The following is a 57,671-nucleotide window of genomic DNA, read 5'->3' as shown; positions in this document are numbered from 1 at the left end:
CGGCCATCGGCATCGAGATCCCGAACCAGGACAAGGAGGTCGTCTCCCTGGGCGACGTCCTGCGCTCCCCGAAGGCCATGAACGACCACCATCCGATGACCGTCGGCCTCGGCAAGAACGTCGAGGGTGGCTTCGTGGTGGCCAACATGGCCAAGATGCCGCACCTGCTGGTGGCCGGTGCCACCGGGTCGGGCAAGTCCAGCTTCATCAACTCCCTGATCACCTCGGTGATGATGCGCGCCACCCCCGACGAGGTGCGGATGATCCTGGTCGACCCCAAGCGTGTGGAGCTGACCCACTACGAGGGCATCCCGCACCTGGTGACCCCGATCATCACCAACCCGAAGAAGGCCGCCGATGCGCTGCAGTGGGTCGTGCGTGAGATGGACATGCGCTACGACGACCTGGCCAACTTTGGCTTCCGGCACGTCGACGACTACAACAAGGCGGTGCGGGCGGGCCAGGTGAAGCTGCCCGAGGGCAGCGATCGCGACCTGGTGCCCTACCCCTACCTGCTGGTGGTCGTCGACGAGTTGGCCGACCTGATGATGGTCGCCCCCCGCGACGTCGAGGACTCCATCGTCCGGATCACCCAGTTGGCGCGAGCCGCCGGCATCCACCTGGTGCTTGCCACCCAGCGTCCCTCCACCGACGTGGTCACCGGCCTGATCAAGGCCAACGTGCCCAGCCGCCTGGCCTTCTCGACCAGTTCGATGACCGACTCCCGGGTGATCCTCGACCAGCCCGGCGCCGAGAAGCTGGTCGGCCAGGGTGACGGACTGTTCCTGCCGATGGGCGCCTCCAAGCCGGTGCGCGTCCAGGGCGCCTGGGTCACCGAGTCGGAGATTCGCAATGTCGCCGACAGCATCAAGGACCAGGTCAAGCCGCAGTACCGCACCGACGTCGTCGCGCCGGCCAGCGGCACCGCCAAGCCCGCCGAGGACATCGGCGACGACCTGGAACTCGTCCTGGACGCCGCCCGCCTGGTCGTCGAGCTGCAGCTGGGCTCGACCTCGATGCTGCAGCGCAAGCTGCGCGTCGGTTTCGCCAAGGCCGGACGGTTGATGGACATCCTGGAGACCCGCGGCGTCGTCGGACCCTCCGAGGGGTCCAAGCCGCGTGAGGTGCTGGTCAAGCCGGACGACCTGGAGGGCGTCCTGGTGAACCTGCAGCAGGGCTGAGCCTGCTGGCGTGAGGAGGGTGCAGCCATGCCGACATCCCTGGTGATCCTGGCCGACACGCACGTCCCCCGACGTGCCCGCGACCTGCCACCCGAGCTCTGGGCGGCCATCGAGTCGGCCGAGGTCGTCATCCATGCCGGGGACTGGGTGGACCTCTCACTCCTGGACGAACTCGAGGCGCGGAGCCGACGACTGCTGGGGGTGGTGGGCAACAACGACGGCGCCCCGCTGCGTCAACGGCTTGCCGAGGTCGCCACCGCCACCATCGAGGGCCTGCGCGTGGCGGTGGTCCACGAGACCGGGCAGGCGGCCGGGCGCGAACGCCGGATGGACCAGACCTTTCCCGACACGGACCTGCTCGTGTTCGGCCACAGCCACATCCCCTGGGACAGCCTCACACCCGCAGGGATGCGGCTGCTCAACCCCGGCTCGCCCACGGATCGGCGACGCCAGCCCCACGGGACCTTCCTCACCGCCACCGCCGACGCGGGCCAGTTGCGCGACGTCAGGTTGGTGCCGGTGGACGAGTCCTGGCGGGTCCGGGGGAGGTAGCTGGTGCGCCGGGACAGGGCGATCTACCCAGCATGGCCCGATCTACCCGGGATGGCCCGATCTACCCGGGATGGCCCGATCTACCCGAGGAGCACTCAGGGTAGATCTGCGCAACCCGGGTAATCGGCGGCGGAAGGGTCATCCATCTGGGCTGGGCACTGGTCTGGTGCCGACCGCAGTGGCATGCTCGAGACATGTCACGTCGCCGCGGACTTGACGGGGTGGACTTTGACGAGGCGAACCATGAGGGTGGCGACTTCGCGGACTTCGTCGCGGACACCAGCGAGCAGTCGTCCAGGCTCGCCTACGCACTGACCGGTGACACCGAGCTGTCGGCCCGGGTGGAGACCCAGGCCTATGCCGACGTGGGTCGACGCTGGACCGACCTGGACGCCGCCGAGGCGCGGCGGATGCTGCGGGAACAGCTGTGGCACCATGCCCGGCGCGCCGACCCCGACCCGGAGGCGCTGACGGCGGTCGCCGACAGCGGGTGGCGCCGTCGGTGGGGCTCGCCCTGGACGAGATTGACGAGCAGGCGGCGCGCGGTCGAACCCGCCGGTCACTGCTCACCGCTGGCGTGGGGGTGGGTGCCGCCGCTGCCCTCGGCGTGGCCGGCTGGCAGCTGGTGACCGGCCTCGGCGATGGGGGCCGAGCGCCGACCGCGCGCACCCCCTACGGGGACCTGCAGATCGTCGCGACCCGGCTGGTCCACGGTGATCCCACCGGGACGGTGCGGGTCGACCTGCTGCAAGGACTCGGACCGCAGTACCTGGCCTGCTTCCACCGCGACGTCCTGCTCGGACTGACCCGTCTGGACGGCAACCAGATCCTGCGATTCGTCGACCCCACCAGCGTCGAGGCGATGCTGCAGGTCGTGATCATCACCCCGGTCACCTGGCTGCACCTGCACGGCAGCCACGCCGACAACGTGGCGACCCCGGTGCAGGTGGGTCGTTGGAGCGTCGGGTTGACCCGGACGACACCCAGCAATGTCTACGCCGCCGTGGTCGGCGGCCAGCAGGACGGCACGCTCATCGTCTGGCCAGAGAGCAGGGGCAGGGGAGCCCGCTTCCGACGTCAGCCCAGCATCTGGGCCTACCTGGTCGACGGGCGGTTGGGGGTGCGCGAGCACGGCGCCAAGCGCGAGGGGCGCCGCCACCAGGACAACCCCGATGTCTGGCGGGTGCCGCTGCAGGATGGCGGCATGGTGTTCTCCCTGGACGGGGCCCAGACCGAGGTGGCGATCACCGGCGGCCAGGCCGATCGGGTGGAGTTGCGCCGGCGTTCGTCGACGACCTCGTTCATCCTGCGACCGGCGCTCACCGGCCGGGCAGGTCCGACCCTGACCTGGCGTGACTGGCGCGGCCGCCGCCAGCAGGTGGCGCTGGGCGAGACCCCCTGACCGCAGTGTCCGATTCCCGCCAGAGCACGGCTGTCGTGCTGGGGCACACTGGAGTCGTGACGATCACCCTGCCTGCCGCCGATGCCTGCTATCGCGCGTTGTCGAGCCGCGATGCGCGTTTCGACGGGTGGTTCTTCGCCGGCATCTCCACGACCGGCATCTACTGTCGTCCGAGTTGCCCGGCGCGGACCCCCCGGCCGGAGAACTGTCACTGGTTCCCCACCGCCGCCGCCGCCCAGGCGGCCGGCTTCCGGGCCTGTCGCCGCTGCCAGCCCGACGCCATCCCCGGCTCGCCGCTGTGGAATGTCGGTGAGGACGTCACCGCCCGCGCCATGCGGATGATCTCCGACGGTGTGGTCGACCGGGACGGGGTGCCGGGTCTGGCGGCACGTCTGGGCTACTCGTCCCGGCAGGTGCAACGGGTGCTGCAACGCCATGCCGGCGCCGGACCGCTGGCGCTGGCCCGCACCCGACGCGCCCACACCGCACGGATCCTGCTGCAGACCACCGACCTCAGCGCCTCGAGCATCGCCTTCCAGTCGGGCTTCAGCTCCATCCGTCAGTTCAACGACACCATCCGCGAGGTCTATGGCCAGAGCCCCACCGCGCTGCGTCGACGCCGGGGCGCGCCAGCCGCCGTCGCCGCCGACGGGGGACTGCTGCTCAAGCTGCCGGTCCGGCAACCCTTTGACGGGGCGGGCCTGATGGACTTCCTGGCCACCCGCACCGTGACCGGCCTGGAATCGGGCGGTCCGCAGCGATTCGCCCGCGCCGTGGTGCTGCCGCGCGGCCACGGCGTGGTCGCCGTGGAACCGGACGGCGCCGGGCTGTGCGCCCGGGTGGCGCTGGCCGACTGGCGCGACCTGGGCACGCTCATCACCCGCATTCGGGTCTGGTTCGACCTGGACGCCGACCCCGTCGCCATTGACGAGGTGCTCACCGCGGGGGACGCCCCCGCCCCGCTGGCGCGACAACTCCGCGAGGTTCCCGGCATCCGGCTTCCGGGCACCCCCGACCCCGACGAACTGGCCGTGCGCTGCCTGATCGGACAGCAGGTGTCCCTGGCCGGGGCGGTGACGGTGGCCGCCCGACTGGTGGCCGACCACGGCGAACCCCTGGAACCGTCCCTGGTCGCCACCGCCGCCCGGTGGGGGCACCAGCTGAGCCACTGCTTTCCCCGGATGCAGGCACTGGCCGCCGTCGACCCGGCGACCCTGGCCATGCCGCGGGCACGCGGACGCGCCCTGGTCGGTCTGGCCGCGGCCCTGGCCGAGGGCAGGGTCGCCCTGGCGGCCGGGGTCGACCGACGCGCGGCGCGCGCGGCGCTGGAAGCGCTGCCCGGCATCGGGCCCTGGACCGGTGGCTACGTGGCCCTGCGCGCACTCGGCGACCCGGACGTGCTGCTGGACACCGACCTGGTGGTCCGACGCGTCCTGAAGCACCTCGACCTGGCCGACAGCCACGCCTTCGCACCGTGGCGTTCCTACCTGACCATGCACCTGTGGCGGCTCGCCCCGACGCTGCGGATGACACACACCCTACCGGAGACACCATGACCACCACCCTCACCTTCGCCACCACCAGCACCCCCATGGGCGAGTTCGGCTGGCTCCGCGACGAGCGCGCCGTCATCAGCAGCGGCTGGACGAGCGACCCGGACTACCTGCGGGCGCTGGCCGGCTCCGCGGCACCGGTCACCGAGGGGGACGACCCGGACACCGCGGACGCCATCAGCCGGTTCTTCGGCGGGGACACCGCCGCCCTCGACGCAGTGGTCGTCGACCAGCGCGGCGGCGCGTTCATCACCGCCGCCTGGCAGGCGCTGCGCCGGGTGCCCGCGGGGCGGACCGTGAGCTACACCGAACTGGCCGCAGCCGCCGGACGGCCGGCCGCGGTGCGGGCCGCGGCCAGTGCCTGCGCCACCAACCGGGCGGCACTGTTCGTCCCGTGCCACCGGGTGGTGCGCACCGACGGCGGTCTGGGCGGCTTCCGCTACGGGGTGGCCATCAAGCAGGCCATGCTGGACTTCGAGCGATCACTGGGGTGAGCCGGGCACGGGCGGACCCGGCTCGATTGGGGTGAATGGGGACCCAAGGCGCATAATGAATGCGATGTCCACTCTTACCAACGTGCACCTGGTCACGCTCGGCTGCGCCCGCAACGAGGTTGATTCCGAAGAACTCGCCGGACGACTCGAGGCCGGCGGGTTCCGTCTGGTCGCCGACGCCGACGAGGCTGATGCCGTCATGGTGAACACCTGCGGCTTCGTCGAACAGGCCAAGAAGGATTCGGTCGACACCCTGCTGGAGGCCGCCGACCTCAAGGGCCAGGGCAAGACCAAGGCCGTGGTGGCAGTGGGCTGCATGGCCGAGCGCTACGGCTCCGAACTGGCCCAGTCCATGCCCGAGGCTGACGCCGTGCTCGGCTTCGACTCCTACGCCACCATCGCTGACCGTCTCACCACGATCCTCAACGGCGGCCACATCGAGGCCCACGCCCCCCGCGACCGACGCACCCTGCTGCCGATCAGCCCCGTGAAGCGGCGCGAGGCCGCGGCGGGGGTGGCCATCCCCGGCCACGCCGACCTGCCCGCCGACGTCATCCCGGCCACCGGACCCCGGACGCTGCGCAAGCGTCTGGGCAACAGCCCCTACTCGCCGCTGAAGATCGCCTCGGGTTGCGACCGTCGCTGCTCGTTCTGCGCCATCCCGCGCTTCCGCGGCTCGTACCTGTCGCGCACCCCCGAGGAGGTCGTCGAGGAGGCCCGTTGGCTCGTCGACCACGGCGTCAACGAGGTCTTCCTGGTCAGTGAGAACTCCTCGTCCTACGGCAAGGACCTGGGCGACATCCGCCTGTTGGAGAAGCTGCTGGGCCAGTTGTCGGCGGTTGACGGCCTCGACTGGATTCGGGTCTCCTACCTGCAGCCCGCCGAGATCCGTCCCACGTTGATCGACGCCATGGTCTCGACCGACAAGGTCGTGCCCTACTTCGACCTGAGCTTCCAGCACGCCTCGGGGCCGCTGCTGCGCCGGATGCGCCGCTTCGGCGATGCGGAGTCCTTCCTGGGGTTGATCGACATGATTCGCGCCCAGGTGCCCCATGCCGGCATTCGTTCCAATGTGATTGCCGGGTTCCCCGGTGAGACCGAGCAGGACGTCGAGGTCCTCAAGGACTTCCTGATCCGTGCCCGCCTCGACGTGGTCGGGGTCTTCGCCTACTCCGATGAGGACAACACCGAGGGGGCCACCATGGATGGCCACCTTGACCAGGACCTGATCGAGGAACAGGCCGCGGAACTGTCCGACCTGGCCGCCGAACTGTGCGCGCAGCGCGCCGAGGATCGCATCGGTGAGGTCACCACCGTGCTGGTGGAGGGCCGCGAGGGCGAGGCTGCCGTGGGCCGCGCCGAGTTCCAGGGCCCCGAGGTGGACGGCACCGTCACCCTTCCCGGTTGCACCGCCCAGGTCGGCGACTTCGTGGTCGCCGCCATCGTCGATTCCGAGGGTGTGGACCTGACCGGTGAGGCTGTCGCGTGAGCGAGTCCACGCCGACGCCAGCCAGACGGGTCTCGATCTGGAACGTGCCCAACCTGCTGTCCGCGCTGCGGGTCGCCGCGGTGCCGGTCTTCGGCTGGATGCTCCTGGCCCATCCCCACGAGCAGGACTGGCGTTACTGGACCACGGGCGTGTTCATCCTGGCCATCCTGACCGACGCCGCCGACGGCAGGATCGCCCGCAAGTACAACCTGATCACCGACTTCGGCAAGCTGTTCGACTCCATTGCCGACAAGGCGCTGACCGGGATGGCCTTCATCGGACTGAGCATCATCGGCGAGTTGCAGTGGTGGGTGACCATCATCATCCTGGTGCGTGAGTGGGGCATCACGATCATGCGCCAGTTCCTGCTCAAGTACGACTTCGTGATGGCCGCGAACAAGGGCGGCAAGCTGAAGACCGTCACCCAGTCACTGGCCCTGATCGTGTACCTGACCTGGCTTCCGCAGCAGCCGCCGGTGGTGGCATGGCTGGGCTGGACGCTGATGGCGGTGGCGTTCATCCTCACCGTGGTCACCGGCATCGACTACGTGCGACAGGCCGCCAGGGTACGCAGCCAGGCCCGCGCCTCGCGCACCGCGGGATTCTGAGCAGGATGGGGCCCGACGAGTTGGAGTCCCGTGCCGCAGATCTGCTGGCCGCCCTCGCCCGCCGACGGGTCACCCTGGCCAGCGTCGAGTCCCTGACCGGGGGATTGTTCGGCGCGGTCCTCACCGCCGTGCCGGGCGCCTCGGTGAGCTACCTCGGCGGTCTGGTCACCTATGCCAGCCGTTTGAAGCATGATCTGGTGGGGGTCGACGCCGACCAGATCGCCGCTATGGGAGTGGTCAACGCAGCCACCGCGGAGGCGATGGCCGAGGGCGGCCGCGACCGGACCGGGGCCGACCTGGTCGTCTCCTGCACCGGCGTCGCCGGCCCCGACCCCCAGGACGGGGTCCAGCCCGGCACCGTGTTCGTCGCCGTGGCGAGCCGCGACCAGGTCACCGTGGAACATCTGGTCCTGGATGGTGACAGGTCGGCTATTCGACAGGCGACCGTCGCCGCCATGATCGACCTGGTCGTCTCCGCACTGGAATGAGCACGAGGGTCCCTGTGGGAATGCAATCCCTTCGGTGCGCGTTGTACCCAGTGCGACTGGTCCATTCCCGGCCCAGGGCGCAGGAAGGGCGGACGACATGAAGCCTGTGCTGGTTCGAGAATTGATCGGTGAGACACTGCGCGAGTTGCGCTTCTCACAGGGACGCACGTTGCGTGATGTGAGCACCTCCGCGCGGGTGAGCCTGGGATACCTGTCCGAGGTTGAACGTGGACAAAAAGAAGCCTCGAGTGAGCTGCTCGGCTCGATCGCGGCAGCCCTGCACGTACCCCTGTCGGCGGTGCTGATGACGGTGAGCGACAAGCTCGCCGCTGCGGAGCTGAAGACGCGGTTGGCCAAGGCGGCCTGAGCACCCACACCACGAACGGCCGACGGGGCATTCCTGCCCCGGGCGGCCGTTCGTCCTGTAGCACCCGGCGATCAGCGTGCGTCGCGGTCGACCTCGACCACCACCACCTGCACCCCTGCCCCGCGGATGCGGGCGAGTTCCTCGGCGTCAGCGGTGGAGTCGGTGATCAGCATGTCCACGTCGGACAGTTCCGCCAGCCGGGCCAGGGTGGCCACGCCAATCTTGCTGCCATCCGCGACGCAGATGACCGTCTGCGCGCGCTCGATCATGGCATGGTTGGTGCTGGCCTCGACGTCATCGTGGGTGGTCAGCCCGCCGTGCAGACTCACCCCGTCACAGCCGACGATGGCGGTGCCCACATTGATCTGCCGGAAGGTCGACTCGGCCAGCGAGCCCACCAGTTCCAGGGACGTGGCGCGCAGGATGCCCCCGGCGATCAGCACCCGGTTCTGGCCGTGCGAGGCGGCCTCAATGGCCAGACCCACGGAATTCGTCACGATGGTGAGGTCGCGCCGACGGTCGAGGGCGCGCAACACCTCGGTGGTGGTGGTGCCACCAGTCATGGCGACGGCGTGACGTCCGACCGGGATCTGGTCGACGGCGACCCGCGCGATGGCGCGCTTGGCCAGGGTGTTGCGGCCGCCGCGAAGGTTCACCGGGAGTTCGCCCCCGGACCGTCTGGCCGAGGCCCCGCCATGGGTGCGGATCAGCAGGCCCTGCTCGGCCAGGGCGCCCACATCGCGGCGAATGGTGGCCGCCGAGGCGTTCAACTCCTCCGCCAGGTCACGCAACTGGACGTCACCCCGCTCCGCGACGAGTTGCAGTAGTCGCACCATCCGATGGGAACGGACCGCCGAGGGCGAGTCGTGGGTCTGGGGCATCGTGATTCCTCACTGAATCAGTGGCAGACGTGAATGACACGAGCATAGGCCAGTGAGCGATTCAAGCGAAGTCGCTGCGCATACGAACACGCCGGTGGGGTGCCGGTGAGCGCATCCCCTCAGCGTTCGCGTCGCACCCGGTACCCCTGGGGCGTCATCCTGAAGCCGGCTGCCTCCAGCATCGGCCCCCAGCTGGGATGACCCAGCACGTCCTGCCCATCGGCCCGGCTGATCGTCGTGGCTCCAAGGTTGCCGGCCCGGATCCGTTCGGCGACCGCCACCAGGGCCGCCTGCACGGTCGAGGGATCGGCGGCATGGGGGAAGCTGAGCAGGGTGTGGGCGCCTCGTTCGACGAACAGCGCCGGGTGCCCGTCGTGCAGGACGACCAGTGCCCCTGCCTTGCGGCTCGGCCGGTGCCCCGCGGTCGCGGGCCAGGGCAGCGCAGCCCCGTAGGGGTTGGCCGGGTCGCAGGCGGCCAGCACCAACGCGGTGGCGGACTCCGCGGAATCGGTGGCGCGCAGTCGATCGATGGCGCCGGGCAGGGCGAACTGTGCCGCCCCGAGTCCGGCGACGATGTGGCCACGCCTGACCGCACCCTGGTCCTCGAGGCGGGCGAGCACCTGGTAGGCCGGTTGGAAGCTGGACCAGAACGGCTCGGCAGCGCACGCCCCGCGGGTGAGGACACCGTGGCGGTTCAGGGCGATCATGGCCTGCTCGAGGCGTTGCTGGACGGGATCGCTCTGCGCCGGTCGGACCGCCGTCCAGCGCCCGCCGACCACGGGCAGCCCGGGCATCCGCACCATGCGTGGCAGGGAGCGGCGTTGCATCCGGGCGCGGGTGGGGGTGCGCAGCGCCGGCGCCCCGCCGCGGCTGGACCCCAGGTCGCGCAACGGCTGCAGTCCGTCGCTGGTGACCAGACCAGCCCAGACCAGTTCCCACAGGGCGTCGGCGTCGCTGGCGGTGGGCTGGCGCTCGACCAGCTCGGCCAGCGTCCACGCCCCGCCGGCCGCCAGCCGTTCCAGCAGTCTGCGGGACGGCTCGGCCAGTCCGGCCACCAGGTCGGCATCGGGGACGGCCAGGACCAGGTCGGCCGGCCACAGCTGCACCCAACCGTCGCTGGTGCCAATCGCCCCCTGGCCGGTCCAGACGACGTGGCCCGAGGCAATGGCCTGGTCGAGAAGGTGCGGCTGGTAGCCGCCCAGCCGGGTCGGCAGGACCACCGATTCGAGCATGGACATCGGCAGCGGCCACCCGGCCAGGGCGTCGACGACCGCGAGCAACGCATCCTGGTCGACGGGTGACGGGTCGGCACCGGCGGGATCGACGTCGTGCCACTGCGCCAGGAAGCGGGCCAGCTGCGCCGGTTCGACCGGCTCGACCTCGGCGCGCAGCAGTGCCAGGGTGCGCCGTTTCACCCGGGCGAGCACATCGGGGTGCCACCACTGCCGCTCCACCTTGACCAGGGCCTGCTCGCCCTGCAGTCGGTGCAGGGCGTCGGTGATGGTCGCGACGCCCACAGCCCAGCGTTCGGCCAGGAACTCGGCGCTCACCCCGCAGCGGCTGCGCAGTTGGCGCAGGACCAGGCGGTCGACTGATGCCTCGGGACCGGGGCCGCCGACCTCGCCGAACCCCGGCGGTGAGGGCACGCCGAATCCGTCACGGACCAGGGGGATGTCCTCGACGGTGCACAGCATCGTCCGGCCACCCAGCCTGACCTCGACCAGTCGACGGTCGGTGACCAGGGCCGCCACCCACTCGGCCGCAGCTGCCGAGGGGTCGGAGCGCTCGGCGCACTCCTCGAGCGTCAACGGACCGATCGTGCGCACGATGTCCCACAACTGCTCGGCTGAACCCGCCCGGGAGGGCTCGCTGGTGCGTTGCAGGTCGGCCTCCACCTGGGCGAGTGCGGTCGGGTCCAGCAACGCCTCGGCGCCATCGCGACCGAGCAGTTCGGCAAGCAGCGTGGCATCGACGTTCAGCGCGGCCAACCGGCGTTCGGCCAGCGGCTGCTCGGTGTCGTAGAGGAACTCGCCCACGTAGCCGAACATGAGGTTGCGCGCGAAGGGGGAGGGGCGTTCGGTGTCGACCAGCACCAGTCGGATCGTCCGGGCGGCGATGCCGCCCAGCAGCTGCACCAGGCCGGGCAGGTCGAAGACGTCCTCGAGGCATTCCCGCAAGGTCTCCAGCACGATGGGGAAGTCGGGGAACCTGCTGGCCACCTCCAGGAGTTGGGCGGACCGCTGGCGCTGGCGCCACAGCGGGGTTCGACGTCCCGGGTCGAGTCGGGGCAGCAGCAGCGCGCGGGAGGCGCACTCCCGGAAGCGGGCCGCGAACAGGGCCGAGCCGTAGACCTCGTCGGTGACCAGCTCGCTGACCTGGTCGACGTCCCCGTCCAGCAGTTCCAGGCCCGGCGCATCGGCGGTGTCCGGGACGCTGATCACGATGCCGTCGTTGGACGCCCACGCCCGCACCTCGTTGCCGAACTCGCGACGGGCCCGCGCCTCGATGGCCAGCGCCCATGGGGTGAGCACGGCCGCACCCCATGGGCAGTGCACGACCACCCGCCAGTCGCCGAGCTCGTCACGGAAGCGTTCCACCACCAGGCAGGTGTCGCTGGGAACGACTCCGGTGGCCTCACGCTGTTCGGCCAGGTGCGCGCGCAGGTTCGCGACGGCACGCTCATCCAGCCGCTGCAGTGCCTCCAGCGCCGTGGGTTGGTTGGCGGTGAGGTCGTCCACGAACCGTCCGATGGCGCGTCCCAACCCGGACGGGCGCCAGGCCTGGTCACCCTTCCAGAACGGCAGGCGTCCCGGCAGACCGGCGGCCGGGGTCACCAGCACCTGGTGGGGGGTGATGTCCTCGATGCGCCAACTACTGGTGCCCAGGGTGAAGACATCACCGACCCGCGACTCGTGGACCATCTCTTCGTCCAGTTCACCGACCCGGCGTCCGGGGGTGCCGGGCTCACCGACCAGGAAGACCCCGAACAGTCCCCGGTCGGGGATGGTGCCGCCGCTGGTGGTGACCAGGCGGCGGGCCCCCGGACGGGCGGTGAGCAGGTCGGTGAGGCGGTCGTGGACCAGTCGCGGACGCAGTTCGGCGAAGTCCTCACTGGGGTAGCGCCCGGCCAACATGTCGACCACGCCGTCGAAGACCGCACGGGACAGCCCGGAGTAGGCCTCGCAGCGACGCACCAGATCGTAGGCCTGGGCCGCCGTGGTGGAGCTGTCGATGACCATCGAGAGCAGGTGCTGCGCCAGCACGTCGAGCGGGTTGCGCAGGTCGTGCAATGGCTCGATGCCACCGCTGAGCATCTCGCGCACCACGACCGTGGCCTCCAGCAGGTCGCTGCGATGGGTGGGCAGCATGATCCCGGTGGACACCGCACCCACCTGGTGACCGGCACGACCCACCCGCTGCAGCGCCGAGGAGACCGCCGGGGGGGAGGAGACCTGGACGACCAGGTCGATGCTGCCCATGTCGATGCCCAGTTCGAGCGAGGAGGTCGCCACGACGCACGGCAACTGCCCGGACTTCAGGTCGGACTCGATCTCGGCCCGGCGCTCCTTGGAGACCGACCCGTGGTGGGCGCGGGCAATCACCGGCCACTCGGTCTCGTCCACTCCGAGCGAGGCCCCGGACTGGGCCATCACCTGCGCCGGCGGGGCCGCGTCTGGGTCCAACTCGGCACCCAGGCGGGCCGCGTGGAGCTCGTTGAGGTGCGCGGTCAACCGTTCGGCGACCCGCCGTGAGTTCACGAAGCACAACGTGGTGCGGTGGCTGTCGATCAGGTCGAGCAGCCGCTGTTCGAGGAAGGGCCAGATCGACCGGTTCGGTTCGTTGGTGCCATCGGCATCGGTCGGCAGGCTCAGGTCGGTCATGTCCTCGACCGGCACCTCCACGCTGAGCTGCCAGTTCTTGTCGGGGGTCGGTTCCAGGACGTCGATGGGGCGATCACCGGCCAGGAACCGCGCCACCACCGAGGCGGGGTTCACGGTGGCGGACAGTCCAATGCGCTGGAACGGCGCCGGGGTCATCGCCTCGAGGCGTTCCAGCGAGAGTTGCAGGTGGACCCCCCGTTTGGTGCCGGCCAGGGCATGGATCTCGTCAATGATCACCGTGTGCAGTTCGCTGAACATGGTGTGGGCCTGGCTCGACAGCAACAGGAACAGCGATTCCGGGGTGGTGATCAGGACATCGGGCGGGTGTGCCACCAGCTGGCGCCGTTGGGTGCTGGTGGAGTCACCGGAGCGGATGGCGACGGTGATGTCGGGAGCGGCCAGGCCGAGCCGTTCGGCTGCCAGTGAGATCCCCCGCAGCGGGGCGGTGAGGTTGCGGGCGACGTCACTGGCCAGCGCCTTCATCGGCGAGATGTAGAGCACCTGCACCTTGCGTTCCCGACGTGCGCGGTCGACCTGCTCGGCAGGACGTGCCGCCAACCGGTCCAGGCTGGCCAGGAAGGCCGCCAGCGTCTTGCCCGAGCCGGTCGGTGCGACCAGCAGGGTGTTCCGGCCGGCGAGCACCGATGACCAGGCGGCGACCTGGGCCGGGGTGGGTGCCTCGAAGGCATCGCGGAACCACGACTGGGTGGGTGCGCCGAATCGACTCAGCACGTCAGGGCCCGCCGTCGTGAAATTCATGTCTGCCATGGTGGCACCCGGCTGCGACAAACGCCGCACTTCGTGACCAGCCGATGACCGCTGCTCGGTGCCCTGCGCGCTAGTCTTGACCGGTGCGAGAAGCAGAACTGTGGCAGCGCCTGGAGCGTCACCTGGGGGATGGCTATGTCCGCACCTGGGCCGAGCAGCACAGTCTGGTCGAACTGGACGGACGCACCGTCGTCGAGTCGCTCGAGGCCGGCCTGCCCAGCAAGAGGATCTGGCGGGCCGTGTGGCGAGCGCTGGAACTCCCCGCTCGCGAACGCTGAGAATTGCGACACGCCGAGCCAGAACTTTTGAATCGAACACCCGTTCGGTAGTGTGGTGTCCACAGAAGAAATGTGACGAGGCTTCGTTGTCCACAGTCAGACCCCTGGTCACACGATTTGTCGCAGGACCCACCTAGGGTCGTCATCACCGGACCACGAACCCGCCGTCACGCGACGGCCGCTTGAAAGGAACTGCTCATGGCAGTTGCAGACCGCCAGAAGGCCCTTGAGGCCGCGCTCTCGCAGATCGAGAAGGCCCACGGCAAGGGCTCAGTGATGCGTCTCGGTGACGAGACCCGGCTGCCCATCGCCTTCATCCCGACCGGCTCGGTCGCCCTCGACGTTGCCCTGGGCATCGGTGGGCTGCCCCGCGGCCGTGTGGTGGAGATCTACGGCCCCGAGTCCAGCGGCAAGACCACGGTGGCGCTGCACGCGATCGCCCAGGCCCAGGCCCAGGGTGGAATCTGCGCGTTCATCGACGCCGAGCATGCCCTTGACCCCGACTACGCGCAGAAGCTGGGTGTCGACACCGACTCGCTGCTGGTCAGCCAGCCCGACACCGGCGAGCAGGCTCTCGAGATCGCCGACACCCTGGTGCGCTCGGGGGCGCTGACCCTGATCGTCATCGACTCCGTGGCGGCATTGACGCCGCGGGCCGAGATCGAGGGCGAGATGGGTGACAACCACGTCGGCCTGCATGCTCGACTGATGAGCCAGGCGTTGCGCAAGATGACCGGCGGACTCAGCCAGGCCGGCACCACGGCGATCTTCATCAACCAGTTGCGCGAGAAGATCGGCGTCATGTTCGGCTCGCCCGAGACCACCACCGGTGGCCGGGCGCTGAAGTTCTACTCCTCGGTCCGCCTCGACGTGCGTCGCATCGAGACGCTCAAGGATGGCACCGAATCGGTGGGCAACCGCACCCGCGTCAAGGTGGTCAAGAACAAGGTGGCCCCGCCGTTCAAGCAGGCCGAGTTCGACATCATCTACGGCCTGGGCATCAGCCGTGAGGGCTCGCTGATTGACATGGGCGTCGACGCCGCCATCATTCGCAAGGCCGGCGCCTGGTTCACCTACGAGGGTGAACAGCTGGGCCAGGGCAAGGAGAACGCCCGCAACTTCCTGAAGAACAATCCCGCGATCGCCGATGAGATCGAGACGCGCATCCGCAAGGCGTTGGGGTTGGACGGCGGCCAGGACGTGCCCGAGGGCGTCGACCCGGTGACCGGTGAGGTCGACTTCTGAGCTCCCCGGACCAGGACGGCCCGGGGTTGACCCCGGCCGAACAGCTGGAGGTGGCCCGCGAGATCATCCTGCGCCGGTTGTCGTTGCGAGCGCACAGCCGCTCAGAGCTCGAACAGGCGCTGGCGGCCAAGGGGGTGGCCACCGAGGTGGCCACCACCCTGCTGGACCGGTTCAGCGAGCTGGACCTGGTCGACGACCAGGCTTTTGCCGAGCAGTGGGTCAGCTCGCGGCACCGGACCAGGGGGCTCTCGCGGCGCGCCCTCAGTGAGGAGTTGCGGCGCAAGGGCGTGGCCAGTGAGGTGATCCTGGAGGCAACCTCCGCGGTCGGACGCGACGACGAGGTGGCCGCTGCCACCGACCTGGCCCGCAAGAAGCTGCGGACGATGGGGTCGGTCACCGACCCGGTGGTGATCCGGCGTCGACTGGCGGGTGCATTGGCGCGCCGCGGCTACGGTCCGGAGGTCGTCTACTCGGTGGTTGCCAGGGTGCTCAGCGGCGCCGCCGCGGAGTCGGAACCCGACTCGTTCTGAGGGGCGGGCGGTGGGGGCGCCTGGTTGGCTCGGACCGCACACTGTCAGGACTAGTGTGGGGAGGCACCCACCGGGGTGTTCGGGCAGGCCGTCCGGCAGTTGCGTCGGCCACCCGCGAGGGCAGCGAGGTGCACCGTGGTCTGGGTAGAGGTCGTCATCATCATTCTGCTCGTCGCCTGCCTGCTCTCCCTGCTGGTGCTGCTGCGACGGGTGAGCCTCGGCAAGACCGCCGCCAGCCAGGAACACCGGGCGGGCCTGGCCGACCTTGCCTCCGAGCGGGACGCCGTGGCCGGCCGAGCGGCCCATATTGACCAGCGCGCTGCCGACCTCGAGGCCCGCCAGGTGGAGCTCGAGGCGCTGCACCAGGAACTGCTGGCCCGTCACGACGAACTGGAGGTTCGCCGCGAGGAACTGGGTGCGGCGGCTGCCCTGGTCAAGAGCGACCGTGAGGACCTTGACGGGCTGGCCCGACGCGAACGGGACTCACAGATTGAGATCCACGAGCAGCTGACCCGGCGCGAGGAGCTCATGACACGTCGTGAGCAGCGTCTCGAACAGGGTGAACAGGACCACGCGTCCCGGGAACAGTCCCTGGGGGAGGCGGAGAGGGCGGTGGCGCAGGCGCAGCGTGAGACCGCTGAGGAACAGTCGCGAGCCCGGACCGAACTCGAGCGGGTGGCCGCCCTGACCGCGGACCAGGCCCGCGCCGAGGTGTTGCAGCGGGCCGAACACGATGCCCGGCTGGACAGTGCGCGGGTGGTCCGTGACATTGAGCGCGACACCGCTCGCGAGGCCGACAGCATTGCCCGCCGCATCATCACCACCTCGATCCAGCGTCTGGCGGCCGACCAGACCGCTGACGCGGTCGTGACCGCCGTGCACCTGCCGAGCGAGGAGATGAAGGGTCGCATCATTGGCCGGGAGGGGCGCAACATCCGCACCTTCGAGCAGGTCACCGGCGTCAACGTGCTCATTGACGACACGCCCGAGACGGTGCTGCTGTCCAGCTTCGACCCGGTGCGGCGCGAGGTGGCCCGGGTCACCCTGGAGGCGCTCGTGGCCGACGGACGCATCCAGCCCGGACGCATCGAGGAGATGCATGCGCGCAGCCTGGACACGGTGAACGAACGCTGCCACCGTGCCGCCGAGGATGCCCTGGCCGAGGTGGGCATCACCGACCTCGACGCCGACCTGGTGCCCATCCTGGGGTCGCTGAAGTACCGCACCTCCTACGGGCAGAACGTGCTTGCCCACATGGTCGAGTCGGCGCACCTGGCCGGGATGATGGCCCATGAACTCGGCCTCGATGCGACCACCAGCAAGCGCGCCGCCTTCCTGCACGACATCGGCAAGGCGCTGACCCACGAGGTCGAGGGCCCGCACGCCGAGATTGGTGCCGACCTGTGCCGTCGCCACGGTGAGCACGACGACGTCGTCCACGCCATCGCGGCCCACCACAACGAGATCGAGCCGCGCACCGTCGAGGCCCTGCTGGTGCAGGCCGCCGACGCCATCTCCGGGTCGCGCCCCGGTGCCCGCCGCGAGTCCCTGGAGGCCCACATGCATCGCATGCAGCGCCTCGAGGACATTGCCATGGAGCAGCCGGGTGTCGATCGCGCCTTCGCCATGCAGGCGGGCCGGGAACTGCGCATCATGGTGCTGCCCGAAGAGGTCGACGACCTGGGCGCGCAGGCCATTGCCAGGGGAGTGGCTCGCACGATCGAGGAGGAGTTGACCTACCCCGGCCAGATCCGGGTCACGGTCGTCCGCGAGTCACGGGCGACCCAGACAGCACACTGACGCCCCGCGGGGAGCGCAGGGCTCAGGCCTCCGGTCGGATGTTGGTGTTGGCCGTGCCGGGCACCGGCACGGTGCCGACGCCCACCGACTTGCCCGCGCGACGTACCCGCATCCGGCGCTCCACCCAGGAGGCGAACAGGGTCAGGGCGTAGTTCAGGATGATGTAGACGGTAGCGGCGAACAACAGCGCCACCATCACCCCGCCACTGGGGAACAGGTTCTGCACCGAGCGCAGCAGGTCCGGGTAGGTGATGATGTAGCCCAGCGCGGTGTCCTTCAGCACGACCACCAACTGGCTCAGCAGCGAGGGCAGCATGGCGGTGATGGCCTGGGGCAGCAGCACCGAGTTCAGTGTCTGGCCGCGGGTCAGGCCAATGGCGGCACCGGCCTCGCGCTGCCCCGTGGGCAGGGAGTGCACGCCGCTGCGCACGAGTTCGGCGATGACCGAGCCGTTGTAGAACATCAGGCCCACCACGACCCCGGCGAAGGCCATCTGGTCTGGCGCCACGATGCCGGGGTTGTACAGCAGGAAGTAGTAGCCGAGCAGCATCATCATCAGCACCGGTACGGCCCGGAAGAACTCCACCACGATGGCAGCCGGGATCGAGACCGCCTTCAGGTGGCTCAGCCGCATGATGCCGAAGATCAACCCGAAGATGCCTGACAGCAGCACCGCCAGGGCCGCGGCCTTCAGGGTCGACCAGAGGCCGGGCAGGATGAACTCGGTCCATGAGAGGGGCTCGAGGAAGACCTGCCAGTAGTCCCAGTGCAGGATCTGCTTGCGCAGCAGGTACAGCGCCACGCCACCCAGGACGAGGCACAGCAGGATGCCCACCACACCGATGATGCGGCTGAGGACCCGCCCGCGGGGTCCGGGGGCGTCAAAGATGACCGACACGTTGGACGCGCTCATCGAGCCACCGCCAGCTTCTTCGACAGATGCGTGAACAGGATGCCGACGGGCAGGGTCAGGATGACGAACCCGAGGGCAATGATGAAGAAGCTGAGGAACAGCTCGTCGGGGCGGAACTCGATCATCTGCTTCATGGCACTGGAGGCCTCGATGGCCGCGATGGTGGCCACCACGGTGGTGTTCTTGGTCAGCGCGATCAGGGTGTTGCCCAGCGGGGCGATGGCGCCGCGCAGGGCCTGCGGCAGGATCACCTCGCTGACCGTGCCCCGGAAGGACAGGCCAATGGCCCGGGCCGCCTCCGCCTGTCCCAGGGGGACGGTGTTGATGCCCGAGCGCAGCGCCTCGGCCACGAAGCTGGCGTGGTAGATGGCCAACCCGATGCCGCCCCACATGAAGTTCTGCCATGCCTGCCCGGCGCCGTCGGGCAACAGGTACCAGTTCATCGACAACATCAGGCCGAAGACGCAGAAGAAGATGACGATGGTCAGCGGGGTGTTGCGAACCAGGTTGACGTAGGCAGTGCCGAACAGTCGCAGCGCCGGGACGGGACTGACCCGCAGCACCGCGACCACCACGCCGATGACGAAGGCGCCCACGGCCCCGAACAGGGTCAGCAGGATCGTGAACCCGAACGCCTTGAGAACGTCGAACTCCCTGATCAGCTCCCATGCGGTGCTAAAGATGTCCATTGACCAACTGCTCCTGTGTCCCGGTCGAGGGTGGTGTCCTGGTGGCTGGGGCCGGGGCGCGGACGGCGTGCGTCACGCGCCCCGGCACCGGCGTGGGTCAGCTGCAGGTGTCGAGGGTCGGCTTCGCGGGGATCTTGTAGCCTGAGTCGCCCACGGTCTTCTCCAGGGCAGCCTGCCAGGCGCCGTCGTCGAACATCTTCTGGACGGCGGTGTTCACCTTGGTGCAGAGCTCGGTGTCGCCCTTCTTGAGGCCGATGCCGTAGCGCTCCTCACTGAACGGCGCGCCCACCACCTTGAGCTTGCCCTTGTAGGCGTCCTGGGCGGCGTAGCCGGCGAGGATCACGTCGTCGGTGGTCACCGCGTCGATGGATCCGTTGGCCAGGGCCTCCACGCACTTGGAGTAGGTGTCGAACTCCTGCAGTTGGACGCCGGGCACCTTCTCCTTGACCTTTACCGCCGAGGTGGAGCCGGTGACCGAGCACAGCTTCTTGCCGGCGAGAGCGTCAATACCGGTGATGTCGGACTTCTCGGCGACGAGCAGGTCCTGCCCGGCGACGAAGTAGGGGCCGGCGAAGCTGACCTTCTCCTTGCGGGCGTCGGTGATCGAGTAGGTGGCGAAGATCAACTTGACCTGCCCACCCATGATCAGGTTCTCGCGCTGCGCCGAGGGGGACTCCTTGAACTCGATCTTGTCCTCGGCGTAACCGAGCTCCTTGGCGACGTACTTGGCGACCTCGACGTCAAAGCCCTCGTAGCCGTCGCCGACCTTGAGGCCGAGGCCGGGCTGGTCGAACTTGATGCCGATGACGATCTTCTCGTCCGCAGTGCCGGCGCCGTCGTCGCCACATGCGGTCAGGGACAGGGCCAGCGCGGCGGCTGATGCCACCGCCGCGAGCTTCTTGATGAACTTCATGGTTGTGCCTCTCTGGCGTGTTTCCGGGTGGCGTTGGGGCCCGTCCGGGGGTCGGATCTCAGGGTGGGGCAGTTTCGCTCAGTGCAGGATCTTGGACAAAAAGTCCTGGGCTCGGGTGGTCTGGGGATTGGTGAAGAACGATTCGGGGTCGGCCTCCTCGACGATGGCACCGTCGGACATGAAGATGACACGGTCGGCAGCCTTGCGGGCGAACCCCATCTCGTGGGTGACCACGATCATGGTCATGCCCTGTTTGGCCAGGTCGACCATCACGTCGAGGACCTCGTTGACCATCTCGGGGTCGAGCGCCGAGGTGGGCTCGTCGAACAGCATCACCTTGGGGTCCATGGCCAGGGCGCGGGCGATCGCCACGCGCTGCTGCTGCCCGCCGGACAATTGGGCCGGGTACTTGTGGGCCTGGTTGTCGACGCCCACGCGCTTGAGCAGCTTCATGCCGAGTTCGTCGGCCTGCGCGTTCTTCATCCCGCGGACCTTCGTCGGCCCCAGGGTGACGTTCTGCAGGATCGTCTTGTGGGCGAACAGGTTGAAGGACTGGAACACCATGCCGACCTTGGCCCGCAGGGCCGCCAGCGCCTTGCCCTCCTCGGGCAGCTTCTGGCCGTCGATGGTGATCACCCCGGACTCGATGGTCTCGAGACGATTGATCGTGCGGCACAGCGTCGACTTGCCCGACCCGGAGGGGCCGAGCACGACGACGACCTCACCCTTGGTGACGCCCAGGTTGATGTCCTTGAGCACGTGGTTGTCGCCGAAGTACTTGTTCACCCCGCTGAGCACCACCAGGTCCTGGGTGCCAGACCTCGACGTGACCGCCGCGGCGTCGGCCGCGGTCCCGTCCTGCGCGGACGGCTCGCCGGCCCCGGTCGGGGGCTGGCGCGAATCCTCCAGCGGAGGCTGGTCTGCTGGCACGGCGCTGCTCACGTTCATGCGTGCAGACTAGGGCCAACGGGGGGTCCGCGGCTGGACGTCGCGTTCAGTGTTGTCAGAATGTTGTCTGGGTATGCCGCGCCGTCACTCGACCTCGAGCCCGGCAATTCGAGTTCGACGTGGCCGCACACCTAGAATCGGCTCATCATGAGCGACCTGCTGACCAGTCTCCCTGCCCCCGCCGTGGGCGCCCCGCGCAGCTACCAGGTGATCACCTATGGCTGCCAGATGAACGTCCACGACTCCGAACGCATCTCGGGTCTGCTCGAGGGTGCCGGGTATGTGCGCAGCGAGCAGGACGACGCGGACCTGGTCGTGTTCAACACCTGCGCGGTGCGGGAGAACGCCGACAACCGCCTGTACGGCAACCTCGGTCACATGGCGGCCGTCAAGGCCATCAGGCCCGGCATGCAGATCGCCGTCGGTGGGTGCATGGCGCAGAAGGATCGCGACACGATCGTGAAGAAGGCGCCCTGGGTCGACGTGGTGTTCGGCACCCACAACGTGGGGGCGCTGCCGGTGCTGTTGGAGCGTGCCCGCGTCGAGGAGCAGTCCCAGGTCGAGATCGTCGAGGCGCTGCAGACCTTCCCCAGCAACCTGCCCACCCGCCGCGAGTCGGCCTACGCCGCCTGGGTCTCGATCAGTGTCGGCTGCAACAACACCTGCACCTTCTGTATCGTGCCGGCGCTGCGGGGCAAGGAGACCGATCGTCGCCCCGGCGACATTCTGCGCGAGATCGAGACCCTGGTCGGCGAGGGCGTCCAGGAGATCACCCTGCTGGGGCAGAACGTGAACTCCTACGGAGTGGAGTTCGGTGACCGGGGCGCCTTCGCGAAACTGCTGCGTTCCTGCGGTCAGGTCGAAGACCTCGAGCGTGTCCGCTTCACCTCGCCGCACCCGGCCGCGTTCACCGATGACGTCATCGAGGCCATGGCCGAGACCAGCAATGTCATGCCGCAGTTGCACATGCCGCTGCAGTCCGGTTCGGACAGGATCCTCAAGGCCATGCGGCGCTCCTACCGTTCCGAGAAGTACCTGGGCATCCTGGACAGGGTGCGCGCAGCGATGCCCGAGGCAGCGATCAGCACCGACATCATCGTCGGCTTCCCGGGCGAGACCGAGGCGGATTTCGAGGAGACACTGCGCGTGGTCGAGCAGGCACGCTTCGCCACAGCCTTCACCTTCCAGTACTCCATTCGCCCCGGGACACCGGCCGCGACGATGCCCGACCAGGTGGACAAGGCCGTGGTGACCGAGCGCTACAACCGGCTGATCGCCCTGGTCAACGAGATCACCCACCAGGAGAACGAAGTGCAGGTCGGCCGCACCGTGGAGGTGATGTTCGCCGACGGGGAGGGCCGCAAGGACGCCGAGACCCGGCGCATGTCCGGGCGGGCCCCCGACAACCGGCTGGTCCACGTCTCCGTGGGCGACCACCTGCCGCGCCCCGGCGACATGGCCACCGTCGAGGTCACCCGCGCCGCCCCGCACCACCTGACCGCCGACGCCGGCATCCTTTCCCTGCGTCGCACCCGCGGCGGTGACGCCTGGCAGGCGCGCCACGAGGCGCCGGCAGCCGCCGCCGGGGTCAACCTCGGTATGCCGCGCCTGCGGGCGAACCAGGCCTGAGCCGGGGGCGGCTCTCAGAGGTTGCCGGTCTTGTCCTGGACGGCGGCCTGCCCCTGGTCGATGCGCCCCTCGAATCTGCCGCCGGTCTTGTCGTCGACGAAGTCCCCGGCTCCCTCGACTCCCGCGTCGATGCGATCCTCGTGGGTGTTCAGGGCATCCTTGGCCTTGGCCACCATGGCAGGGTCATTGCTGTCGTCGCCGTCGAAGGCGTTCTTGATCGAGTCGATGAGACCCATGGTCAGTCCTTTCGGTTGGGTGGTCCAGCGATTCCAGTGTGCGGTCGCGTCCGGCCACCTGTCAGTCGGTCGCACGAATTGCTCATGGCGCCCGGTGTGCCGCACCTGTGATTGGAACGCTGGCGGCGGCACCGGCACAATGGCACGGGTGAGCCTGCCGATCGTGCACCTGGTGGGCCCGACGGCCAGCGGCAAGTCGGGCCTGGCCGTGGACCTCGCGCTGGCCCTGGGCCGGCGTGGCGTCGGTGCCGAGGTCGTCAACGCTGACTCCATGCTCGTCTACCGCGGGATGGACATTGGCACCGCGAAACCGACCACCGACGAGCGTCGCGGCGTGCCCCACCACCTCATCGACATCATGGACGTCACGGAGTCGGCGTCGGTGGCCGAGTTCCAGGCACTGGCACGTGCCGCACTGGACGAGGTGCGCCACCGGGGTCGCGTCCCGTTCCTGGTCGGCGGCTCCGCGCTCTACAGCAGGGCGATCACCGACGTCTTCGAGTTTCCCGGAACCGATGCGCAGGTGCGCGCCAGGTGGGAGTCGGCCCTGGCCGACCAGGGGCCGCAGGCGCTGCACGCCGAACTGACGGCGAGGGCGCCGCTCGCCGCCGCCGAGATCCTGCCCGGCAACGGCCGCCGGATCGTCCGGGCACTGGAACTGCTCGACCTCGACCAGGAACTGCGCCCCGCCCTGCCCCGATGGACCTATGCCCTCACCAATGTGCACACCCTCGGGCTGGAGGTGGACCGGACGGTGATGGACCAGCGCATCAACGCCCGCGTCGACCAGATGTGGCGCGACGGTCTGGTGGCGGAGGTGCGAGGGCTCGTCGATGCCGGACTGCTTCAGGGCCGCACCGCCGCGCGCGCAATCGGCTACCGACAGGTCCTGCAGTACCTTGCCGGTGAGCTGACCGAGGACGAGGCGAAGCTGGCGGTGGCCGCAGCCACCCGACGCTTCGCCCGCAAACAGCTCGGCTGGTACCGCCGCGACCACAGGATCACCTGGCACCCGGCGGGTGCGGTCGACGTCGAGGCCATCGCCGACGACATCCTGGGCTGGGCTGAGGACCCGCATCCCGGCCCACCCCAATCCGAGCGAGTCCTTGCCGAGTGAGAGGGGGAGTGCCATGGTGAATCCCATGCGCACCATCAACTTCGTGAAGGGACACGGCACCCTCAATGACTTTGTTGTCATTGTCGACCGACACAACACCAACCCCTTGACCGAGGACGAAGTGCGCCTGCTGTGCGACCGTCGTGCCGGGGTCGGCGCCGACGGGGTGCTGCGGGCGGTGAAGGCCCAGCACATCCCGGAATGGGACGGCGACCCTGACTTGTGGTTCATGGACTACCGCAACGCCGACGGGTCGACCGCCGAGATGTGCGGCAACGGCACCCGGGTCTTCGGCAGACACCTGGCCGACAATGACCTGGTCTCGGGGCGGGAGGTGGACATCGCCACCCGCGCCGGCCTGAGGCGACTGACCTTCCACTCCGACGGCTCCATCTCCACCGCCATGGGCACCGTCGGCATCGACGACTCGGCAGTCGTGGTGCACCTCGGTGACCACTCCTGGCCGGCGACCCGGGTGGACGTGGGCAACCCGCACGCAGTGGTGCTGTTGGGTGACGAGGAGGACCTCAACGGTCTCGACCTGACCGGGGCACCGTCGTGGACGCCGACCGATGCCTTCCCGCACGGGGTCAACGTGGAGTTCGTCCAGCGACTGGACGACCGCCGCCTCGGCATGCGCGTCTTCGAACGCGGCAGCGGTGAGACCAAGTCCTGCGGCACCGGGGTGGTCGCCAGCGTCGCCACCTATGCGCGTCATTCCGGACACGGCGACGGCAAGTACCGGGTCGACGTCGCCGGTGGGGTGCTGGGCGTCGAGCTCGCGGGCGACCAGGCGCTGCTGCGCGGTCCCGCCGTGATCGTCGCCAGCGGGAAGACTTCGCTGGCCGACTGATCCGCCTCGCCCGGGGCCTCTACGCCCTGCGGTTAATCGCTGGCGGGATGAGGGTGGGGGTGGCAGGCTTGTTCAACGATGACTTCTGCCGATATCCGTGAAGACGACACTTTCGACGACGACGCCCTCGCGTTCGACGAGGGCGACCTCGACGACGACGCCGACCTGGTTGACCCGTGGGCCGAGCCCGACCCCGAGGACCTTGACGACTCGGACGACGGGGACCAGTTGGAACTGGCCGAGCGCCGCTCGCTGCGCCGTGTGGTCGGCATGTCCACCCAGCTCGATGACATCTCCGAGGTCGAGTACCGCGATCTCAAGCTCGAACGGGTCGTGCTGGTCAGCGTCTGGGCCTCCGGCAGCCAGGCCGACGCCGAGAACGCGATGACCGAGCTCAAGCTGCTCGCCGAGACCGCCGGATCCCAGGTGCTCGACGGTCTGGTGCAGCGACGTCAGCGCCCGGACCCCGCGACCTTCATCGGACGTGGCAAGGTGGACGAGCTGCGCGAGGTGGTGCAGTCGACCGGTGCCGACACCGTCATCTGCGACGGGGAACTCGAGGCGGCCCAACTGCGCAACCTCGAGGATCGGGTCAAGGTGAAGGTCGTCGACCGCACCGCGCTGATCCTCGACATCTTCGCCCAGCATGCCAAGAGTGTGGAGGGCAAGACCCAGGTCGAGCTCGCCCAGCTCAACTACCTCAAGCAACGACTGCGCGGCTGGGGTGGGAACCTCAGCCGCCAGGCGGGTGGCCAGGCCGGTGGTGGTGTCGGCATTGGTGGCCGCGGTCCCGGTGAGACGCGCATCGAGACTGACCGTCGACGGATCAGCCACCGCGTCTCGATCCTGCGCAACCGGCTCAAGGAGATGGAGTCGACCCGCGCGACCAAACGTGCCGACCGCATTCGCAACCGGGTGCCGTCGGTGGCGATCGTCGGCTACACCAACGCCGGCAAGTCGTCCCTGCTGAACCGGCTCACCCACGCCGGTGTCCTCGTGGAGGATGCCTTGTTCGCGACCCTGGACCCGACCACGCGGCGCACCGAGACCAAGGACGGACGGGTCTTCACCCTGACCGACACCGTCGGGTTCATCCGCCACCTGCCCCACGACCTGGTCGAAGCCTTCGCCTCCACCCTGGAGGAGTCGGTGCAGGCCGACCTGCTGCTGCACGTGGTCGACGGCTCCGACCCTGACCCCGTTGGTCAGATCAATGCGGTGCGCAAGGTCCTCAGCGACATCGGCGCCGCTGACCGTCCCGAACAGCTGGTCATCAACAAGGTCGACGCTGCCGAGTCGTCGCAACTGACCGTGCTGCGCTCGCTGTACCCCGACGCCATCTTCGTCTCGGCGCGCACCGGCCACGGCATCGACCAGTTGCGAGCCCTGACCGAACAGCGATTGCCGCTGCCGGAGGTCGAGTTGCGGGCGCTGGTGCCCTACAGCCGTGGCGACCTGATCGACAAGGTCCACCGCCTGGGCACGCTGCAGTCGGCGGAGCACACCGGTGAGGGCACCATGCTGGTGGCCCACGTGCACCCGGAACTGGCCAGCGAGTTCGTCGACTACCGCACCGACTGAGGGCCCCGCGCCAACCCACTCGCCTGTGGATAACTCACGGTCCGGGAACCGACACGACTACAGTGGCGGGGTGTCCCATGACCATGACGCCGTACTGGCGGCCGCCGTTGAAGCCCTCGGCGGCCAGCCGCGCCCCGGCCAGCAGAAGATGGCCGACGCCGTCGCAGCCACCCTGGAGACCGGGACCCACAGCCTGATCCAGGCGGGCACCGGCACCGGCAAGTCGTTGGGTTACCTGACCCCCGCGCTGACCCACCTGGCCAATGGTGGTGACCGCATCGTCATCGCCACCGCCACGCTCGCCCTGCAGGCCCAGTTGGCCTACAAGGACATCCCCGCGGCCCTCGATTCCGTGGAAAAGGTCACTGGCACCCGCCCCACCGCGGCCATCCTGAAGGGCCGCACCAACTACGCCTGCCTCTACAAGGTGCGCGACGGCCCCGCCGACGACCAGCAGGCACTGCTGGGCGGGGCCGAACTGGCCGCCGCCACCCGCAACTCCGACCGCACCTCGGCGGTGGGTGCCGAGGTGCTGATGCTGCGTGAGTGGGTCGAGGAGCAGGCCAAGGCCAAGCAACTCGGTGACCGTGACGACGCCCCCGCGCACACCCCGGCGGCCTGGCAGCAGGTGTCGATCCCCGTACGGGAGTGCCTGGGCACCCAACGCTGCCCCTACGGCGCCGAGTGCCTGGTCGAGGCGTCCCGTGAGCGGGCGCGCAACGCCGACCTGGTGGTCACCAACCATGCACTGCTGGCCATCAACGCCATGCACGGCGGCACCGTGCTGCCCGAACACCACGCCGTCATCGTCGACGAAGCCCACGACCTGGTCTCGCGGGTCACCGGCGCTGCCAGCGCCGAGCTCAGCCCTCCGCTGATCGAGCGAGTCGCGCGGCGGGCGCTGCCCTGGCTCAGCGACGATGTCGGGGTCGACCTGCTGGAGTCAGCCGACGCCCTGGAACGAGGGCTTGGTGACAGCCCCCTGGTCCGCATCACCGAGGACGGCCCGGCGGTGCAGGCGTTCGCCGTGGTCCGCGACGCTGCCCGGCGTGCCCTCAGCGAGATGTCGTCCAAGGGTGGGGGACAGCAGCCCGCTGCCACGGTCCGCGGCGACGACGCCGAGAAGTCGCAGGCGTCGGCCGCGGTCAAGGAGATCTTCGACGTCGCCGAGCGGATGGCGGCACTGGGCACCCACGACGTCGTCTGGGTGTCCGAACGTGAGCGTTCGGGGCGCTGGGCCCATGTCGCCCCACTGTCGGTCGCCGGGCTGATGCGGGACAAGGTGTTCGGGACCACCCCCACCGTGTTGACCTCGGCCACCATGACCGTCGGCGGTGAGTTCGAGAACATCGCCGCCAGTGTGGGGTTGAGCCGCAAGGAACGCGTCGGCGACCCGAGTGTCGAGGTGGAGGGCGACGAGGGCCAGTGGGCCTGGGCCGGCATCGACGTCGGGTCGCCCTTCGACTACCGCAAGCAGGGCATCCTGTACGTGGCGGCCGGGCTGCCGAATCCCAGCCGCGACGGCATGGCCCCCGAACTACTCACCGAGATTGCCGAACTGGTGTGGGCCGCCGGCGGACGCACGCTGGGGCTGTTCGCCTCACAACGCAATGCCGTCGAGGCCGCCAACCATGTCCGGGAACAGTTGCCTCAACTGCGGATCCTGTGCCAGGGAGACGCACAACTCTCCGAGCTGACCAGCCAGTTCGTTGCCGACGCCGAAACCAGCCTGTTCGGGACGCTGTCGCTGTGGCAGGGCATCGACGTGCCGGGGGACACCTGCGAACTGGTGATCATGGACAAGATCCCGTTCCCGCGGCCCGATGACCCGCTGATGCAGGCGCGCCAGCAGGCGGTGGCCCAGGCCGGTGGCAATGGCTTCATGTCGGTGGCAGCCGCGCATGCGGGACTGCTGCTCGCCCAGGGCAGTGGCCGGCTCATCAGGCGGTCCACCGACCGTGGCGTGGTGGCCGTCCTCGACCCCCGCCTGGTCACGGCCCGCTACGGCGGGTTCCTGCGGTCGTCCCTGCCCGAGTACTGGATGACCACAGACCGCGAGATCGCCGTGCAGGCCCTGAAACGGCTGCAGGAATCTCGCGGTTGAGATGGCCTCGGCTCAGCTGAGCTTGCGGACGACGGCCACGACCTTGCCCATGACCGACGCGTAGGTGCCGTCGATGGGGCTGTAGTCGGGGTTGTGCGGCATCAGCCACACCTTGCCGTCCTTGCGCTGGAAGGTCTTGACGGTCGCCTCGTCGTCGAGCAGGGCAGCAACAATGTCCCCATTGACGGCCGTGTCCTGCTGACGCACCACCACCCAGTCGCCATGACAGATGGCGGCCTCGATCATCGAGTCGCCCTGCACCTCGAGCATGAAGTGGACCCCGTCGCCGACGAGTTGCTTCGGCATCGCAAAGACGTCCTCGACGCGCTCCTCGGCCAGGATGGGGCCGCCGGCGGCGATCCGACCCACCATCGGCACGGGCACACCGCTGGGGTTGGCATCGTTCACGCCGGTGGGGTCGACATCGTCCGCACCCGACGCCCCCACCACCTCACGCAGCGTCGTGCCGTCGGCCGGCTTGAGCAGCAGTGAGGGCGGCAGGTGCACCTCGAGTGCCCGCGGACGGTGCGGGTCACGACGCAGGAAGCCCTTCGACTCCAGCGCCTTCAGCTGGTGGGACACGCTGGACGGGCTCGCCAGACCGACGGCCTCACCCATCTCGCGGATGCTCGGTGGGTAGCCCTGGGCCGCGACCGCGTCACGGATGACCTCGAGGATGCGACGCTGCCGTGCGGTCAGCCCGTCCTGGTCGGCCGGGCCGTCGGGCAGGGGAGTCACGGTACCGAGTTCGGCGGCCACAGCGGCGTTGCTGGGTCGCCCGGGACCGCGCGGGGCGGTCTTCTGTGCGCGCCGGGGAGTCTGCGCCCGGCGCGGAGTCTGGGACGTCTCGTCTTGAGCCATGCGACTAGGATAACGCCCCCACTGACACAATTCAAACACCTGTTCGACGTGCTGTGAGCGTGTCGGCACCGGTGTGAGGGGTGCTCGTCGCGGGGTGGGTGCAGCTTTTGTCGGAGGGGGCCGATGTACTGCGGTGAGTGGCGCGATGAACGACATGCGCCACGCTATCGAACGAACGTTTGATTTGACGCCCGACCCGGGCTAGAGTCGGACTCGAACAGGCGTTCGAACCCGTCGCGCAGGATGTGCGGACGGTCAACGATCAGGAGAACGAGATGAGTGCAGCTACCTTCACCCGCGAGGCAGTCGTCGGTCCTGCCCCCCGTGTCCGCCACCCCCGGACCTCTCCGCAGACCCGCCGCCTGGCAACCGGCGCACGGGCATGCAGCCTGCCCGGCGTCGGTGTGTCGCCCGGACTTTCCGACCGCAGCCTGCTGGCCGTCATGGTGGCCGTGGTCCTGGTGTTCCTGTTCGGTCTGGTCGTCCTGGTCCAGGGCTTCTGGGTCGCCAGTCAGGCACCCGCGCCCACCGGCGCCCAGGCCGGCATCGTCACCCTCGGCTGAGGTGCCACTGAACGCAGGCGGGCGCCAGCCATTCGGCTGGGGCCCGCGTCGTTCAGATCACACGGTCACTGCTGGACGTTGATCGGTCCGGACTGCGACACGTCCAGGACGTAGGTCTTCATGATCTTGTCAGCGATGGTCTGACGCTTGTTGTCCCACAGCGGGAAGAGCCAGCCGACCAGGCAGATGAGCGAGTCAATGTAGTGGGCCAGGTAGCGGACGAAGCTCTTGCCAAGCCCGATCGGCCGACCGTCCTCGCCGACGAGCTGGGTCTTGGCCACCTTGCGGCCCCACGACTGGCCCGTCTTCTGGCTGACGAAAGCCAGGGCGAGGTACAGCAGCAGGGAGCCAATGAGGCTGGGCAGATTGTTGGTCTGGCTGACCGAGACCCCACCAGAGGTGTTCACCTCGGCCGGGAAGATGATGTTCAGGAGCAGGCTGATGATGAAGCCGGGCAGGACGAAGTCCAGCAGACCGCCCAGCGCCCGCTTGCCCCAGCTGGCGAGCGGCATGCCGAGGGGGCCGATCTTTGCGCCGGGGGCCATGGGCTGGCCCGAGTAGCCGGGGGCGCCATATCCCGGAGCACCGTAACCCGGAGTTCCGTAACCAGGAGTGCCGTAGCCGGGCGCGCCTGCACCCGGAGCGCCGTAGGCGGCACCCTGCGCCTGGTCCCAGCCGCCGGCCTGCTGTCCCTGGCTCTGGTCCCAGCCCTGGTTGGCGGAGAGCTGGCCCTGCTGGTCCCAGCCACCGGGCTGCTGTCCCTGGCTCTGGTCCCAGCCCTGGTTGGCGGATGGCTGGCCCTGCTGGTCCCAGCCACCGGGCTGCTGTCCCTGGCTCTGGTCCCAGCCCTGGTTGGCGGAGGGCTGGCCCTGCTGGTCCCAGCCACCGCCCTGCTGTCCCTGGCTCTGGTCCCAGCCCTGGTTGGCGGAGGGCTGGCCCTGCTGGTCCCAGCCCTGGTTGGCGGAGGGCTGGCCCTGCTGGTCCCAACCACCGGCCTGCTGTCCCTGGTCCCAGTTCTGCTCGGCAGGCGGCTGGGTCGGATCGGCCGGCGCCTGTCCCTGGTCCCAGTTCTGCTCAGGCTGGTGCTGCCAGCCGCCCTGGTTGTTGTCGCCCTGAGGGGCGTTCGGGTCGTTCCAATTGTTGCTCATCTGGTTCTCCATGATTCCCGGCGCGGCCGGATGGGCTGGTGACAGTCTGGCCGGATTGGCCGTGCTTCAATCTAGACCACCGCACGGGTCAGTGGGGAGCGTCTGGGCCGGGGAATCACGTGGCTGTCACACTGGAGCAGTGAGTACAACGGGGCACACGGCCACTGCCGCTTTCTCGCCGGAAATGGCGCTCGCGCGTGTCGCTGGCGTCGGTGCCGTCGGCGCCGTCATCACCGCGGTGTATGTGGCCACGGGCAAAGGCATCACCTGCCCGTCACTGCGCCTCGGCTTCCTGTGCCCCTTCTGTGGCGGTACGCGGATGGCGGCGGCCGTCGTGCGGGGCGACCTGGGGCAGGCCTTCGGCTGGAACCCGTTCCTCTTCGTGGGCGGGGTGGTGCTGGGGCTGGTGTCCCTGGTCTGGCTCGTCGAGTTGCTGGGAGGTCCCCGGGTGCGTCCCCCGAGCCGGTTCGGCCCCATCACCCAGACTCGTGTCTACTGGGTCCTCGGCGTGCTGGCGCTGCTGTTCACACTGGCGAGGAACCTGCTCTGAACAGGGTGTGGGGCCTGACGGGTCGGCGCCCCAGAACTTTCCCGCCAGGCGGCGCGTCGTGAGCTTGATGTCGGGGTCGGCGAGGCCTATAGTCTCTACATCTAGTAGTTACATCGCTGTGGTTCATCCACAGCTTGTGGTTTGAAGTCCACAACTTCTCCACAGCTTCTGCACACGTTACCCACAGACCACACCGCCCCATGACCCGCCGATGGGAGTTGTCATGCATTGTCCCTTCTGCCGCCACGGCGACTCCCGCGTGCTGGATTCGCGGTCCGCCGACGAGGGCGCCAGCATCCGCCGGCGCCGCCAGTGCCCCGAGTGCGGGCGACGCTTCACCACCATTGAGCAGATGCAGTTGGTGGTGGTGAAGAAGAGTGGGGTGATCGAACCATTCAATCGCGACAAGGTGGTCTCGGGCGTCCGCAAGGCCTGCAAGGGACGACCCGTGACCGAGGCCGACCTCGCCAAACTTGGCCAGCGCGTCGAAGAGGCGCTGCGGGCCAGCGGCTTGGCCGAGGTTCCCACCGACGAGGTCGGCGTGGCCATCCTCGGCCCGCTCAGCGAACTCGACCCAGTGGCCTACCTGCGATTCGCCTCCGTCTACAAGCACTACCAGTGCGTGGACGACTTCATCGCCGAAATCGGCCGCATGCAGGCTTCAGAGCCTGCGGCCACGCACTGAACACCGCACCAGCACCGCCCAGGGCGTCCGCTTTTGTCGGTGCCCACATGCATGATCGACACAGCCCCACCGATACACAGGAGACCTTGATGACCGAGACCACTCGGACGGCGCGCCGCAACTCCACCCGCAAGCGGGCAGGACTGACCATCGAGCGCGTGTTCACCACCGACGGTGTGCACCCCTATGACGAGATGACCTGGGAGAAGCGCGACATCGTCCAGACCAACTGGAAGACCGGTGTCACCGTCTTCGAGCAGCGCGGCGTCGAGTTCCCCGACTTCTGGAGCATCAACGCGTCCACCATCGTCACCACCAAGTACTTCCGTGGCGCGCTGGGCACTGACGCCCGCGAGTCAAGCCTCAAGGACCTGATCGATCGGGTCGTCAAGACCTACACCCGCGCCGGAATCGACAACGGCTACTTCGCCACCGACCAGGACGCGCTGGTCTTCGAGCACGAGCTCACCTGGATGCTGGCCCACCAGTACTTCAGCTTCAACTCCCCGGTCTGGTTCAACGTGGGGACGCAGTCGCCGCAGCAGGTCAGCGCCTGCTTCATCCTCTCGGTCGACGACTCGATGGACTCGATCCTCAACTGGTACAAGGAAGAGGGGTTCATCTTCAAGGGCGGTTCCGGTGCCGGTCTCAACCTGTCGCGGATCCGTTCGTCGAAGGAACTGCTGAGCTCCGGCGGCACCGCCTCGGGCCCGGTCTCCTTCATGCGTGGCGCCGACGCCTCGGCCGGCACCATCAAGTCCGGTGGCGCCACCCGCCGTGCGGCCAAGATGGTCGTCCTGGACGTCGACCACCCCGACATCGTCGAGTTCGTCGAGACCAAGGCCCGCGAGGAGGACAAGATCCGCGCCCTGCGCGACGCCGGCTTCGACATGGACCTCGGCGGCAAGGACATCACCTCGGTGCAGTACCAGAACGCCAACAACTCGGTGCGCGTCACCGACGAGTTCATGCGTGCCGTCGAGCAGGACACCACCTTCGGGCTGACCTCACGCGCCGACGGCTCGGTCATCGAAGAGGTCCGCGCCACCGAGCTGTTCGGCAAGATTGCCAAGGCTGCCTGGGAGTGCGCCGACCCGGGCATCCAGTACGACGGGGTCATCAACGACTGGCACACCAACCCCGAGACTGGACGCATCACCGCGTCCAACCCCTGCTCGGAGTACATGAGCCTGGACAACTCCTCGTGCAACCTGGCCAGCCTCAACCTGCTGAAGTTCCTCAACGATGACGACACCTTTGACATCGAGAACTTCGTCAAGGCCACCGAACTGATCATCACCGCGATGGACATCTCGATCTGCTTCGCCGACTTCCCGACCGAGGCCATCACCCAGACCACCCGCGACTACCGCCAGCTGGGCATCGGCTACGCCAACCTGGGCGCGCTGCTGATGGCACTGGGCAAGGGTTACGACTCCGAGGGTGGCCGGGTGCTCGCCGCCGCCATCACCTCGCTGATGACCGGTGCCGCCTACCGCCGTTCGGCCGAACTGGCCGGTGTCGTCGGCACCTACGCCGGCTACGCCCGCAACGCGGAGGCCCACAAGCGGGTCATGCGCAAGCACCGCGACGCCAACTACGACGTGGTCACCCACAACGAGGTCGACGGCGACGTGCTGCGCGCCGCCCAGCAGGAGTGGGCCGCAGTCGTCGAACTGGGCGAGAGCAACGGCTTCCGCAATGCCCAGGCCTCGCTGCTGGCCCCGACCGGAACCATCGGCTTCATGATGGACTGCGACACCACCGGCATCGAGCCCGACTTCTCGCTGGTCAAGTTCAAGAAGCTCGTCGGCGGCGGTTCGATGCAGATCGTCAACCAGACCATTCCCCGCGCCCTGAAGAACCTGGGCTACGCCACCGAGACCGCCGAGGCCATCGTCAGCTTCATCGCCGAGCACGGCCACGTGGTCGACGCCCCCGGCCTGAAGCCCGAGCACTACGAGGTCTTCGACACCGCCATGGGGGTGCGGTTCATCGCTCCCATGGGCCACGTGCGGATGATGGCTGCTGTCCAGCCGTTCCTGTCCGGTGCCATCTCCAAGACCGTCAACCTGCCCGAATCGGCCACCGTCGAAGAGATCGCCGACGTCTACCTGCAGGGCTGGAAGCTGGGCCTCAAGGCGCTGGCCGTCTACCGCGACAACTGCAAGGTGGGACAGCCGCTGTCCGACGGACGCAAGAAGGCCGAGCCGGCTGCCGTCGCCCCCGTGGCGGTGGCCCCGGAGGTGCGGGTGGAGTACCGGCCGCGTCGCCGCCGCCTGCCCAAGTCGCGTGACTCGCGCACCACCTCGTTCTCGGTGGGCGGGGCCGAGGGCTACCTGACCTCGTCGCGCTACGAGGACGGCGACCTGGGCGAGATCTTCCTGAAGCTCGGCAAGCAGGGCTCGACCCTGGCCGGGGTCATGGACGCCTTCTCGCTGGCGATCTCGGTGGCGCTGCAGTACGGCGTCCCGCTGGAGACCTACGTCCAGAAGTTCACGAACATGAAGTTCGAGCCGGCCGGCATGACCGATGATGCCGACATCCGCATCGCCCAGTCGCTGATCGACTACGTCTTCCGTCGCCTGGCGCTGGACTACCTGAGCTTCGACGAGCGCTCCGAACTGGGCATCTACACCGCCGCGGAGCGGGCCCACTACGTGGAGACCGGCCGTTACCCCTCCGAGGAGGACCAGGCCCAGATCCCTGAGGCCCAGTCGCTGCAGAACGACGATGTCGACAACCGTCGCTTTGACGAGCCCGGCGCCAACCAGCCCTCGCTGGTGGAGTTCACCCCTGCGGTGAGCACCCCGGCAGCCGTCAGCGCCCCCGCCGCTGCTCCGGTGGCCAAGGCGCCGGCGAACGCCGGTCAGACCACGGCCGAGCTGATGGAGGCCATGACCGGCCTGTCGGTGGATGCCCCGCTGTGCATGACCTGCGGCACCAAGATGCGTCCGTCCGGTTCGTGCTACGCCTGCGAGGGCTGCGGCTCGACCAGCGGCTGCAGCTGATCTACCGAGAACGGTCCCGCCACCCTGCAGGGTGGCGGGACCGTTGTCGTTGTCGGCCCGACGAGGGACTCAGAGCCGGGGCGCGACCAGGTCGAGGTAGCGCTGCTTCATCAGGGTCACCGTCTGGTCAGGGTCGGCGGCCCAGATGTCGGCATTGAAGATCTCGACCTCCACGTCACCGGCGTAGCCCGACGCCGACACCATCGCCGTGACGGCGGCGAAGTCGATGTGGCCATCGCCCATCATCCCGCGTGACAGCAGCGCGTCGGCGGCCAGCGGCAGCATCCAGTCGCAGACCTGGTAGGACGCGATCCGTCCCGCCGCCCCGGCCCGGGCCACCTGCTCGGCCAGGGCAGGGTCCCACCACACGTGGTAGGTGTCGACCATCACGCCGACGGTCTCGGCGGGGTAGTCCTCAGCCAGGTCCAGGGCCTGCGCCAGGGTGGACAGCACCCCGCGGTCGGCAGCAAAGATTGGATGCATGGGTTCCAGGGCGAACCGGACACCCCGCTCGGCGGCATAGGGCACCAGCGCGTCCAACGCCCGCGCCATCTGCGTCCGGGCACCGACCAGGTCGGTGGAGCCCGGCGGCAGCCCGCCCACCACCAGGCACAGGCAGTCCGCGGCCAGGGCGGCCGCCTCGTCGACGGCGCGACGGTTCTCGGCCAGGGCCTGGTCGAAGGCCGCACCGGTGGCGGTGAACCAGCCACCCCGGCACAGCGACGAGACCCGCAGACCCGACCCGCTCAGCATCCGGGCAGCCGTCTGCAGGCCGACCTCGGCCAGGGGTTCGCGCCACACCCCGATCGACTCGATGCCGTGACGCCGGCACAGGTCGATCGCCGCAGCCAGCCCGAGGTGGTTGACGGTCTTCTGGTTCAGCGACAACCGCTGCTCGGCGGGCCGGACGGACGCGCTCACTGGTCAACCCCCGCCACGGTGAGCAGCGCCCCGAGACGACGTTCGGCCAGGTCCACGTCGTGGATGATCCCGGCGGCGTCGGCCAGCCGGGCCGTCTCGGCGAGGTCGACGATGCTGCGTCCGGCGTGCTGGCCGTTGACCATCTGGAATCCGCGCTGGTGACCGGTCAGCCAGGCCACGAAGGCGATGCCGGTCTTGTAGTGGAACGTCGGAGCCGCGAAGACCTGCCTGCTGAGCGGCACCGTCGCACCCATCACCTGGTCGTAACGCTGCAGGTCACCGGCGTCCAGGGCAGCCAAGGCGGCAGCAGCAGGTCCGGCGATGGCTGCGAAGGCCCCCAGCAGCGCGTCGGAGTGGAGCTGCCCGTCGCCCCTGATCAGCTCGGCGTAGTTGAAGTCGTCGCCGGTGTAGAGGCGCACCCCCGCGGGCAGGCGGCGGCGCAAGGAGACCTCGTGGTCGGCGTCCAGCAGCGAAACCTTCACCCCGTCGACCCGGTCGGCGTGGGCCGTCACCAGGTCGACAAAGGTCTCGGTGGCAACGTCCAGGTCGGACGAACCCCAGTAGCCGGCCAGGGCCGGGTCGAACATGGTGCCCAGCCAGTGCAGGATCACCGGCCGGTCGCTGGCCGCCAGCACACGGGCGTAGACGCGCACATAGTCCTCGGGGCCGGAGGCCACCGCCGCCAGGTGCCGCGAGGCCATGACGATGGGCTGGGCGCCGGCCTGCAGGGTGACCTCGAGTTGGGTCAGGTAGCCGTCGACGACCTGGCCGAGACTGGCCCCCGGCGGCAGGTGGTCGGTGCCCACCCCGGTGGCGATCCGGTGGCCGCCGGCCACCGCCTCGGCCGACGAACGGCGGATCAACTGCTGGCACGCATCCCAGTCCAGGCCCATCCCACGCTGGGCGGTGTCCATCGCCTCGGCCACGCCGAACCCGTGGGACCACAGGTGGTGGCGAAAGGCCAGCGTCGCGTCCCAGTCGATGTCCGCCGGGCGGCCGGGCACATTGTCGGCCTCGACCCGGGGGATGGCGTGCGCAGCGGCGAAGGCGACCCGTGAACTGAAACCCTCAGCGGGGGGCAGCCAGGCCGGTGCGCCAGTGAAGCTGAACCGGTGCCGAGACCCGTCGCGGCCAGGCAGCAGCAGGCTCACAGCGACAGCTCCGGCAGGTCCACGCGCCGTCCAGTGGCCGACGACTCGAGTCCTGCCTCGGCCAGTCGGACGCCGCGGGCACCGGCCAGCAGGTCGTAGGGGTGGGGGCCGTCGGCCAGCACGTGCACCAGGAACTGCTCCCACTGGGCCTTGAACCCATTGTCAAAGGTGTCGTTGTCGGGAACCTGCTGCCACTGTTCCCGGAAGGGGATCGACTCGACCAGGTCGGGGTTCCAGACCGGCTTGGGGGTGCCGGCCCGGTGCTGGATCCGGCAGTGGTGCAGCCCGGCGACCGCGCTGCCGTGGGTGCCGTCGACGTGGAACTCGACCAGTTCGTCGCGGTTCACGCGGGTCACCCACGACGAGTTCAGGGTGACCATGACCCCGCCGGCCAACTCGAAGATCGCGTAGGCGGCGTCATCGGCGGTGGCGGGGTAGCTGGCGCCGCGCTCGTCGACCCGCGTGGGGATGTGGGTGACGGCGCGGGCATAGACAGACTGCACCCTGCCGAACAACTGCTCCAGGACGTAGTTCCAGTGGGCGAACATGTCCATCACGATGCCGCCGCCGTCCTCGGCCCGGTAGTTCCAACTGGGGCGCTGCGCGTCCTGCCAGTCACCCTCGAAGACCCAGTAACCGAACTCGCCGCGCACGCTCAGCACCTGCCCGAAGAAGCCCCCGCGCACCAACCGCTCCAACTTCCGCAGGCCCGGCAGGTACAACTTGTCGTGCACCACGCCATTCTTCAGCCCGGCAGCGGTGGCGAGGCGGGCGAGTTCCAGGGCGACCTCGGAGTTCTCGGCGGTCGGCTTCTCGGTGTAGATGTGCTTGCCGGCGGCGATGGCCTGGCGCAGCGCCTGCTCACGCACACTGGTCAGCTGGGCATCGAAGTAGATCTGGTGGTGCGGGTCGGCCAGGGCGGCGTCGAGGTCTGTCGTGTAGTTGTCCAGCCCATGACGGGCGGCGATCTCGGCGAGCTTGGCCTCGTTGCGTCCGACCAGGATCGGGTCGACCTGCACCCTGCGGCCGTCCGGCAGTTCCACCCCGCCCTGGTCGCGAATGGCCAGGATGGAGCGGACCAGGTGCTGGCGGTACCCCATTCGTCCGGTGACGCCGTTCATGATGATGCCGATGGACTCCACGTGATCTCCTCTGACCGTGCGGGAAAGCGTATTCCCAGCGTAGCAAGGACAGGCCCGTGACACACAACCCGGGTTGCGCGGCGCTCACCGTGGGGGAGTGCTCTGCCGCAGCACGACCTGCCCACCGAACGGCTCGCTCGGCAGTTCGCCGCCCAGCAGTCCGTCAATGGCGGCCATCCCCGCCTCCCGTAGCGGCAGCCGCACCGTGGTCAGCCCCGGCCTCAGGTCGGCCAGGATCGGCAGGTCGTTGAACCCGGCCATGCCCACTTCCGGACCGACGCTGATGCCGGCCTCGTGCAGGGCCGTCATGGCACCCAGCGCCATCATGTCGGTCACCGCGAACACGCACACCGGTGCTGTTCCGGGGCGCACCAGCGGCAGGGCCCGGGTCATGGCGTCATAGCCGCCGTCCCGGCTGAACTCGCCGCTCACCGCCTCGAGCCCGACCCCGGCCCCAGCCAGCACGTCGGCGAATCCGCGCGCCCGCTCCAACGAGGTGGCGTGGTGGTCGGGCCCGGTGAGGACGACGAACCGCTGGTAGCCCAGCCCGAGCAGCGACTCGGCCAGGGCGGCGGCGCCCTGCTCGTTGGCGAACCCCACGCACGGCAGGTCCCCCAGTTGTTGTCCCACCACGACCACCGGCAGCTCACCCACCGCGCGCAACAGCTGCTCGGGGTCCTCGCCGGCCGGACGCGACCCGGCGATCATGAGCCCGCGGACGCGCTGGGCGCGGAAGGAACGCACCTGCTGCAGTTCCCGGTCCAGGTCGGCGTGGTGCACCGCGACGCTCAGCATCATCGAATGCTGCGCCGCCGCCTGGGTCGCACCTGCGGAGAGTTGGGTGAAGTAGGGGTCGGCGATGTCGGGGGCCAGCATGCCGATCGACATGGTGTGGCCCCGCGCCATCGCCTGCGCCGGTCCGTGGGGGGAGTAGGACAGTTCGTCGGCGGCGGCATGGACCCGGGCGGCCATCGTGGCCCCGACGGTGCGGGAACTGCCGTTCAGCACGCGCGAGGCGGTCGCCAGCGAGACGCCTGCGCGGCGGGCGACATCGGTCAGGGTCGCGGCTGCCGCGACGGGTGGGTGCTCGTGGTCCATGGTTGCTCAGGCTAGTGCGAAGGGCTCAACGCGCCAGCGGCCCGGTGCCGACAGCTGTGCGAGCCAGACCTGGTTCGGTGTCGGCCTCGACATCGGACCACACGCCCTGGCCACGCCTGCCCTGACGCACCCGCCAGACGATGAAGACCACCAGTGCCGTCACCGCCACCACGGCCAAGCCGATGGCCAGCACGGGGGAGAAGGAGTACAGGGCGGCCACCGCAGCAAAGCCGACGAAGCCGATCGTCGAGTAGAGCAGGGCCCACAGGATGCAGCCCAGCACCACGGCGGGCAGGTAACGGCGCATCGACATCCGCCCGACGCCCGCCGCCAGGTTGACCAGGGTCTGCACCCCGACGAGCAGGAAGCAGAACGTCACCGCCAGGGCCCCCCAGCGCTCCAACCATGCCCTGGCCTTGAGGTACCCCGGCGCGTCCAGCAAGGCGGCGTAGCGGGAACGGGAGGTGCCCGCTGACATGCCGCGCCCCAACCAGTAGGTGCCGTTGGCCCGCAGCATGACGATGACGAACAGGCCCGCGGCCACCACGAACCAGGGCGCATTCCAGCTGAACGGATTCACAATCTTCCTTGTCCGGGCCCAGTGGGCGAGACCATCGCGGGTGTCCATGCAGGTCCACCGTGACGCCCGTGCCCTCCCCCCATCCTATGCTGTCCCGGTGACAGGGGTACTCAGCGGGTTCGCCACCATCTGGGTCGTCATCGCCGCCGGCTGGCTGAGCGCACACCTGCGGATCCTGACCCTGACCGCCCAGGACGTCCTGGCCAAGGTCGCCTTCTTTGTCGCCTCCCCGGCGCTGCTGTTCCTGATGGTCGCCGACGCCGACGTCAGACGGGTTTTCTCCGGCAACCTGCTGGTGACGGTGCTCGCCACCCTGCTGGCCTGCGGGCTCTACGCCCTGGTCGCCCGCCTGTGGCTGCGCCCCAGCCGGTCCGACCTGGTGATCGGCGCCATGACCGCCTCCTACGTCAACGCCGCCAACCTCGGCATCCCCATCGCCGTCTTCGTCCTGGGTGACGTCACCTGGCTGGCCCCGCTGCTGCTCTTCCAGGTCGCCGTCGTCCAGCCCGCAGCACTGACCCTGCTCGACCTGGACAAGGCCAGGGACGAGGGGCGTCGGCCGTCGGTGGGCAGCAACCTGAGCCTGCCGCTGCGCAACCCGATGACCATCGGCACCCTGGCCGGGCTCGCGGTGAACCTGCTGGGCTGGAGCGTTCCGGCCTGGCTGGCCAGCCCCGTCGGACTGCTCGCCGACATGTCGGTGCCGGCCATGCTGGTCGCCTTCGGCATCTCGCTCCGGCTGGGCCCGCTGCCCGGGCGCGGGGCGGATGGACGTGCGATGACGCTGGCCGCGGTCATCAAGCTGGTGGTGCATCCGCTGATCGCCTGGGCGCTGGCCGGCGTCCTCGGCCTGGACGCCACGACCACCCTGGCCGTGGTCGTCATCGCCGGATTGCCCACGGCCCAGAACGTCTTCGTCTGGGCCGCCCGCTACCAGAAGGGCCTGGGTCTGGCCCGCGACGTCGTCTTCGTCACCACCATCGGTTCCATCATCACCATCGCCCTGATCGCGGCCGTGGTCGGTCGCTGAGAACCACCGCACTGTGGCAGCAGCCCAGCGACCTGCCGGTGGGGTTGTTAGGTTGAACATGACGAAAGGGGACCCGTGGACAGCTCTGAGTTCGACATCGACCGCAGCATCGCCACCGCCTGGCAGAGCTTTGCCGATCGGCTCGCCGAGGTCGTCTCGGTCATCGACGACGGCGGCTCGCTGACGATCGGCACCATGTCCGCCAGCGACGACCCGGCACCCTTCATGCGGTTCACGCATCTGGAGGGCGAACCCGACCTCATCCAGGTCGAGGCCGCCAGCAATGCCAGTCTGGGGGACGGCTTCCAGTTGACCAGCGCACAGCTCGCCGAGATGGAGCAGGCCGGCTGGGACCCGCCCAGCGCCACCGGTCCCCACCCCAGCGCCAACTTCTCCAAGATCGTCCCCCAGGAACGCAGCGACGTGATCGCCGTGCTGGCCACCAGCACCCTGTGGACGGTGTACGGCGTCCAGCACCCCGTCTTCCTGGCGCCAGACCAGTTGGCCGAGATCCTGCGACCGGAGGCGCCGGACGCCCACCCGGTGCCGGTGAGCACCGCGTTCGACGCCGAGGACCTGACCGCCGTGATGCCGCGGAACAGGACCCATCTGGACGACCTGGTCACCCGGGAGCTGACCGAGCTGTTCGGGCACCCGCCGCTGCGTGACGCCGATGGCGACATCACCATCCGGGTCGGGTCCTCGCTGGTCTTCGTGCGCACCACCAGCGCCGCCGACGAGGTGGTGCTGTTCTCGGTGATGGTCCACGACGTCGAAGGACGCTCCCGGGCAGTGGAGGTCCTCAACGACCTGAACGTCGAGGCCAAGTACGGACGGTTCGCCCTGATCCGCGACCGGGTCTTCGTCACCATGTCGCTGCTGGCCCACCCCTTCGTCCCGGCCCACCTGCTGCAGGGACTGCGGATCATCAGCAGGATGGCCGATGAGATGGACGACCTGCTGGCGGCCAAGCTGCGCGGACGGACCACTTTCGAGGACAAAGGTTGACTTCGGCGACCGCCCACATCGCCACGGCCGGACGCCTAGCGTGGACCCATGCCCCCACAAGCGAGGATGACGGACGACGAGCGCACCAGTATCGATGCCTGGTGGCGTGCCAACAACTACCTGACGGTGGCCCAGATCTACCTGATGGGCAACTGCCTGCTGGCTGAGCCGCTGCAGGCTGACCACATCAAGCCCCGCCTGCTGGGCCACTGGGGCACCAGCCCCGGCCTGAGCTTCATCTACGCCCACATGTCACGGCTCATCAACCACACCGGCCAGGACACCATCTACATCACCGGGCCTGGCCACGGTGGGCCGGCGCTGGTGGCGGCGTCCTACCTGGAGGGCACCTACACCGAGACCTTCCCCGCCGTCACCCAGGATGCCGCGGGGGTCGAGAAGCTCTGCCGCCAGTTCTCGGCACCCGGTGGCATCCCCAGCCACGTGTCGGTGACCACCCCGGGCTCCATCCATGAGGGTGGCGAACTGGGATACTCCCTGATCCACGCGTTCGGTGCCGTCTTCGACAACCCCGACCTGTTGGCGCTGACGGTGATCGGTGACGGCGAGGCCGAGACGGGCCCGCTGGAGGGTTCCTGGAAGGGCATCTCGTTCCTCAACCCTGCCCGGGACGGTGCGGTGCTGCCGATTCTGCACCTCAACGGCGGCAAGATCGCCGGCCCCACGGTGCTGGCGCGCAAACCTGCGGCCGAGACCCGCAGCCTGATCGAGGGCCACGGGTACCACGTCATCGAGGTGGGCGGGGACGACCTGCCCGGCATGCATGACCGTTTCGCCGAGGCCCTGGCCCAGGCCTACACCGAGATCACCCAGATCCAGGACGACGCCCGCAACGGTCGCGCCGGTGGCACGCGTCCGGTTTGGCCCATGATCATCCTGCGCACCCCCAAGGGCTGGACCGGACCGGACGTGGTCGACGGCGTGCAGGTCGAGGGCACGTGGCGGTCGCACCAGGTGCCGTTCTCGGGGGTCAAGGAGGACCCGGCGCACCTGCAACTGCTCGAGGACTGGCTGCGCAGCTATCGACCCGAGGAGTTGTTCGACGAGTCCGGCGCCCCCACCGAACTGGTCACCAGGATCAACCCGACCGGCACGCAGCGGATGTCGGGCAGCCCGCACGCCAATGGTGGTCTGCTCACCCAGGACCTCGTCCTGCCCGACTGGAGGTCGATGGCACCCGACGTCAGCCACCGGGCCGCCGAGAAGGCCGAGTCGACCCGCAAGCTCGGCGAGTTCATGCGCGAGCTGTACCGCAACAATCCGCACACCTTCCGACTGTTCTGCCCCGACGAGACGAACTCCAACCGCCTCGGCGCGGTCTTCGAGGTCTCCGATAGGGCCTGGATGGAGGCCCTCGACGAGACCGACGAGAAGATTGGTCCCGACGGCAGGGTGATGGAGGTGCTCAGCGAGCACAACTGCCACGGCTGGTTGGAGGGCTACCTGCTCACCGGTCGCCACGGCCTGTTCGCCAGTTACGAGGCGTTCGCCATGGTCAGCGCCTCCCAGACGATCCAGCACGCCAAGTGGCTGGAGGAGGCCGCCCACCTGGACTGGCGGGCCTCGGTGCCGAGCCTGAACATCCTGCTCACCTCCACCGCCTGGCGCAATGACCACAATGGCTTCAGCCACCAGGGGCCGGGGTTGATCCAGAACGTGCTGACCCAGCGCGGTGACGTCTCGCGCATCTACCTGCCCCCGGACGCCAACACCCTGCTGGTGGTCGCCGACAAGGTGTTCCGGTCCCGGGACAAGGTGAACCTGATCGTGCAGGACAAGCAACCCCAGCCCCAGTGGCTGTCGATGGACGAGGCCATTGACCACGTCGAACGCGGGGTCGGCATCTGGGACTGGGCCGGCAACGATGACGGCAGCGACGACCCGGACGTGATCCTGGCCTGCGCCGGCGACATCGTCACCATGGAGACGGTGGCGGCCGCCGAGATCCTGCGAGACCGACTGCCGCGCCTGCGCACCCGGGTGGTCAACGTCGTGGACCTGATGGCCCTGATGCGACCCAAGGACCACCCGCACGGGATGAGCGAGGGCTACTTCGACGAACTGTTCACCGACGACAAGGACGTGGTCTTCGCCTTCCACGGCTTCCCGGGCGCCATCCACCAACTGGTCCACGGCCGTCCCGACGCCGACCGCTTCCACGTCCGCGGTTTCATCGAACAGGGCACCACCACCACCCCCTTCGACATGGTCGTGCGGAACCGGGCCTCGCGCTACCACCTGGTCATGGACGCCATCAACAATGCCGGGCGCTCGGTGGTCGGCGGCCAGGAACTGAAGCAGTGGTGCCGAGCCCAGCTCGACGAGCACGAGGCCTACATCGTCGAACACCTGCAGGACATGCCGGCGGTCAGCGAATGGACGCTGGGCCACCAGCAGCAGGCCTCCGACCAGCCGGGGCGTGGGTGAGCCGGTGGCGGGGCCCGCGTCGCTACACTTGCCGAGCACCACTGGGAGGCAGGAAGGATCGGCAATGGCATCGGTTTCACCCGGACGGGAGGGGACAGACGCTCCACAGACCAGTGACACCGGGTCCTACACCGTGCTCGACGAGGACGAATGCCGCGCGCTGCTGCACGACGGCGTCATCGGACGAGTGGCCTTCACCGTTCCCGAACTGACCATCCACCCGGTCAACTACTCGTGGGTTGACGGTTTGGTCGTCTTCCGCACCGGGCCGACCACGGCCCTGGCCGGCCTCACCGGGCAGCGGGTGGCCTTCGAGGTCGACGACATCGACATCGAGACGGGTGTGGCCTGGAGTGTTCTGGTGCGTGGCCTCGTCGAAGAGGGCACGATGGCAGCAGCGGAAAAGATCACCCCGTGGGCATCGGGCACGCGTCCGCATGTCATGGTGATCAGACCGACGTCACTGACCGGACGGACAGTGTCGCGACCCGAGGAGAACCGATGACCCACAAGTCTGGTCGACCCACCACAGGACGTTTCGTTGCGGGCGTCGACGGTTCCCCCGACGGCCTGCGCGCCGTCGAGTACGCCACCCGCGCTGCGCTGCTGGTCAACGGCCATCTCCATCTGGTCCACGCCGTCGACGCCGCCGTGATGGCCGGCGCCTGGGGGGCGATCCAGGACATCGAAGCGATGGAACGCGCCGGCCAACAGACGATCGCTGCGGCCCGCGCCCGCGCCGTCGAACTGGGGCTCGCGGACAACCTCATCACCTCCGAGGTGTTGATCGGCAACCCGACGGCCGTCCTGGCCGAGGCCAGCGAGAATGCTGACCGGCTCGTGGTCGGACGCCGCCGGCTGGGCGGCCTGGAACGCATGTTCGTGGGTTCCACCTCGGCCTCCCTGGCGGCCGTCGCCCACTGCCCGCTGGTGGTCATCTCGGCGGCCGTCAACCCCGACGAGACGGGGGGCCGCAAGGTCGTCGCCGTGGGCGTCGACGGTGAGGGACACAGCGCCGAGACCCTGGCCGAGGCGCTGGTGGAGGCACGGGTCCGGGGCGCCAGGCTGATCGTGACCCACATCCAGCCCGCCGTCCCGGTGGGCATGTTCGGCGGTTACCAGTTGACCGCCGACGCCGAACGCGAACTGCTCACCGAGGCCAGGACAGCCATCACCGAACTCGTCGACCGGGTCGCCGGCAGCGAATCCCATGTCCCGGTCGAGGTGCTGGTCCAGGCCGGTGACCCCGTCGACCGGTTGGTCTCGCTCAGCCGCGAGGTCGACCTGCTGGTGCTCGGCATGCGTGCCCCCACCGTGCTGGGCTTCGCCCTGGGCGGGATGACCCGAGCCGTGCTGGCCCACGCCGAATCACCGCTGATGGTGGTGCGCTGAGCCAGACGTCCTGCCTCGGCTGCCGTGCCCCCCGCGTGGGCACGGCTAGGCTGGGCCGGTCATGAGCACTCCCCAGATCACCTTCGACGAGTCCCTGCCGATCACGGCCCGGGTCGACGACATTGCCGACCTGCTGACCAAGCACCAGGTCATCGTCGTCGCCGGCGAGACGGGTTCGGGCAAGACCACCCAGCTGCCGAAGGTCGCGCTGCAGTTGGGCCGCACCCGGATCGCCCACACCCAGCCGCGTCGCATCGCCGCCCGCACCGTCGCCGAACGCATCGCCGACGAACTCGGCGTCGCGATCGGTGACCAGGTCGGCTACCAGGTGCGGTTCACCCGCAAGGCCGGCAGAGACACCCAGCTGACGGTGATGACCGACGGGGTGCTGCTGGCCGCCATCACCCATGACCGCGACCTGCGCCGCTACGACACGATCATCATTGATGAGGCCCATGAGCGCAGCCTCAACATTGACTTCCTGCTCGGCTACCTCAAACAGCTGCTGCCGCGGCGCCCCGACCTGAAGCTGGTCATCACCTCGGCGACCATCGACACCGCGCGCTTCAGTGAGCACTTCGACAATGCCCCGATCGTGGAGGTCTCCGGGCGCACCTACCCGGTCGAGGTGCGCTACCAGCCGCTGGACCCCGACGAGCCCGACCAGAACACCGGCATCGTCAATGCCGTCGGTGACCTGCTGGCCGCCGGGCCCGGCGACATCCTGGTCTTCCTGTCCGGCGAACGTGAGATTCGCGACGCCGCCGAGGCGCTGGGCGAGCTCAAGCTGCCCGGCGTCGAGGTCGTCCCCATGTTCGCCCGGCTGTCCTCGGCCGAGCAGCAGAAGATCTTCCAGGCCCACACGACCCGGCGCATCGTCCTGGCCACCAACGTCGCGGAGACCTCGCTGACGGTGCCCGGCATCCGCTACGTGGTCGACGTCGGCACCGCCCGCATCTCCCGTTACTCGGCGCGCACCAAGGTGCAGAGGCTGCCCATCGAACCCGTCTCGCAGGCGTCGGCCAACCAGCGTGCCGGCCGCTGCGGTCGGGTGGCCCCCGGCATCTGCATCCGGCTGTACTCCGAGGAGGACTTCGCCGCCCGGCCCGAGTTCACCGAGCCCGAGATCCTGCGCACCAACCTGGCCTCGGTCATCCTGCAAATGGCCCAGGCGCGGCTGGGGGCCATCAGCAGCTTCCCGTTCGTCGAGGCCCCCGACGCCGCCCAGATCAATGACGGCGTCAAACTGCTCGAGGAACTGGGCGCGCTGAAGCCGGGCAACCGGAACAATCCGCGGCTCACCGACGTGGGCCACCAGCTGGCCAGGATCCCGGTCGACCCGAGGCTGGCCCGGATGCTGGTCGAGGGTCAACGCCGCGACGCGCTGCGTGAGGTCCAGGTCATCGTCGCCGCCCTGGCCATCCCCGACGTGCGCGAGCGACCGGCCGACAAGCGGGAACAGGCCGACGCCCTGCACGCACGGTTCCACACCGACGCCGCCCCCGACCAGCCCGGCCCGGCGGAACGCACCGGGGACGACACCGCCCCGCTGCGCCACACGGCCCACAGCAACACCCGCAAGCAGGACACCGCGCCCAAGCCCGCTGAGGGTGGTGACATCATGGCCCTGCTGCGGCTGTGGCATTACCTCGCCGACCGACGTGCCACCCTCAGCGGCAACGCCTTCCGTCGACTCTGCCGCGACGAGTTCATCAACTTCCTGCGGGTGCGCGAGTGGGAGGACCTGGCCGCGCAACTGCGCGACATCGGACGTGACCTGAAGTGGCGCCCGAACCGCACCCCGGCGCCGACCCAAGCGGTGCTGACGGCGGTCGCCTCCGGCCTGCTGTCCCACATCGGCCTGCTCGACGTCCGCGAACCGAAGGCACCCCCCGGCACCAAACCGGGCCGCCGTGGTCGCGGACCCCGGGAGTACATCGGTGCCCGCAACGCCCGCTTCGCCATCAACCCCGGCTCGGCGCTGGCAAAGGTCAACCCGCCCCTGGTGATGGCCGTCGAACTGGTCGAGACCAGCCGCCTGTGGGCCCGGATGGTGGCCGAGGTCGAACCGGAATGGATCGAGCAGGTGGGTGGTCATGCGCTCACGTCCAGCTACTCCGAACCCCACTGGTCGTCCAGTTCGGCCAGCGTCGTCGCCTATCAGAAGGTCAGCCTCTACGGGGTGCCCATCATCGCCGACCGGCGGGTGAACTACTCCCACGTCGACCCGGTCGCCGCCCGGCAGATCTTCCTGCGGTCCGCGCTGGTCGAGGGCGGCTGGCAGACCCGCCACGCCTTCTTCAGCCGCAATGCCGAGGTGCGCGCCGAGGCCGAACAGTTGGAGGAGCGCACCCGTCGCCGCGACCTGCTCGTCGACGACCAGACCATCTACGACTTCTACGACGCTCGGATCCCGGGCGAGGTCGTCAGCGGGGCCACCTTCGACACCTGGTGGCGGCGCATTGACCAGCCCCACCTGCTCGACCTGGCCATCGACGACCTGATCCGCGACGACACCGCCGGCCCCGATGCGACGGCCTTCCCCGACCGCTGGCAGGTGGGGGACCTGGAACTGCCGGTCAGCTACGTCTTCGACCCCGGCTCGGGCCACGACGGGGTCACCGTCACCATCCCACTGGCCCAGCTCAACCAGCTCACCGCCGAACCGTTCAGCTGGCAGGTGCCCGGGCTGCGCCAGGAGGTCGCCGCCGAGCTGATCCGCGGACTGCCCAAGGCGGTACGACGCAACTTCGTCCCGGCCCCCGACCATGCCCGGCGGGCGCTGCGCTGGTTGGACGAGTTCGGCGCCGACCAGTCCCGGCGGTTGGCCGACGAACTCGGCCGAGCACTGCGGGCCATCACGGGCCACATCGTCGAACCACACGAATGGAGCCCGTCGGCGCTGCCTCCACACCTGCAGGTCTCCTTCCAGGTCGTCGGGGAGGGGGCACCGGCGTCCGCCACCAAGGACTTCGCGGCGGTCCGCCAACTGCTGGCCGGCCAGGTGTCCCAGGTGCTCACCCGGGCGGCGAAGAAGCAGCGGGTCACCGGCGCGACGGACTGGTCCTTCGGCCCCGTGCCCACCGAACAGGACCTGTCCCGCGGTGGCACCTCCGCCATTGGCTACCCGGCCCTGGCCGATGAGGGCAACAGCGTCGGCGTGGTCGTCCTCGACAGTCCCCGGGCCCAGCAGGTCTCCCACGCGCGTGGCGTGCGCCGGCTGCTGGTGCTGACCAACCCGGACCCCACCAACTGGGTGGTCGCCCACCTGGGCAACGCCGAGAAGGTGGCGCTGGCCCACAGCCCGTACCCGAACGTGCCCGCCCTGCTCGCCGATGCCCGCCTGAAGGCGGTCGACTCGCTCGCCCGGGCCATGGACCCGGACCTCTCGGCCACCCGCTCGGCGGCGAGCTACCAGGCGCTGGCGGTGGAGGTCCGCCAGGGGCAGGCCGACCGGATGCGTCAGGTCGTCTCGACCGTGGCCCAGGTGCTGACCCACCGACTGTCCGTGCTGGAGGCACTCGCCGGCGTGCCTGCGGGGGAGCGGATCGCCCAGGACGTCACCCAGCAGCTCGACAACCTGCTGTTCCCGAACTTCATCTCGGCCACCCCCGACCCGTGGTTCGGGCACCTGCCACGCTACGTCCAGGCGATGGCGCTGCGCCTCACCGCCTGGCGGGGCAATCCCCGACGCGACGCCCAGAACCAGGACGTCATCGATGACCTGGAGGCCGACTACGCCGACCTGTGCGCCACCCTGCCGCCGGGGCCGCTGCCACCGGAGGTGGAGGAGGTCGCCTTCCTCATCGAGGAGCTCCGGGTGAGCCTGTTCGCCCAACAACTCAAGGCGTCGGTGCCGATCTCGGCCAAACGGGTACGCACGGCCATTGCCAAGCTCGGCTGAAGCCCGCGCGTCAACGTCGCCCGTGTCAGGGGGATGGCGCAGTAATGGCAGAGTGGGGTGGTGACCGAGACGACCTCGCTGCTGCGACTGCTCACGCTGGACCAACTCGACGAGACCAGGTTCCGCGACCCCCAACTCCACCTGGGCACCCAGTGGGAGTACCAGCGCACCTTCGGTGGCCAAGTCGTGGCCCAGGCGCTGATGGCGGCGTCGGGGACGCTGACACCGGAGCGGCGCTGCCACTCGATGCACGCCTACTTCCTGCGTCCGGGCAGCAACGCCCGGCCCATCGACTACCAGGTCGAGGTGACCAGGGACGGCAACACCTTTTCGCAGCGACGGGTGACCGCCTTCCAGCAGGACAAGCTGATGTTCGCCCTGACCGCCAGCTACCACGTCGAGGAGCCGGGTCTGCAGCACAGCGACCCGATGCCGCCGGACGTGGACGACCCGATGGACTGCCCCCCGGTGGCCGAGGTGCTGACCGAACGCTTCGGCAGCGCAGCCGCCCAGTGGATCGCCTGGCAGGGGCTGGACGTGCGCTACGTCGGGGACTCCTCGGACAGCACCCAGGCCAGCGCCCACTCGGCGCACCTGCGGGTCTGGGCCCGCACCCAGGAGACCCTGCCGGACGACCCGCGGCTGCACACCGCGCTTGCGGCCTACCTGAGCGACCTGACCATCCTCAGCGTTGCCGCGGTGCCGCACCAGGTGACCATCATGTCCCCGCAGGTGCAGGCAGCCTCCGTCGACCACGCCATGTGGTTCCACCGCGACCTGCGGGCCGACCAGTGGTTGCTGCACGACCAGATCTCGCCCTCGGCGTCGGGTGGTCTGGGCTTCTCGAACGGTCGACTGTTCCAGCGCGGCGAGCTGAAGGCCTCGGTCAGCCAGGAAGGGCTGATCCGGCTGACCCAGGGGTGACCCCCGGACCTGCGGACCAGCCCTTCCAGGGGTGGTGCGGACTCGCTCAGGCGGCGGTGGTCAACCGGAGCTGGGCCAGGGCGCTGCGCTCGATCTGGCGGACCCGCTCGGCGGTGATGCCCCACACGGCGCCAATGTCGGCAAGCTTGGCCTGGCGTCCGTCGACCAGACCGTAGCGGCGCCTGACCACGTCGGCCGAGCGCTCGTCGAGGTCGGACAGCATTCCGTCGATCACCCCGCCGGTCTGGGCGTCCAGGACCAGTTCGTCCGGGCCGGGGGTGACGTCCTTGGCGATCAGGTCGCCCAGGGAGGTGTCACCGTCCTCGTCAACGGGGGCGTCGAGGCTGATGTGCTCACGCGAGTAGCGGATCAACTCCACGACCCGGTCGGCCTCCAGTTCCAGCTCCTTGGCGATCTCCTCGACGCTCGGCTCACGGCCCAGCAGACGCTCCAGGTTGCGGCGTGCTGCCGAGACCTGGTTGACCTGCTCGGCGACATGGACGGGCAGTCGGACGATGCGTCCCTGCTGCGCAATGCCTCGGCTGATCGCCTGGCGGACCCACCACGTCGCGTAGGTCGAGAACTTGAAGCCCTTGGCGTAGTCGAACTTCTCGACGGCGCGGATCAGGCCCGTGTTGCCCTCCTGGACGAGGTCAAGCATGGGCATCGGCGAACGGTAGTACTTGCGGGCCACCGACACCACCAGTCGGAGGTTGGCGCGGATGAAGTGCTGCATCGCCTCGTCGCCGTCGGCAGCCAGCCATTCGAGTTCCTCGGTGCTGGCGCCCACCTCGGTGGTGGCGGCACCGTCCAGGATGCCACGGGCGTAGACACCGGCCTCGATGCGCTTGGCCAGTTCAACTTCTTGTTCGGCGGTCAACAGGGCGGTCTGGGCGATCGACTCCAGGTAGAGACCTACCGAGTCCTTGCCCTCAATGCCGTCGGTGGAGCGAACACGCTGCTTGGTTTCCATGAACTCCCTCTCGTGCGTCCTTCATAGTGGTCAACGCACGAGAGGGCAGCAAACGTTTCAGCACCTGCCGATTTGGCCCCCCAGTATGCCATCGGCAGAAAAACGATCAGACTGTGGTCGTAGTCGACCCCGAATCCTGCTCCCGGACGGCGCGGGTGACCCGGTCGATCAGCCAGGCCATCTCAAAGGCCTGCTCGCGCCACTTGTCGTAGCGTCCGGTGACCCCGGCGTGGCCGGCGACCATCTCGGTGCGCATCAGCACCGGACGCTCGGCGCTGAGGGTCGCCTCGGCGCGCAACCGGGCCACCCACTTCGCAGGCTCCACGTAGAACACCCGGGTGTCGTTGAGTCCGGTGGTGGCCAGGATGGCCGGGTAGGTCACCGGGGCGATGTTCTCGTAGGGCGTGTAGGCCTTCATGTAGTGGTAGACGTCCTCGTGGTGCAGCGGGTCGCCCCATTCCTCCCACTCGGTGACCGTCAACGGCAGGTCGGGATCGAGGATCGTCGTCAGGGCGTCCACGAAGGGCACCGCGGCGTGGATGGCGCAGAACAGGTCCGGGGCCAGGTTCGCGACCGCACCCATCAGCAGGCCGCCGGCGCTGCCGCCCATGGCAGCCAGACGATCCGGTTGGGTCCAGCCGTTGTCGACCAGCCAACGTCCGGCGTCGACGAAGTCGGTGAACGTGTTCATCTTCTGCAGGGTCTTGCCCTGGTCGTACCAGGCCCTGCCCAGTTCGCCACCGCCACGGATGTGGGCAATGACGTAGATGATGCCGTGGTCGAGCAGGCTCAGGCGCTGGGTGCTGAACCGGGCCGGGATCGAGATCTCGTAGGAGCCGTAGCCGTAGAGCACCACCGGGGAGGTGCCGTCCACGGGGGTGTCGGCGCGTCGCACCACGCTCAACGGAATGCGGGTGCCGTCGCCGGCAGTGGCCCAGACGCGTTCCTGCACGTAGTCCTCGGGGCGGAAAGGTCCGTGTTGCGGATGGTCGAGCACCGGGGTCTGCTTGAGCACCCGCTGGGAGCCGGGGTCATCGAAACGGACCTCGCGGACCTGCGGCGGGGTCACCAGCGAGGTGAACGACAGCCGGATGCGGTCGGTGCTGAAGTCGGACTCCGACTGGGCCGAGACCTCGTAGACGGGTTCGGCGAACCCCAGCGGCGCGGCGTCGCCGGGGGCATCGCTGCGACCCAACCAGACGGCCGGCAGCCCGTCCTGGCGTCCGGAGACGACGACGTGGCTGGCGTAGGCCTCCACGTCCCCGAAGCGGGTCCCGGCCGCGGGCTGCAGCACCGACTGCCAGGTCTCCGACGGTGCCAGCGGGGTGGTGTCGGCGGCGTCCCAGGGACCCACGGGGGCGGTGGCCACCTCGAAGTCGGCGAAGGCGGCGTTGTGCACGATCCACAACTGGTCGGCGGTGGCCTCCACGTCATAGTCGAGGCCCTCGCGCCGGGGGGCGACCACCCGCGGCGGCGCAGCCGGGTCGCTGGTCGGAACCAGGTGCACCTCGCCGGTCAGCTTGCTGCCCAGGTGGATGAGGATCCAGGCCCGGTCGCGGCTGACCGAGACCCACGTCCAGAAGCGCTCGTCGTCCTCCTGGAAGACCAGCTGGTCCTGGTCGGCTGCGGTGCCCAGGGTGTGGCGCCAGACCTGATGGGGACGCCAGGCCTCGTCCACGCGGGTGTAGAACAACACGTCGTCGGCGGCCCAGGTGACATTGCCCGCGACGCCGGTCTGGGTGGTGGTGGTGGTGCCGGTGGCAAGGTCACGGATGGAGACGTCATAGCGCTCGTCGCCGGCATTGTCGGTGGCCCACATCAGCAGGGCACCGTCGGGGGAGACCTCCATGGCACCCAGGGAGAAGAACTGGTGGCCCTCAGCCTCGAGGTTGCCGTCCAGGATCACCTGTTCCCCGTCGATCGGGGCCGCGGCCGCCAGGTCGGGCACCTCGTCGCGGCTGGTGGCCGGCACCCGGCACCAGATGGGGTAGTCCTTGCCCTCGACGGTGCGCGAGTAGTACCAGTAGGCCCGGCCAGTGCTGTGGGTCTCGTAGCTGGGCACGCTCAGGTCGGTTTCCAGGGTCCGCGACTTGTAGTCGTTGAACAGTTCGTCGCGCAGGCCGGCCAGGTGTTCGGTGAGGGCCTCGGCGTAGGCATTCTCGGCCTCGAGGTGGCTGATCACCTCGGGATTGGTCTTCTCGCGCAGCCACTCGTAGTTGTCGATCACGGTGTCACCGTGGTGGGTGCGCTCCAGCGGACGGCGAGCGGCGATCGGCGGTGCCGGCGTGGCAGGGGTCTGTGACATGCCGGCCAGCCTAGCGATCCGAGCACGACCGGGTCGGCCGGTGACCGGGTGGGGGTTCGCATTGTCTGGGTTCCGAAGGCGTGGCAGACTGGAGCGGAGGCATTGACAACCGCTGGCTTGGCCCTGCCCTCATCCTGGAATCATCTTCGAGAGGTACCCTGTGACCGCGCGTTCAACCGGCGACACCACCCCCGCTGCTCACCAGACCGACGCTCCGACGGCGTCGACGACGGCGGGCAGTACGTCCAAGAAGGCCACGGCGGCCAGGAAGACCACCACCGCCGCCGCGAAGACCACCGCCGCGAAGCCCCCCGCCGCCGCGAAGAAGACGACGGCCAAGAAGACCACGGCCCGCAAGTCGACCGCCAAGAAGGCGGAGCCGACCGTGACCGAGGCGCTGCAGAAGGTCGTCGAGGTCGAGGCGGACGTCGAACTGGACGGTGATGACCTGGTCATCACCGTCGGCGGCAAGAAGGACGGCAAGGCGCGACTGGACGAGGTCGACGACTCCGAGTTCGCCCCCGAAGAGGCGGCGAAGGACGAGAAGGAGATCACCAAGGAAGGCTTCGTCATGAACGAGGCCGACGACACCGACGAGCCGGAGATCCAGGTCACCGCCGCCGGTGCGACCGCGGACCCGGTCAAGGACTACCTGAAGCAGATCGGCAAGGTGGCCCTGCTGAACGCCGAGCAGGAGGTCGACCTGGCCAAGCGCATCGAGGCCGGCCTGTTCGCCGACGAGAAGCTCAGCGACGAGGCCTCAGTCAAGGCCAAGGACCTGGACGACTTCGAGTGGATCGCCGCCGATGGTCGCCGGGCCAAGAACCACCTGCTGGAGGCGAACCTGCGATTGGTCGTCTCCCTGGCCAAGCGCTACACCGGCCGCGGCATGCTCTTCCTGGACCTCATCCAGGAGGGCAACCTGGGCCTGATCAGGGCGGTGGAGAAGTTCGACTACACCAAGGGCTACAAGTTCTCGACCTATGCGACCTGGTGGATCAAGCAGGCGATCACCCGCGCCATGGCCGACCAGGCCCGCACCATCCGCATCCCGGTGCACATGGTCGAGGTGATCAACAAGCTCGCCCGCGTCCAGCGCCAGATGCTGCAGGACCTCGGCCGGGAACCCACCCCCGAGGAACTCGCCAAGGAACTCGACATGACCCCCGAGAAGGTCGTCGAGGTGCAGAAGTACGGGCGCGAGCCGATCTCGCTGCACACCCCGCTGGGCGAGGACGGTGACTCCGAGTTCGGTGACCTGATCGAGGACTCCGAGGCGATCGTGCCCGCGGACGCCGTGAACTTCACCCTGCTGCAGGAGCAGCTGCATGACGTGCTGGACACCCTGTCCGACCGTGAGGCCGGCGTGGTCAGCATGCGTTTCGGGTTGACCGACGGACAGCCCAAGACCCTGGACGAGATTGGCAAGGTCTACGGGGTCACCCGTGAGCGAATCCGCCAGATCGAGTCCAAGACCATGTCGAAGTTGCGCCACCCGTCCCGTTCGCAGGTGCTGCGCGATTACCTGGACTGACCGTGAAGCAGCTGGTCGAACCCGGACGGTTCCGGATCAAGCAGGCTGCCCCCGAGCAGCTGCTGGCGGCCGCCCAGATGATGGCCCGCGCCTGGCGCGAGTCGTTCCCCTTCGACGACGTCGTGTTCACCGAGCGGGAGTCGGGCGCAGCGGACCTGGCCCGGACGTGGGTGCTGCAGGGACGTCAGGGGGCCTACCACTGGGTCGTGGTCGACACCGCCCACGACTCCGAGGTGGTGGGCGTTGCCCAGGCCAGGGTCAGCGACGACGCCTCCGCACCGACCCCGTTGGAACTGCACCTGCTGTACCTGCTCGACGTGGCCAAGGGCTCCGGCATCGCTGACCGGCTGCTGGAGATCGCCATCGGTGACGCCCCGGCACACCTGTGGGTGTTGGAGGGCAACGATCGGGCCGTCGCCTTCTACCAGCGGCACGGCTTCGTCCTGGACGGGGCCCGCCAGCGCCTGGAGGGCGCCCTGGACGGACACCACAATGTTCGGATGGTTCGCCACTGACGCCAGCACCCCCAAAGACATGGGACCCCCAGACGTGACAGGACCCGCCGGTGATGCCGGCGGGTCCTGTTCGTGGGGTCTGGGGCGGTCTGTCTCAGCCCAGGCGCTCGGTGTGGTCATCGATGCGCAGGGCGACCTGCTGCAACTTGTCGTGGTGGGCACGTCCGTGGTGGCCGCAGAACAGCAGTTCGCCGCCACTGCTGAGGGTGACGCGCATGTAGGCCTGGGCGCCGCATCGATCGCAACGATCGCGTGCATCGAGGGTGGTGGACTCGACAGTCTGTGAACTCATCCGTGGCCTCTTTTCCTTTGGCAAGTGGTTTCCCTCATTCCAACGCATGAGGGAAGCAGTTTGTTCCATCCGGCACCGGTGGACTACACCCGGGTCATCCGGCCTGCTTGTCCGCCCACCTTAGGCCATCCACACAAACGGCAGGCATGCCCGCGCCGAACCGGACGCCCGCAGGGGTGTGCGGTCAGGTGTTGTCGGTGAGCCCCGGTATCCTCACGGGGTGGCACAGATCAAGGCACAGAACACCGGACGCGAGTACGAGGCCAAGCACCTGTTGGTGCTTGAGGGGTTGGAGGCCGTCCGCAAACGACCCGCCATGTACATCGGCTCGACCGACACCAAGGGGCTGATGCACTGCCTGTGGGAGATCATCGACAATGCGGTGGACGAGGCGCTGGGCGGGTTCGGCGAATCGATCACCGTCGACCTCCGCGCGGACGGGTCGATCGTGGTCAAGGACCAGGCCCGCGGCATCCCGGTGGACATCGAGCCTCGCACCGGCCTGACCGGCGTCGAGGTGGTGTTCACCAAGCTGCACGCCGGTGGCAAGTTCGGTTCGGGCACCTACAACGCCACCGGCGGCCTGCACGGCGTCGGCGCCTCGGTGGTCAATGCCCTGAGCGCGCGCCTGGACGTCGAGGTCGACCGCAACTCCAAGACCTACGCCATCAGCTTCCGTCGTGGTGTCGCCGGCGTCTTCGACGGCGACGGGCCGGACGCGTCGTTCACCCCGGCCAGCGGCATGCGCGAGGTCGGCAAGGTCAAGCGTGGCGTCACCGGCACGCGAGTACGGTACTGGCCCGACCGCCAGATCTTCCTCAAGGACGCCCAACTGTCCTGGGACCACCTGGCCAACCGTGCCCGCCAGACCAGCTTCCTGGTGCCGGGCCTGCGCCTGGAGATCCACGACCACCGTCTGGGGGAGGCCATCACCGAGGTCTTCCAGCACGAGGGTGGGATCAGCGAGTTCTGCGACTACCTCACCCCCGGCGCACCGGTCTCCGAGGTGCTGCGCCTGCAGGGCAGCGGGGAGTTCACCGAGACCGTGCCGATGCTCGACGACAGCGGCGCCATGACCCCCACTGACGTGGATCGCGTCGTCGACATCGACGTGGCCCTGTGCTGGACCAACTCCT

General features: G+C 69.0%; 50 protein-coding genes (2 of these 50 only partly in view). 33 read left to right on the top strand and 17 right to left on the bottom strand.

What is annotated here, in order from left to right:
• From IPV09_RS00790 to IPV09_RS00745, 10 genes are all read left to right on the top strand, one after another.
• Nucleotides 1-1,181, top strand: partial view of a DNA translocase FtsK gene (locus IPV09_RS00790; protein WP_207472948.1) — the 3' portion only. Its footprint begins 1,342 nt before the window's first position; 1,181 of the gene's 2,523 nt are visible here — the last part of the coding sequence; the start codon falls outside the window, past its left edge; its stop codon occupies nucleotides 1,179-1,181.
• Nucleotides 1,182-1,208: 27 nt separating this feature from the next.
• Nucleotides 1,209-1,733 (top strand): metallophosphoesterase family protein, encoded by a 525-nt coding sequence (locus IPV09_RS00785; RefSeq protein ID WP_207472946.1) that lies wholly within the window; start codon nucleotides 1,209-1,211, stop codon nucleotides 1,731-1,733.
• A gap of 194 nt (nucleotides 1,734-1,927) precedes the next feature.
• Nucleotides 1,928-2,362, top strand: coding sequence for a hypothetical protein (locus IPV09_RS00780; RefSeq protein ID WP_207472945.1), 435 nt, complete (start codon nucleotides 1,928-1,930; stop codon nucleotides 2,360-2,362).
• Complete coding sequence (locus tag IPV09_RS00775) at nucleotides 2,317-3,135, top strand: hypothetical protein (protein ID WP_207472944.1); 819 nt, start codon at nucleotides 2,317-2,319, stop codon at nucleotides 3,133-3,135. The genes IPV09_RS00780 and IPV09_RS00775 overlap by 46 nt, the downstream gene beginning before the upstream one ends.
• Before the next feature lie 56 nt (nucleotides 3,136-3,191).
• Nucleotides 3,192-4,691, top strand: coding sequence for an Ada metal-binding domain-containing protein (locus tag IPV09_RS00770; RefSeq protein ID WP_207472943.1), 1,500 nt, complete (start codon nucleotides 3,192-3,194; stop codon nucleotides 4,689-4,691).
• Nucleotides 4,688-5,182 carry a methylated-DNA--[protein]-cysteine S-methyltransferase gene (locus IPV09_RS00765; RefSeq protein ID WP_207472942.1) on the top strand — a complete coding sequence of 165 codons (495 nt, stop codon included), beginning with the start codon at nucleotides 4,688-4,690 and terminating at the stop codon, nucleotides 5,180-5,182. Before IPV09_RS00770 ends, IPV09_RS00765 begins: the two co-directional genes overlap by 4 nt.
• Before the next feature lie 55 nt (nucleotides 5,183-5,237).
• Complete coding sequence (gene rimO / locus IPV09_RS00760) at nucleotides 5,238-6,671, top strand: 30S ribosomal protein S12 methylthiotransferase RimO (protein WP_207472941.1); 1,434 nt, start codon at nucleotides 5,238-5,240, stop codon at nucleotides 6,669-6,671.
• Nucleotides 6,668-7,279 carry a CDP-diacylglycerol--glycerol-3-phosphate 3-phosphatidyltransferase gene (gene pgsA, locus IPV09_RS00755; RefSeq protein WP_370590164.1) on the top strand — a complete coding sequence of 204 codons (612 nt, stop codon included), beginning with the start codon at nucleotides 6,668-6,670 and terminating at the stop codon, nucleotides 7,277-7,279. Before rimO ends, pgsA begins: the two co-directional genes overlap by 4 nt.
• A 5-nt stretch (nucleotides 7,280-7,284) precedes the next feature.
• A complete protein-coding gene (locus tag IPV09_RS00750; RefSeq protein ID WP_207472940.1) occupies nucleotides 7,285-7,767 on the top strand; it encodes a CinA family protein in 483 nt (160 codons plus the stop codon).
• Nucleotides 7,768-7,864: 97 nt separating this feature from the next.
• Nucleotides 7,865-8,134, top strand: a complete 270-nt coding sequence (locus tag IPV09_RS00745; protein ID WP_207472939.1) for a helix-turn-helix domain-containing protein — start codon at nucleotides 7,865-7,867, stop codon at nucleotides 8,132-8,134.
• 71 nt (nucleotides 8,135-8,205) lie between these two features.
• Here IPV09_RS00745 and IPV09_RS00740 read toward each other — a convergent pair whose 3' ends face one another.
• Both IPV09_RS00740 and IPV09_RS00735 read right to left on the bottom strand, forming a co-directional pair.
• Nucleotides 8,206-8,970: a DeoR/GlpR family DNA-binding transcription regulator gene (locus tag IPV09_RS00740; protein ID WP_207473049.1), complete on the bottom strand. Its 765-nt coding sequence runs from the start codon at nucleotides 8,968-8,970 to the stop codon at nucleotides 8,206-8,208.
• A 164-nt stretch (nucleotides 8,971-9,134) separates the two neighbouring features.
• Entirely contained in the window at nucleotides 9,135-13,655 is a 4,521-nt protein-coding gene (locus tag IPV09_RS00735; RefSeq protein ID WP_242681026.1) for a DEAD/DEAH box helicase, read from the bottom strand.
• A gap of 92 nt (nucleotides 13,656-13,747) precedes the next feature.
• On the opposite strand from IPV09_RS00735, the gene IPV09_RS00730 reads away from it, so the two are divergent.
• The 4 genes from IPV09_RS00730 to rny all read left to right on the top strand — a co-directional run bounded on the left by IPV09_RS00730 (nucleotide 13,748) and on the right by rny (nucleotide 17,517).
• Nucleotides 13,748-13,942 carry a DUF3046 domain-containing protein gene (locus IPV09_RS00730; RefSeq protein WP_207472937.1) on the top strand — a complete coding sequence of 65 codons (195 nt, stop codon included), beginning with the start codon at nucleotides 13,748-13,750 and terminating at the stop codon, nucleotides 13,940-13,942.
• 198 nt (nucleotides 13,943-14,140) lie between these two features.
• Nucleotides 14,141-15,187, top strand: coding sequence for a recombinase RecA (gene recA / locus IPV09_RS00725; RefSeq protein WP_207472936.1), 1,047 nt, complete (start codon nucleotides 14,141-14,143; stop codon nucleotides 15,185-15,187).
• Nucleotides 15,188-15,213: 26 nt separating this feature from the next.
• Entirely contained in the window at nucleotides 15,214-15,717 is a 504-nt protein-coding gene (locus IPV09_RS00720) for a regulatory protein RecX (protein ID WP_207472935.1), read from the top strand.
• Between the two features lie 135 nt (nucleotides 15,718-15,852).
• The gene (gene rny / locus IPV09_RS00715) at nucleotides 15,853-17,517 is read left to right on the top strand and encodes a ribonuclease Y (protein ID WP_370590163.1); all 1,665 of its coding nucleotides are present in this window, start codon (nucleotides 15,853-15,855) and stop codon (nucleotides 17,515-17,517) included.
• 22 nt (nucleotides 17,518-17,539) lie between these two features.
• Here the strand turns inward: rny and IPV09_RS00710 are convergent, their stop codons facing one another.
• From IPV09_RS00710 to IPV09_RS00695, 4 genes are all read right to left on the bottom strand, one after another.
• Nucleotides 17,540-18,430, bottom strand: a complete 891-nt coding sequence (locus tag IPV09_RS00710) for an amino acid ABC transporter permease (protein ID WP_207472933.1) — start codon at nucleotides 18,428-18,430, stop codon at nucleotides 17,540-17,542.
• Nucleotides 18,427-19,119, bottom strand: a complete 693-nt coding sequence (locus IPV09_RS00705) for an amino acid ABC transporter permease (protein WP_207472932.1) — start codon at nucleotides 19,117-19,119, stop codon at nucleotides 18,427-18,429. The genes IPV09_RS00710 and IPV09_RS00705 overlap by 4 nt, the downstream gene beginning before the upstream one ends.
• 97 nt (nucleotides 19,120-19,216) lie before the next feature.
• A complete protein-coding gene (locus tag IPV09_RS00700) occupies nucleotides 19,217-20,032 on the bottom strand; it encodes a glutamate ABC transporter substrate-binding protein (protein ID WP_207472931.1) in 816 nt (271 codons plus the stop codon).
• Between the two features lie 78 nt (nucleotides 20,033-20,110).
• Complete coding sequence (locus tag IPV09_RS00695; RefSeq protein WP_370590162.1) at nucleotides 20,111-20,980, bottom strand: amino acid ABC transporter ATP-binding protein; 870 nt, start codon at nucleotides 20,978-20,980, stop codon at nucleotides 20,111-20,113.
• 147 nt (nucleotides 20,981-21,127) lie between these two features.
• On the opposite strand from IPV09_RS00695, the gene miaB reads away from it, so the two are divergent.
• Nucleotides 21,128-22,609: a tRNA (N6-isopentenyl adenosine(37)-C2)-methylthiotransferase MiaB gene (gene miaB / locus IPV09_RS00690; protein WP_207472930.1), complete on the top strand. Its 1,482-nt coding sequence runs from the start codon at nucleotides 21,128-21,130 to the stop codon at nucleotides 22,607-22,609.
• A gap of 14 nt (nucleotides 22,610-22,623) precedes the next feature.
• On the opposite strand, the gene IPV09_RS00685 is transcribed toward miaB, so the two are convergent.
• Nucleotides 22,624-22,845, bottom strand: coding sequence for an antitoxin (locus IPV09_RS00685; RefSeq protein ID WP_242681025.1), 222 nt, complete (start codon nucleotides 22,843-22,845; stop codon nucleotides 22,624-22,626).
• Nucleotides 22,846-22,984: 139 nt separating this feature from the next.
• Here IPV09_RS00685 and miaA point away from each other — a divergent pair, with 139 nt between their 5' ends.
• The 4 genes from miaA to IPV09_RS00665 all read left to right on the top strand — a co-directional run bounded on the left by miaA (nucleotide 22,985) and on the right by IPV09_RS00665 (nucleotide 28,500).
• Entirely contained in the window at nucleotides 22,985-23,962 is a 978-nt protein-coding gene (miaA, locus tag IPV09_RS00680) for a tRNA (adenosine(37)-N6)-dimethylallyltransferase MiaA (protein WP_207472929.1), read from the top strand.
• 13 nt (nucleotides 23,963-23,975) lie between these two features.
• On the top strand, nucleotides 23,976-24,815 hold the full coding sequence (gene dapF, locus IPV09_RS00675; protein ID WP_242681024.1) for a diaminopimelate epimerase: 840 nt from the start codon (nucleotides 23,976-23,978) through the stop codon (nucleotides 24,813-24,815).
• Nucleotides 24,816-24,893: 78 nt separating this feature from the next.
• Nucleotides 24,894-26,396 carry a GTPase HflX gene (gene hflX, locus IPV09_RS00670; RefSeq protein ID WP_207472928.1) on the top strand — a complete coding sequence of 501 codons (1,503 nt, stop codon included), beginning with the start codon at nucleotides 24,894-24,896 and terminating at the stop codon, nucleotides 26,394-26,396.
• Between the two features lie 148 nt (nucleotides 26,397-26,544).
• A complete protein-coding gene (locus tag IPV09_RS00665; RefSeq protein ID WP_207473038.1) occupies nucleotides 26,545-28,500 on the top strand; it encodes an ATP-dependent DNA helicase in 1,956 nt (651 codons plus the stop codon).
• Between the two features lie 12 nt (nucleotides 28,501-28,512).
• On the opposite strand, the gene lexA is transcribed toward IPV09_RS00665, so the two are convergent.
• The gene (gene lexA / locus IPV09_RS00660) at nucleotides 28,513-29,361 is read right to left on the bottom strand and encodes a transcriptional repressor LexA (RefSeq protein WP_207472927.1); all 849 of its coding nucleotides are present in this window, start codon (nucleotides 29,359-29,361) and stop codon (nucleotides 28,513-28,515) included.
• Nucleotides 29,362-29,636: 275 nt separating this feature from the next.
• Here lexA and IPV09_RS00655 point away from each other — a divergent pair, with 275 nt between their 5' ends.
• Entirely contained in the window at nucleotides 29,637-29,924 is a 288-nt protein-coding gene (locus tag IPV09_RS00655) for a hypothetical protein (RefSeq protein ID WP_207472926.1), read from the top strand.
• A gap of 65 nt (nucleotides 29,925-29,989) precedes the next feature.
• On the opposite strand, the gene IPV09_RS14460 is transcribed toward IPV09_RS00655, so the two are convergent.
• Nucleotides 29,990-31,072, bottom strand: a complete 1,083-nt coding sequence (locus tag IPV09_RS14460) for an RDD family protein (RefSeq protein ID WP_207472925.1) — start codon at nucleotides 31,070-31,072, stop codon at nucleotides 29,990-29,992.
• A gap of 184 nt (nucleotides 31,073-31,256) precedes the next feature.
• Here IPV09_RS14460 and IPV09_RS00645 point away from each other — a divergent pair, with 184 nt between their 5' ends.
• From IPV09_RS00645 to IPV09_RS00635, 3 genes are all read left to right on the top strand, one after another.
• Nucleotides 31,257-31,622 carry a DUF2752 domain-containing protein gene (locus IPV09_RS00645; RefSeq protein WP_207472923.1) on the top strand — a complete coding sequence of 122 codons (366 nt, stop codon included), beginning with the start codon at nucleotides 31,257-31,259 and terminating at the stop codon, nucleotides 31,620-31,622.
• 223 nt (nucleotides 31,623-31,845) lie between these two features.
• A complete protein-coding gene (gene nrdR, locus IPV09_RS00640) occupies nucleotides 31,846-32,307 on the top strand; it encodes a transcriptional regulator NrdR (protein WP_207472921.1) in 462 nt (153 codons plus the stop codon).
• Nucleotides 32,308-32,396: 89 nt separating this feature from the next.
• Entirely contained in the window at nucleotides 32,397-35,318 is a 2,922-nt protein-coding gene (locus IPV09_RS00635; RefSeq protein WP_207472919.1) for a vitamin B12-dependent ribonucleotide reductase, read from the top strand.
• A 69-nt stretch (nucleotides 35,319-35,387) separates the two neighbouring features.
• Here IPV09_RS00635 and IPV09_RS00630 read toward each other — a convergent pair whose 3' ends face one another.
• From IPV09_RS00630 to IPV09_RS00610, 5 genes are all read right to left on the bottom strand, one after another.
• Nucleotides 35,388-36,239 carry a sugar phosphate isomerase/epimerase family protein gene (locus IPV09_RS00630; protein ID WP_207472917.1) on the bottom strand — a complete coding sequence of 284 codons (852 nt, stop codon included), beginning with the start codon at nucleotides 36,237-36,239 and terminating at the stop codon, nucleotides 35,388-35,390.
• Nucleotides 36,236-37,390, bottom strand: a complete 1,155-nt coding sequence (locus tag IPV09_RS00625) for a dihydrodipicolinate synthase family protein (RefSeq protein ID WP_207472916.1) — start codon at nucleotides 37,388-37,390, stop codon at nucleotides 36,236-36,238. Before IPV09_RS00625 ends, IPV09_RS00630 begins: the two co-directional genes overlap by 4 nt.
• Nucleotides 37,387-38,532, bottom strand: a complete 1,146-nt coding sequence (locus IPV09_RS00620) for a Gfo/Idh/MocA family protein (protein WP_370590161.1) — start codon at nucleotides 38,530-38,532, stop codon at nucleotides 37,387-37,389. The genes IPV09_RS00625 and IPV09_RS00620 overlap by 4 nt, the downstream gene beginning before the upstream one ends.
• Before the next feature lie 84 nt (nucleotides 38,533-38,616).
• Entirely contained in the window at nucleotides 38,617-39,630 is a 1,014-nt protein-coding gene (locus IPV09_RS00615; protein WP_207472915.1) for a LacI family DNA-binding transcriptional regulator, read from the bottom strand.
• Nucleotides 39,631-39,655: 25 nt separating this feature from the next.
• The gene (locus IPV09_RS00610; protein WP_370590160.1) at nucleotides 39,656-40,210 is read right to left on the bottom strand and encodes a DedA family protein; all 555 of its coding nucleotides are present in this window, start codon (nucleotides 40,208-40,210) and stop codon (nucleotides 39,656-39,658) included.
• Between the two features lie 97 nt (nucleotides 40,211-40,307).
• On the opposite strand from IPV09_RS00610, the gene IPV09_RS00605 reads away from it, so the two are divergent.
• From IPV09_RS00605 to IPV09_RS00575, 7 genes are all read left to right on the top strand, one after another.
• Nucleotides 40,308-41,240 (top strand): AEC family transporter, encoded by a 933-nt coding sequence (locus tag IPV09_RS00605; RefSeq protein ID WP_207472913.1) that lies wholly within the window; start codon nucleotides 40,308-40,310, stop codon nucleotides 41,238-41,240.
• 75 nt (nucleotides 41,241-41,315) lie between these two features.
• Nucleotides 41,316-42,248: a YbjN domain-containing protein gene (locus IPV09_RS00600; protein WP_207472912.1), complete on the top strand. Its 933-nt coding sequence runs from the start codon at nucleotides 41,316-41,318 to the stop codon at nucleotides 42,246-42,248.
• A 48-nt stretch (nucleotides 42,249-42,296) separates the two neighbouring features.
• Nucleotides 42,297-44,696 carry a phosphoketolase gene (locus tag IPV09_RS00595; RefSeq protein WP_207472911.1) on the top strand — a complete coding sequence of 800 codons (2,400 nt, stop codon included), beginning with the start codon at nucleotides 42,297-42,299 and terminating at the stop codon, nucleotides 44,694-44,696.
• A gap of 64 nt (nucleotides 44,697-44,760) precedes the next feature.
• A complete protein-coding gene (locus IPV09_RS00590) occupies nucleotides 44,761-45,201 on the top strand; it encodes a pyridoxamine 5'-phosphate oxidase family protein (protein WP_207472909.1) in 441 nt (146 codons plus the stop codon).
• Entirely contained in the window at nucleotides 45,198-46,088 is an 891-nt protein-coding gene (locus tag IPV09_RS00585; RefSeq protein ID WP_207472907.1) for a universal stress protein, read from the top strand. Before IPV09_RS00590 ends, IPV09_RS00585 begins: the two co-directional genes overlap by 4 nt.
• Before the next feature lie 61 nt (nucleotides 46,089-46,149).
• Nucleotides 46,150-49,992 (top strand): ATP-dependent RNA helicase HrpA, encoded by a 3,843-nt coding sequence (gene hrpA / locus IPV09_RS00580; protein WP_207472905.1) that lies wholly within the window; start codon nucleotides 46,150-46,152, stop codon nucleotides 49,990-49,992.
• 60 nt (nucleotides 49,993-50,052) lie between these two features.
• Nucleotides 50,053-50,916, top strand: coding sequence for an acyl-CoA thioesterase (locus IPV09_RS00575; protein ID WP_370590159.1), 864 nt, complete (start codon nucleotides 50,053-50,055; stop codon nucleotides 50,914-50,916).
• Between the two features lie 46 nt (nucleotides 50,917-50,962).
• On the opposite strand, the gene IPV09_RS00570 is transcribed toward IPV09_RS00575, so the two are convergent.
• Nucleotides 50,963-51,889 (bottom strand): RNA polymerase sigma factor RpoD/SigA, encoded by a 927-nt coding sequence (locus IPV09_RS00570; RefSeq protein ID WP_207472903.1) that lies wholly within the window; start codon nucleotides 51,887-51,889, stop codon nucleotides 50,963-50,965.
• 106 nt (nucleotides 51,890-51,995) lie between these two features.
• Nucleotides 51,996-54,194 carry a S9 family peptidase gene (locus IPV09_RS00565; RefSeq protein ID WP_207472902.1) on the bottom strand — a complete coding sequence of 733 codons (2,199 nt, stop codon included), beginning with the start codon at nucleotides 54,192-54,194 and terminating at the stop codon, nucleotides 51,996-51,998.
• A gap of 139 nt (nucleotides 54,195-54,333) precedes the next feature.
• On the opposite strand from IPV09_RS00565, the gene IPV09_RS00560 reads away from it, so the two are divergent.
• Together IPV09_RS00560 and IPV09_RS00555 are read left to right on the top strand one after the other, a co-directional pair.
• Nucleotides 54,334-55,728 (top strand): RNA polymerase sigma factor, encoded by a 1,395-nt coding sequence (locus IPV09_RS00560; protein ID WP_207473035.1) that lies wholly within the window; start codon nucleotides 54,334-54,336, stop codon nucleotides 55,726-55,728.
• A 2-nt stretch (nucleotides 55,729-55,730) separates the two neighbouring features.
• The gene (locus IPV09_RS00555) at nucleotides 55,731-56,243 is read left to right on the top strand and encodes an N-acetyltransferase family protein (RefSeq protein WP_370590158.1); all 513 of its coding nucleotides are present in this window, start codon (nucleotides 55,731-55,733) and stop codon (nucleotides 56,241-56,243) included.
• Nucleotides 56,244-56,337: 94 nt separating this feature from the next.
• Here IPV09_RS00555 and IPV09_RS00550 read toward each other — a convergent pair whose 3' ends face one another.
• A complete protein-coding gene (locus IPV09_RS00550; RefSeq protein WP_207472901.1) occupies nucleotides 56,338-56,535 on the bottom strand; it encodes a hypothetical protein in 198 nt (65 codons plus the stop codon).
• Nucleotides 56,536-56,755: 220 nt separating this feature from the next.
• On the opposite strand from IPV09_RS00550, the gene IPV09_RS00545 reads away from it, so the two are divergent.
• Nucleotides 56,756-57,671, top strand: partial view of a type IIA DNA topoisomerase subunit B gene (locus IPV09_RS00545; RefSeq protein ID WP_370590157.1) — the start only. 1,154 nt of this gene lie beyond the right edge of the window; 916 of the gene's 2,070 nt are visible here — the first part of the coding sequence; the start codon lies at nucleotides 56,756-56,758; the stop codon falls past the right edge of the window.

The sequence above is a fragment of the Tessaracoccus sp. SD287 genome, assembly GCF_017355265.1.
Lineage (GTDB): Bacteria > Actinomycetota > Actinomycetes > Propionibacteriales > Propionibacteriaceae > Aestuariimicrobium.
This window is presented reverse-complemented; position numbering and strand designations above follow the sequence as displayed.

Excerpts from the sequence above, each read along its gene's own strand:
- IPV09_RS00785 (WP_207472946.1), top strand. The coding sequence starts at position 1,209 with ATGCCGACATCCCTGGTGATCCTGGCCGACACGCACGTCCCCCGACGT.
- IPV09_RS00780 (WP_207472945.1), top strand. The coding sequence starts at position 1,928 with ATGTCACGTCGCCGCGGACTTGACGGGGTGGACTTTGACGAGGCGAAC.
- IPV09_RS00765 (WP_207472942.1), top strand. The coding sequence starts at position 4,688 with ATGACCACCACCCTCACCTTCGCCACCACCAGCACCCCCATGGGCGAG.
- rimO (WP_207472941.1), top strand. The coding sequence starts at position 5,238 with ATGAATGCGATGTCCACTCTTACCAACGTGCACCTGGTCACGCTCGGC.
- IPV09_RS00750 (WP_207472940.1), top strand. The coding sequence starts at position 7,285 with ATGGGGCCCGACGAGTTGGAGTCCCGTGCCGCAGATCTGCTGGCCGCC.
- IPV09_RS00745 (WP_207472939.1), top strand. The coding sequence starts at position 7,865 with ATGAAGCCTGTGCTGGTTCGAGAATTGATCGGTGAGACACTGCGCGAG.
- IPV09_RS00740 (WP_207473049.1), bottom strand. The coding sequence starts at position 8,970 with ATGGTGCGACTACTGCAACTCGTCGCGGAGCGGGGTGACGTCCAGTTG.
- IPV09_RS00735 (WP_242681026.1), bottom strand. The coding sequence starts at position 13,655 with ATGAATTTCACGACGGCGGGCCCTGACGTGCTGAGTCGATTCGGCGCA.
- recA (WP_207472936.1), top strand. The coding sequence starts at position 14,141 with ATGGCAGTTGCAGACCGCCAGAAGGCCCTTGAGGCCGCGCTCTCGCAG.
- IPV09_RS00710 (WP_207472933.1), bottom strand. The coding sequence starts at position 18,430 with ATGAGCGCGTCCAACGTGTCGGTCATCTTTGACGCCCCCGGACCCCGC.
- IPV09_RS00705 (WP_207472932.1), bottom strand. The coding sequence starts at position 19,119 with ATGGACATCTTTAGCACCGCATGGGAGCTGATCAGGGAGTTCGACGTT.
- IPV09_RS00700 (WP_207472931.1), bottom strand. The coding sequence starts at position 20,032 with ATGAAGTTCATCAAGAAGCTCGCGGCGGTGGCATCAGCCGCCGCGCTG.
- IPV09_RS00695 (WP_370590162.1), bottom strand. The coding sequence starts at position 20,980 with ATGAACGTGAGCAGCGCCGTGCCAGCAGACCAGCCTCCGCTGGAGGAT.
- miaB (WP_207472930.1), top strand. The coding sequence starts at position 21,128 with ATGAGCGACCTGCTGACCAGTCTCCCTGCCCCCGCCGTGGGCGCCCCG.
- IPV09_RS00685 (WP_242681025.1), bottom strand. The coding sequence starts at position 22,845 with ATGGGTCTCATCGACTCGATCAAGAACGCCTTCGACGGCGACGACAGC.
- miaA (WP_207472929.1), top strand. The coding sequence starts at position 22,985 with ATGGCACGGGTGAGCCTGCCGATCGTGCACCTGGTGGGCCCGACGGCC.
- dapF (WP_242681024.1), top strand. The coding sequence starts at position 23,976 with ATGGTGAATCCCATGCGCACCATCAACTTCGTGAAGGGACACGGCACC.
- hflX (WP_207472928.1), top strand. The coding sequence starts at position 24,894 with ATGACTTCTGCCGATATCCGTGAAGACGACACTTTCGACGACGACGCC.
- IPV09_RS00665 (WP_207473038.1), top strand. The coding sequence starts at position 26,545 with ATGGCCGACGCCGTCGCAGCCACCCTGGAGACCGGGACCCACAGCCTG.
- lexA (WP_207472927.1), bottom strand. The coding sequence starts at position 29,361 with ATGGCTCAAGACGAGACGTCCCAGACTCCGCGCCGGGCGCAGACTCCC.
- IPV09_RS00655 (WP_207472926.1), top strand. The coding sequence starts at position 29,637 with ATGAGTGCAGCTACCTTCACCCGCGAGGCAGTCGTCGGTCCTGCCCCC.
- IPV09_RS14460 (WP_207472925.1), bottom strand. The coding sequence starts at position 31,072 with ATGAGCAACAATTGGAACGACCCGAACGCCCCTCAGGGCGACAACAAC.
- IPV09_RS00645 (WP_207472923.1), top strand. The coding sequence starts at position 31,257 with ATGGCGCTCGCGCGTGTCGCTGGCGTCGGTGCCGTCGGCGCCGTCATC.
- nrdR (WP_207472921.1), top strand. The coding sequence starts at position 31,846 with ATGCATTGTCCCTTCTGCCGCCACGGCGACTCCCGCGTGCTGGATTCG.
- IPV09_RS00635 (WP_207472919.1), top strand. The coding sequence starts at position 32,397 with ATGACCGAGACCACTCGGACGGCGCGCCGCAACTCCACCCGCAAGCGG.
- IPV09_RS00615 (WP_207472915.1), bottom strand. The coding sequence starts at position 39,630 with ATGGACCACGAGCACCCACCCGTCGCGGCAGCCGCGACCCTGACCGAT.
- IPV09_RS00595 (WP_207472911.1), top strand. The coding sequence starts at position 42,297 with ATGCCCCCACAAGCGAGGATGACGGACGACGAGCGCACCAGTATCGAT.
- IPV09_RS00590 (WP_207472909.1), top strand. The coding sequence starts at position 44,761 with ATGGCATCGGTTTCACCCGGACGGGAGGGGACAGACGCTCCACAGACC.
- IPV09_RS00585 (WP_207472907.1), top strand. The coding sequence starts at position 45,198 with ATGACCCACAAGTCTGGTCGACCCACCACAGGACGTTTCGTTGCGGGC.
- hrpA (WP_207472905.1), top strand. The coding sequence starts at position 46,150 with ATGAGCACTCCCCAGATCACCTTCGACGAGTCCCTGCCGATCACGGCC.
- IPV09_RS00570 (WP_207472903.1), bottom strand. The coding sequence starts at position 51,889 with ATGGAAACCAAGCAGCGTGTTCGCTCCACCGACGGCATTGAGGGCAAG.
- IPV09_RS00565 (WP_207472902.1), bottom strand. The coding sequence starts at position 54,194 with ATGTCACAGACCCCTGCCACGCCGGCACCGCCGATCGCCGCTCGCCGT.
- IPV09_RS00550 (WP_207472901.1), bottom strand. The coding sequence starts at position 56,535 with ATGAGTTCACAGACTGTCGAGTCCACCACCCTCGATGCACGCGATCGT.